51 protein-coding genes and 3 pseudogenes (1 of these 54 running past the window's edge) are annotated in these 57,671 nt (G+C 57.8%); 20 read left to right on the forward strand and 34 right to left on the reverse strand.

Features of this window, described 5'->3' with window-relative positions:
• From CBW50_RS08765 to tssA, 4 genes are all read left to right on the forward strand, one after another.
• Positions 1–2,148 (forward strand): ImcF-related family protein (locus CBW50_RS08765; RefSeq protein WP_301178802.1); only part of this gene is annotated, 2,148 nt, incomplete at its 5' end.
• Positions 2,145–3,125 (forward strand): type VI secretion system-associated protein TagF, encoded by a 981-nt coding sequence (gene tagF, locus CBW50_RS08770; protein WP_086145180.1) that lies wholly within the window; start codon positions 2,145–2,147, stop codon positions 3,123–3,125. The genes CBW50_RS08765 and tagF, both read left to right, overlap by 4 nt.
• A gap of 2 nt (positions 3,126–3,127) precedes the next feature.
• A complete protein-coding gene (locus CBW50_RS08775; protein ID WP_086145181.1) occupies positions 3,128–3,946 on the forward strand; it encodes an OmpA family protein in 819 nt (272 codons plus the stop codon).
• A 19-nt stretch (positions 3,947–3,965) separates the two neighbouring features.
• Positions 3,966–5,006 (forward strand): type VI secretion system protein TssA, encoded by a 1,041-nt coding sequence (gene tssA / locus CBW50_RS08780; RefSeq protein ID WP_086145182.1) that lies wholly within the window; start codon positions 3,966–3,968, stop codon positions 5,004–5,006.
• Between the two features lie 267 nt (positions 5,007–5,273).
• Here tssA and CBW50_RS08785 read toward each other — a convergent pair whose 3' ends face one another.
• The 18 genes from CBW50_RS08785 to CBW50_RS08860 form a co-directional block, all read right to left on the reverse strand.
• Entirely contained in the window at positions 5,274–5,774 is a 501-nt protein-coding gene (locus CBW50_RS08785) for a DUF3304 domain-containing protein (RefSeq protein WP_086145183.1), read from the reverse strand.
• A 129-nt stretch (positions 5,775–5,903) separates the two neighbouring features.
• Positions 5,904–7,244: a hypothetical protein gene (locus tag CBW50_RS08790; protein WP_139842446.1), complete on the reverse strand. Its 1,341-nt coding sequence runs from the start codon at positions 7,242–7,244 to the stop codon at positions 5,904–5,906.
• Positions 7,245–7,251: 7 nt separating this feature from the next.
• Positions 7,252–7,518: a PAAR domain-containing protein gene (locus CBW50_RS08795; protein ID WP_086145185.1), complete on the reverse strand. Its 267-nt coding sequence runs from the start codon at positions 7,516–7,518 to the stop codon at positions 7,252–7,254.
• 1 nt (position 7,519) lies between these two features.
• Positions 7,520–9,622: a DUF2235 domain-containing protein gene (locus CBW50_RS08800; RefSeq protein ID WP_172404716.1), complete on the reverse strand. Its 2,103-nt coding sequence runs from the start codon at positions 9,620–9,622 to the stop codon at positions 7,520–7,522.
• A 1-nt stretch (position 9,623) separates the two neighbouring features.
• Positions 9,624–10,127 carry a hypothetical protein gene (locus CBW50_RS28735; protein ID WP_139842448.1) on the reverse strand — a complete coding sequence of 168 codons (504 nt, stop codon included), beginning with the start codon at positions 10,125–10,127 and terminating at the stop codon, positions 9,624–9,626.
• Between the two features lie 83 nt (positions 10,128–10,210).
• Positions 10,211–10,717 (reverse strand): hypothetical protein, encoded by a 507-nt coding sequence (locus tag CBW50_RS08805; RefSeq protein WP_139842449.1) that lies wholly within the window; start codon positions 10,715–10,717, stop codon positions 10,211–10,213.
• A 317-nt stretch (positions 10,718–11,034) separates the two neighbouring features.
• Entirely contained in the window at positions 11,035–11,511 is a 477-nt protein-coding gene (locus CBW50_RS08810; protein ID WP_086145188.1) for a hypothetical protein, read from the reverse strand.
• Positions 11,508–12,422: a DUF4123 domain-containing protein gene (locus CBW50_RS08815; protein ID WP_157792404.1), complete on the reverse strand. Its 915-nt coding sequence runs from the start codon at positions 12,420–12,422 to the stop codon at positions 11,508–11,510. The genes CBW50_RS08810 and CBW50_RS08815 overlap by 4 nt, the downstream gene beginning before the upstream one ends.
• Positions 12,419–12,667 (reverse strand): hypothetical protein, encoded by a 249-nt coding sequence (locus CBW50_RS29310; RefSeq protein WP_143450787.1) that lies wholly within the window; start codon positions 12,665–12,667, stop codon positions 12,419–12,421. Before CBW50_RS29310 ends, CBW50_RS08815 begins: the two co-directional genes overlap by 4 nt.
• 37 nt (positions 12,668–12,704) lie before the next feature.
• Positions 12,705–15,242 carry a type VI secretion system Vgr family protein gene (locus tag CBW50_RS08820; protein WP_086145190.1) on the reverse strand — a complete coding sequence of 846 codons (2,538 nt, stop codon included), beginning with the start codon at positions 15,240–15,242 and terminating at the stop codon, positions 12,705–12,707.
• A gap of 15 nt (positions 15,243–15,257) precedes the next feature.
• On the reverse strand, positions 15,258–17,945 hold the full coding sequence (gene tssH, locus CBW50_RS08825) for a type VI secretion system ATPase TssH (protein ID WP_086145191.1): 2,688 nt from the start codon (positions 17,943–17,945) through the stop codon (positions 15,258–15,260).
• A 46-nt stretch (positions 17,946–17,991) separates the two neighbouring features.
• The gene (gene tssG, locus CBW50_RS08830) at positions 17,992–19,086 is read right to left on the reverse strand and encodes a type VI secretion system baseplate subunit TssG (protein ID WP_086145192.1); all 1,095 of its coding nucleotides are present in this window, start codon (positions 19,084–19,086) and stop codon (positions 17,992–17,994) included.
• Positions 19,050–20,894, reverse strand: coding sequence for a type VI secretion system baseplate subunit TssF (gene tssF / locus CBW50_RS08835; RefSeq protein ID WP_086145193.1), 1,845 nt, complete (start codon positions 20,892–20,894; stop codon positions 19,050–19,052). Before tssF ends, tssG begins: the two co-directional genes overlap by 37 nt.
• 2 nt (positions 20,895–20,896) lie before the next feature.
• On the reverse strand, positions 20,897–21,385 hold the full coding sequence (gene tssE / locus CBW50_RS08840) for a type VI secretion system baseplate subunit TssE (RefSeq protein ID WP_086145194.1): 489 nt from the start codon (positions 21,383–21,385) through the stop codon (positions 20,897–20,899).
• Positions 21,386–21,531: 146 nt separating this feature from the next.
• Entirely contained in the window at positions 21,532–22,023 is a 492-nt protein-coding gene (locus CBW50_RS08845) for a type VI secretion system tube protein Hcp (protein WP_086145195.1), read from the reverse strand.
• 29 nt (positions 22,024–22,052) lie between these two features.
• Positions 22,053–23,537, reverse strand: coding sequence for a type VI secretion system contractile sheath large subunit (gene tssC, locus CBW50_RS08850; RefSeq protein ID WP_086145196.1), 1,485 nt, complete (start codon positions 23,535–23,537; stop codon positions 22,053–22,055).
• Between the two features lie 4 nt (positions 23,538–23,541).
• Positions 23,542–24,051, reverse strand: coding sequence for a type VI secretion system contractile sheath small subunit (gene tssB, locus CBW50_RS08855; protein WP_086145197.1), 510 nt, complete (start codon positions 24,049–24,051; stop codon positions 23,542–23,544).
• A gap of 68 nt (positions 24,052–24,119) precedes the next feature.
• Positions 24,120–24,698, reverse strand: a complete 579-nt coding sequence (locus CBW50_RS08860; protein ID WP_086145258.1) for a hypothetical protein — start codon at positions 24,696–24,698, stop codon at positions 24,120–24,122.
• 261 nt (positions 24,699–24,959) lie between these two features.
• Between CBW50_RS08860 and CBW50_RS30160 the strand changes: the two genes are divergently transcribed.
• The 10 genes from CBW50_RS30160 (at position 24,960) to CBW50_RS08910 (ending at position 36,699) form a co-directional block, all read left to right on the forward strand.
• Positions 24,960–25,088, forward strand: coding sequence for a hypothetical protein (locus CBW50_RS30160; protein WP_301178803.1), 129 nt, complete (start codon positions 24,960–24,962; stop codon positions 25,086–25,088).
• Positions 25,057–26,403, forward strand: coding sequence for a type VI secretion system baseplate subunit TssK (gene tssK, locus CBW50_RS08865; protein ID WP_086145198.1), 1,347 nt, complete (start codon positions 25,057–25,059; stop codon positions 26,401–26,403). Before CBW50_RS30160 ends, tssK begins: the two co-directional genes overlap by 32 nt.
• 9 nt (positions 26,404–26,412) lie before the next feature.
• On the forward strand, positions 26,413–27,192 hold the full coding sequence (gene icmH / locus CBW50_RS08870) for a type IVB secretion system protein IcmH/DotU (protein ID WP_086145199.1): 780 nt from the start codon (positions 26,413–26,415) through the stop codon (positions 27,190–27,192).
• A complete protein-coding gene (gene tssI, locus CBW50_RS08875; RefSeq protein WP_086145200.1) occupies positions 27,192–30,995 on the forward strand; it encodes a type VI secretion system Vgr family protein in 3,804 nt (1,267 codons plus the stop codon). The genes icmH and tssI overlap by 1 nt, the downstream gene beginning before the upstream one ends.
• 50 nt (positions 30,996–31,045) lie before the next feature.
• Positions 31,046–31,483, forward strand: a complete 438-nt coding sequence (locus CBW50_RS08880; protein ID WP_086145201.1) for a hypothetical protein — start codon at positions 31,046–31,048, stop codon at positions 31,481–31,483.
• A gap of 709 nt (positions 31,484–32,192) precedes the next feature.
• Positions 32,193–32,630: a helix-turn-helix domain-containing protein gene (locus tag CBW50_RS08890; protein WP_086145203.1), complete on the forward strand. Its 438-nt coding sequence runs from the start codon at positions 32,193–32,195 to the stop codon at positions 32,628–32,630.
• Between the two features lie 761 nt (positions 32,631–33,391).
• Positions 33,392–33,739 (forward strand): pyridoxamine 5'-phosphate oxidase family protein, encoded by a 348-nt coding sequence (locus CBW50_RS28740; RefSeq protein ID WP_139842450.1) that lies wholly within the window; start codon positions 33,392–33,394, stop codon positions 33,737–33,739.
• A gap of 100 nt (positions 33,740–33,839) precedes the next feature.
• Positions 33,840–34,628 (forward strand): universal stress protein, encoded by a 789-nt coding sequence (locus CBW50_RS08900; RefSeq protein ID WP_086145205.1) that lies wholly within the window; start codon positions 33,840–33,842, stop codon positions 34,626–34,628.
• Between the two features lie 199 nt (positions 34,629–34,827).
• Entirely contained in the window at positions 34,828–35,199 is a 372-nt protein-coding gene (locus CBW50_RS08905; protein WP_086145206.1) for a hypothetical protein, read from the forward strand.
• A gap of 663 nt (positions 35,200–35,862) precedes the next feature.
• A complete protein-coding gene (locus CBW50_RS08910; protein WP_086145207.1) occupies positions 35,863–36,699 on the forward strand; it encodes a universal stress protein in 837 nt (278 codons plus the stop codon).
• Between the two features lie 156 nt (positions 36,700–36,855).
• Here the strand turns inward: CBW50_RS08910 and CBW50_RS29705 are convergent, their stop codons facing one another.
• The 4 genes and pseudogenes from CBW50_RS29705 to CBW50_RS29880 form a co-directional block, all read right to left on the reverse strand.
• Positions 36,856–37,080 carry a nitroreductase family protein gene (locus CBW50_RS29705; RefSeq protein WP_216356327.1) on the reverse strand — a complete coding sequence of 75 codons (225 nt, stop codon included), beginning with the start codon at positions 37,078–37,080 and terminating at the stop codon, positions 36,856–36,858.
• Positions 37,081–37,161: 81 nt separating this feature from the next.
• Positions 37,162–37,398: a hypothetical protein gene (locus CBW50_RS29710; protein ID WP_216356328.1), complete on the reverse strand. Its 237-nt coding sequence runs from the start codon at positions 37,396–37,398 to the stop codon at positions 37,162–37,164.
• Between the two features lie 100 nt (positions 37,399–37,498).
• Entirely contained in the window at positions 37,499–38,548 is a 1,050-nt protein-coding gene (locus CBW50_RS08920; protein ID WP_086145208.1) for a zinc-dependent alcohol dehydrogenase family protein, read from the reverse strand.
• A gap of 87 nt (positions 38,549–38,635) precedes the next feature.
• Positions 38,636–39,088: pseudogene (locus tag CBW50_RS29880) on the reverse strand (Hsp20/alpha crystallin family protein).
• A 433-nt stretch (positions 39,089–39,521) separates the two neighbouring features.
• Between CBW50_RS29880 and CBW50_RS08930 the strand changes: the two are divergent.
• The 3 genes from CBW50_RS08930 to CBW50_RS08940 all read left to right on the forward strand — a co-directional run bounded on the left by CBW50_RS08930 (position 39,522) and on the right by CBW50_RS08940 (position 41,563).
• Positions 39,522–39,956 (forward strand): lipid-binding SYLF domain-containing protein, encoded by a 435-nt coding sequence (locus CBW50_RS08930; protein WP_157792405.1) that lies wholly within the window; start codon positions 39,522–39,524, stop codon positions 39,954–39,956.
• 104 nt (positions 39,957–40,060) lie between these two features.
• On the forward strand, positions 40,061–40,774 hold the full coding sequence (locus CBW50_RS08935; protein ID WP_086145210.1) for a helix-turn-helix domain-containing protein: 714 nt from the start codon (positions 40,061–40,063) through the stop codon (positions 40,772–40,774).
• Positions 40,775–40,777: 3 nt separating this feature from the next.
• On the forward strand, positions 40,778–41,563 hold the full coding sequence (locus CBW50_RS08940; protein ID WP_086145211.1) for a Crp/Fnr family transcriptional regulator: 786 nt from the start codon (positions 40,778–40,780) through the stop codon (positions 41,561–41,563).
• A gap of 364 nt (positions 41,564–41,927) precedes the next feature.
• Here CBW50_RS08940 and CBW50_RS08945 read toward each other — a convergent pair whose 3' ends face one another.
• Complete coding sequence (locus tag CBW50_RS08945; protein ID WP_226935587.1) at positions 41,928–42,644, reverse strand: response regulator transcription factor; 717 nt, start codon at positions 42,642–42,644, stop codon at positions 41,928–41,930.
• A gap of 359 nt (positions 42,645–43,003) precedes the next feature.
• Here CBW50_RS08945 and CBW50_RS08950 point away from each other — a divergent pair, with 359 nt between their 5' ends.
• Positions 43,004–43,729 (forward strand): helix-turn-helix domain-containing protein, encoded by a 726-nt coding sequence (locus CBW50_RS08950; RefSeq protein WP_226935584.1) that lies wholly within the window; start codon positions 43,004–43,006, stop codon positions 43,727–43,729.
• A 234-nt stretch (positions 43,730–43,963) separates the two neighbouring features.
• Here the strand turns inward: CBW50_RS08950 and CBW50_RS08955 are convergent, their stop codons facing one another.
• Both CBW50_RS08955 and CBW50_RS08960 read right to left on the reverse strand, forming a co-directional pair.
• Positions 43,964–44,623: a response regulator transcription factor gene (locus tag CBW50_RS08955; protein WP_086145213.1), complete on the reverse strand. Its 660-nt coding sequence runs from the start codon at positions 44,621–44,623 to the stop codon at positions 43,964–43,966.
• On the reverse strand, positions 44,620–46,110 hold the full coding sequence (locus CBW50_RS08960) for a PAS domain S-box protein (protein WP_172404717.1): 1,491 nt from the start codon (positions 46,108–46,110) through the stop codon (positions 44,620–44,622). The genes CBW50_RS08955 and CBW50_RS08960 overlap by 4 nt, the downstream gene beginning before the upstream one ends.
• A 1,378-nt stretch (positions 46,111–47,488) precedes the next feature.
• On the opposite strand from CBW50_RS08960, the gene CBW50_RS28745 reads away from it, so the two are divergent.
• Positions 47,489–47,851, forward strand: a complete 363-nt coding sequence (locus CBW50_RS28745) for a hypothetical protein (protein ID WP_139842451.1) — start codon at positions 47,489–47,491, stop codon at positions 47,849–47,851.
• Between the two features lie 325 nt (positions 47,852–48,176).
• Here CBW50_RS28745 and CBW50_RS08975 read toward each other — a convergent pair whose 3' ends face one another.
• The 8 genes and pseudogenes from CBW50_RS08975 to CBW50_RS09010 all read right to left on the reverse strand — a co-directional run bounded on the left by CBW50_RS08975 (position 48,177) and on the right by CBW50_RS09010 (position 56,625).
• Complete coding sequence (locus tag CBW50_RS08975) at positions 48,177–48,545, reverse strand: cupin domain-containing protein (protein ID WP_086145217.1); 369 nt, start codon at positions 48,543–48,545, stop codon at positions 48,177–48,179.
• A 389-nt stretch (positions 48,546–48,934) separates the two neighbouring features.
• A complete protein-coding gene (locus tag CBW50_RS08980) occupies positions 48,935–50,521 on the reverse strand; it encodes a sensor domain-containing diguanylate cyclase (RefSeq protein WP_172404718.1) in 1,587 nt (528 codons plus the stop codon).
• A 438-nt stretch (positions 50,522–50,959) separates the two neighbouring features.
• A pseudogene (locus CBW50_RS08985) lies at positions 50,960–51,130 on the reverse strand (transposase); the annotation flags it as partial.
• A gap of 63 nt (positions 51,131–51,193) precedes the next feature.
• A pseudogene (locus CBW50_RS30165) lies at positions 51,194–52,199 on the reverse strand (tyrosine-type recombinase/integrase); the annotation flags it as partial.
• A 324-nt stretch (positions 52,200–52,523) separates the two neighbouring features.
• The gene (guaA, locus tag CBW50_RS08995; RefSeq protein WP_071324006.1) at positions 52,524–54,134 is read right to left on the reverse strand and encodes a glutamine-hydrolyzing GMP synthase; all 1,611 of its coding nucleotides are present in this window, start codon (positions 54,132–54,134) and stop codon (positions 52,524–52,526) included.
• A 170-nt stretch (positions 54,135–54,304) separates the two neighbouring features.
• Complete coding sequence (gene guaB, locus CBW50_RS09000; RefSeq protein WP_076573220.1) at positions 54,305–55,765, reverse strand: IMP dehydrogenase; 1,461 nt, start codon at positions 55,763–55,765, stop codon at positions 54,305–54,307.
• Between the two features lie 145 nt (positions 55,766–55,910).
• Complete coding sequence (locus CBW50_RS09005; RefSeq protein WP_086145218.1) at positions 55,911–56,201, reverse strand: RnfH family protein; 291 nt, start codon at positions 56,199–56,201, stop codon at positions 55,911–55,913.
• Positions 56,194–56,625 (reverse strand): type II toxin-antitoxin system RatA family toxin, encoded by a 432-nt coding sequence (locus tag CBW50_RS09010; protein ID WP_076569812.1) that lies wholly within the window; start codon positions 56,623–56,625, stop codon positions 56,194–56,196. The genes CBW50_RS09005 and CBW50_RS09010 overlap by 8 nt, the downstream gene beginning before the upstream one ends.
• Before the next feature lie 93 nt (positions 56,626–56,718).
• On the opposite strand from CBW50_RS09010, the gene smpB reads away from it, so the two are divergent.
• Positions 56,719–57,168, forward strand: a complete 450-nt coding sequence (gene smpB / locus CBW50_RS09015; RefSeq protein ID WP_076569810.1) for an SsrA-binding protein SmpB — start codon at positions 56,719–56,721, stop codon at positions 57,166–57,168.
• Between the two features lie 71 nt (positions 57,169–57,239).
• On the opposite strand, the gene CBW50_RS09020 is transcribed toward smpB, so the two are convergent.
• A protein-coding gene (locus tag CBW50_RS09020; protein ID WP_086145219.1) for an IS1595 family transposase crosses the window boundary here: on the reverse strand, positions 57,240–57,671 show its end. It continues 537 nt past the right edge of the window; only the last 432 of its 969 coding nucleotides appear in the window; its start codon lies off the right edge, out of view; the stop codon is at positions 57,240–57,242.

Raw genomic sequence — 57,671 nt, forward strand, 5'->3', positions numbered from 1 at the left:
CCCCTGGCCGCACCGGTGGCGGCCACGCCGACGCCGGCCCTGGCCAGCGCCCCTGCCGCCGCGCCGCCAGCCACGGCCGCCGCCGTCAACCTGGGCGCACAGCAGTTCAAGGATGCCTCGCCATCCAATGTGGAAGACGCGTATAACGCGCTGAAGACCTACCTGATGCTGAGCGACAAGTCGCGCGCCGAAGCGAGCCACCTGAATGACCAGCTGACCCGTTTCTGGCGTGTCTGGCTCGACAGCAACCGCGGCAGCATGCCGCGCGAGCAGATGATACGCAGCGCTGAACGCATGATTTCGTTTTATCTGACGCAGATCAACGACCCGTCCTGGCCGAGGATCGACAGCAAGCTGGCGCTGGTCGACCAATCGCGCGACAGCCTGCGCCGCGTGGTGCGGGGCATGCCGGCGCGCGAGCGCGTGTACGCCGACGTCAAGGCGCGCGCGGCCACGCGCTTCGCCTCGATGACGGTGGCGCGCATCGTCGGCGAGCAGGACAAGGAACTGGTGCTGGGCAGCTACGCCATCCCCGGCACCTTCACGCGCGACGCCTGGGAACAATTCATCCAGCAAGCCTTCCAGGAAGCGGCCAACCGCGAACTGCAAAGCGCCGACTGGGTGCTGAAAACGGCCTCGAATGACGACCTGACCCTCGAAGGCAGCCCCGAGCAGATTCAGAAAGCGCTGGTCGAACTGTATAAAACGGACTACGCCAGGGAATGGCAGAAATTCATCCAGGGCGTCAGCATCCGCGAGTTGAACGGCTTCGACAATGCGGCGGCGGCCATGAACCGGCTCGGCGACCCGCAAACCTCGCCGATCAACAAACTGATCGAAACGGTGTACAAGGAAACCTCGTGGGACAACCCGTCGCTGCTGGGCCAGGGCTTGCAGCGCGCCCAGCGCGGCATGATGGGCTGGTTCAAGGAAACCATCCTGCGCCAGAAACCCTCCGGCATCAACGTCAACGTCGGCACGGGCGCGCCCGCCGCCGGCGCCTTGCCGATGGGACCGGTGGGCCGCGAGTTTTCCGGCGTCGCCCGCCTGGTGGTGACCAAGGACAAGGACGCTTCGCTGATGCGCGGCTACATGGAAGCGCTATCGAAGCTGCGCGCCCGCTTCAACCAGATCAAGAACCAGGGCGATACGGGCCCCGGCGCCAAGCAGTTCATGCAGCAAACGCTCGACGGTACCGGCTCGGAACTGGCCGATGCGCTCAAGTACGTGGATGAACAGATGCTGACCGGCATGACCGACGCGCAAAAACAGGCGATCCGGCCGCTGCTGGTACGCCCGCTGATGCAAACCTTCGCCGTCATCATCAAACCGACCGAGACGGAAATCAACAAGGTCTGGCTGGCGCAGGTGCTCGAACCATTCCAGAAGACCCTGGCGCCCAAGTATCCGTTCTCGCCCGGCTCCGGTAGCGAGGCCAGCAATGCAGACATCGGCCTCGTATTCGGACCGGAAGGCAGCATCGCCAAGTTCTTCAATACCACCATCGGCCCGCTGGTAGTGCGCCGTGGCGACGCGCTCAGCGCCAAGACCTGGGCCAACATGGGCATCGGCCTGGCGCCGTCCGTGGTGGCCAGCTTCCCCGGCTGGATCGCGCCGCTCAGCGCCAACGGCGTGGCCACGGCAGCCGGCGCCGGCGAGGCGCAAACGCGTTTCGACCTGCAGGCGCAGGCCGCCAACGGCGCCACCGAGTACACGATCGAGATCGATGGCCAGGCGCTGCGCTGGCGCGGCCAGCCACAGCCCTGGGTCCATATGGTCTGGCCGAATCCGCAAGGCGCGCCCGGCGCGCGCATCAGCGCCATCATGCCGGAAGGCCGCACGATCGTGTTGCTCAACGAACCTGGGCATTTCGGTCTGAAGAAAATGATCGATTCGGCCAAGCGCAAGCGCAAGGATGGCGGCGTGTTTGAACTAAGCTGGGAAAACAGCGGCGTGACCGTGGCGGCCAACCTGAAGATCGTCGCCACGCCGGCGCCGGCCGCCGCGCCGAGCACCGCGTCGGGCGCTGCCGGCTTCCGCGGCCTGAAACTGCCGGAAAGCGTGGCCCAGAGTGTGCCTGCCGTCAACTCTCCCGTGCCGGCAGCCCCTGCCGGCGCCATCGCGGCCAATGCCGCCGTCACGCCATGAACCGCACCACTGCCACCCCCATCGGCTATTTCGGCAAGCTGCCCAGCCGCGGCGACTTCGTCAAGGCCAGCGACAACCCGGCCCTGCTGAAGATCCTCGACGACTGGCTGGCGCAGGCGATGGACCTGTTCAGCGCCGACGCGCGCTGGAAGCTGACCTACGATGCGCTGCCGCCCATGCATTTCGCCTTTATCGGCCCGCGCCGGGGGCGCGCCATCGCCGGCCATATCGCCGCCAGCAGCGATGCCTCGTCGCGCCGCTTCCCGTTCCTGATGATGAGCACCATGGAAGTGGACCAGCCGGCCGCGTTTGTCGCCAACTGTCCGCTGGTGCTGTCGCGCCTGTGGAACCGTTGCGAGGCGCTCAGCAAGGACATGCGCGGTCCCGATGCGGGCAGCGCGCTGCAGGCGGCCACGCATGCCAGCATCGACGTCGACCTGCGCGCCGCCGCCTATGAAGCCGCCTTCAACGATTTTCTCGACATGCAGACCGTGGGCGAACTCGACGCGCTGTTGGCGCCGACCGGCTTCACGGGCACGGTGCGGCAAGTGCTGCTGGCGCTGGGCCTGCTGCTGCAGCCGGTAATGGCCAGCAGTTCCAGCCGGCTGGAAAAAAGCCTGGAATTGCCGCTGCCGGCCGATCCGCTGTACCGCAACATGGTGGCGGCGTTCTGGATGCACCTGATCACGCCGTTCCTGGCGCGCGCCGATTTCGAGCTGGCGCTGTTCATCACCCGGCTGCGCGGCCGCCAGACGCTGGTGCTGGGCTTTTCCGGCGCCTCGGCGCAGACCCTGCATGTGCTGATGAACCCGCAAGCGGCGCTCGACCACCATATCGCGTTCGATGACCTGGACTGGGTCGAGGAACAGGTCGGCAGCGACTATGCGATCAAGAAAGTATCGACCTATCTGGCGCAAGCCAACCTCTCGCTCAAATCGGCGCGCGATTCCCTGCGCGCCGCCTTTATCGGAACCTGACCATGCGCGTATCCCGGATTGTTCTCCTCCTCGGCGTGGCGCTGAGCGCCATACCCGCTTCAGCGCAAGTGCCGGCGCCTGTACCCGCGCCAGCCTCCATCTCGATACCCATGGCCGCCACGCCGCAGCCAGGCCAAGTGCTGGCCAGCGGCACCGTGCCCGACGAAGCAAGCAAGGCCGCCGTGCTGGCGCGCCTGCGCGACCTGTATGGCGCCGACAAGGTGGTCGACCAGATCGCGGTGGGCCAGGTGGTGCTGCCCGCCAATTGGAACGCCTATGTGCAAAAGCTGCTGTCGCCCAACCTCAAGCAGATCAGCCGCGGCCAGCTGAAGATCGACGGCAGCGTCGTCAGCGTGCGCGGCGAAGTGGCCAACGAGGCGCAGCGGCAAAAGATCGCCAGCGATATCGCCACCAGCCTCAATCCCACATACACCGTCAACAACGGTTTGCGGGTGTCAGCCAGCGAGCAAGGCGTGCTCGACACCACCCTGGCCAACCGCACCATCGAATTTGAAAGCGGCAAGACCATGCTGACGCCATCGGGGCGCGCCATCCTCGATGAAATGGCGGCAGCCATGCAAAAGCTGGCCGGACGTAAAGTGGAAATCATCGGCCATACCGACAACCAGGGCTTGCGCGCCAGTAACCAAAGCCTGAGCCAGGCTCGGGCCGAGGCCGTCAAATTCTACCTGGCATCAAAGGGCATCCACGGCGAACTGCTGACGGCCTCGGGCCAGGGCCCCGACCGGCCGATCGCCAGCAATGACACGGTGGACGGGCGCGCCCGCAACCGGCGCATTGAATTTCGCATGGCGCAATAACCATCTATCAGAGGAACACATGTTTTCAGCCGAACAGTTATTACTTCCGATCAGCAATGAACAACCGGCAGGCATGGACCTGGCGTTTTCGCCCGAACTCGACGCCATCACGTTGGCGCGCAAGTTCGACGACCCCTCGCTCGACCAGGGCGAATGGGTCGCCGACCTCAAGGAAGCCGACTGGGACTTCGTCGTGCGCAGCTGCGCCGGCCTGCTTGCCGGCAGCAGCAAGGACCTGCGCCTGGCCGTCTGGCTGACCGAAGCAGGCGCCAAGCGCCACCACCTGCGCGGCATGGCCGAAGGCTTGCTGGTGCTGGCGGGGCTGTGCGAAAAATACTGGGACCGGGGCCTGTTCCCGGAAGCGGAAGACGGCGACCAGGAGCAGCGCATCGGCAACCTGAGCTGGATACTCTCGCGCATCCCGGCGCTGCTGCGCGAGGTGCCCGTCACGGGCGGCCCGGGCGGCGCCTTTTCCGCCATCGATTTCGAGACGGCGCGGCGCCAGGCCGGCATGGGCGATTCCACCAGGCAGCATGAGGGCGTCAAGTTGTCCGACATGGAAGCGGCGCGGCGCAACAACTCGGCCGCTTTCTGCGCCAGCTTCGCCGTCGACGCGCAAGATTGCCTGGAAGCGCTGCGCAAGCTCGAAAGAGTCGTCGACGCCCGGCTGGGCAACGACAGCCCGGCCTTCTCCACCGCGCGCGAAGCCGTCGAAGCGATGCTGCGCGTGATGCCCGCCAATGTGGCGCCGGCCGCCGTCCCCGTCGCGGCGAGCGGCGCAACCGCTGCCGCAAGCGCGATGGCGCCGGCCATGCCGGCGATCCCGTCCGGCCCGCCCGGCGCCGTCACCACGCGCGCCCAGGCGATCGAGCAATTGCGCGCCGTGGCGCAGTTCTTCCGCCGCACCGAGCCGCACAGCCCCGTCTCGTATTTTGCCGACAAGGCCGCCAATGCCGCCGACCAGGACTTGCACAGCTGGCTGCGCTCGGTGGTCAAGGACGCCAGTTCGCTGGCGCATATCGAAGAGTTGCTGGGCGTTCAGCCGCCCGAGAATGGCTGAAACCGCTGCTCACACCCTGGCGGCGCGCCTGCTGCCGCCAGGGTGTTCGGGTTTTTGCCTGGCGCAGTCTTATTTCACATTTTCCCGGTCTTCCTCGCACCAGTGCTTTAACAGCCGCGCCTTCCACTCGGCCTCTGCATAGGCATATTTCAAATTGACTTTTTTGCAAAAAATAATCTATTGCCAGTTCTTCAAGATGCACATCCCATAGCCTGGCAACATTGCTGTGCCTGTTTTACAAAAACGCCTGAATTATTTTCACACCTTCTATTCCCATATTATTTCCAGTGGAACGCCCGGCTCCAGTTCTGCCTCCTTGCCAGCAAGGGGATATTTTCGATGTCCCAGCAAATATTTTGTTACAAGTATCTTATAACTTCCATCATGAAGAAAATGGACGACAAACCTGTCGGCATCGGAAGAATTGTAATGAGGGATAGCGACAGTCTTCTCCACCCGAACCGGCTTACCATTTTTTACAGTATGCATGACAATCGCCGCTTTCATGCCTGGCGTCCATGTCGCTGGGATAGACAGGCAGCAGGTTTTTCCTCCACCGCCTTCACCTGGGCTCAGGTATCCAGCCTCGGCTGAAGATCCGTCTTCGAGTGTCACGATGTAGCCGCCAACCCCATGCTCGGTATGGTTATATGCAGTCATATTCACGTCAATCGTCATCGTTTCCTTGCTACAAGCCATATTTGAAAAGGCCACGAAAACACATAAAAACACATTGCGTAAATTTCTCGGAAATAGTCTTTTTGTCATATTAGTTCCTGAAATTCCCCGAGCGAATACACCCTGAGGTTGAAATGAAAATCAAATCCGCCTTAGAAGTCAGCTGTCTATAGTGGTAGCCCCGCCTGCCAAACGGTCTGCCGTGGGCGCCCTTGCCGCTCAGGCTGGCATTACCACGACGCCAGCGCACTGTCCGCCCGTGGTGCCGAGCGCCAGCGCCGGCTTTTCACTGGCCAGTTCTACGGCCAGCGCAAGATGGACCAGATCCGCTGCGATGCCGAAACTGCCTGCCGATTCCATGGGGCTCAGCCGCTGTTCCAACGGGTCGAGACCGGCCAGCACCTGCTGCATGGCGGCCACCACCGCCATGCTTGCGTGGGGCCGATGATCGGCGTCGCTGACGACATGCGCGATATCGGCGGCGTCCATGCCCGACGCCGTGATTGCAGCGGACATCACGCTACGCACGGCGGCATGCGTCGCGGCGCCCTGCATGATGCTGACCGGTCCCAGTATTGCGGCATTTGCCCACACCTGCTCCGGGGCCCTGTCCGGGTTCCACAGCACGATGCCGCCCGCGCCTTCGGCAGGAATGTAGCCCTGCGGCGCGCTGTTGGAAAACACCTGCCCCAGCGCCAGCGCAGGCGCGAGTTCTTCGGGATCCAGCAAGCTGTCGGCACCGACGATGATGGTGCAGGCAACGCCAGGCTGGCCGATGCCGCTCTGCAGGCTCGACAGCACGCTGAAAAGATGGGCCTCGCCGGCCCGCATCGCCTGCAAGACATAGGCAATGTCACGCCAGGCCGACTGCTGCCAGGCCCTTGCAAAGACGGCGCCCTGCGCCTCGTCGCCGGATATCGCATCGGGCGCCAGCCAGTACACGCTCACCGGGCCATCTTCGCGGCGAACCAGGCTGCCTTGCTGCGCATGCAGGTCGTCAAGAATGGCGGCGAGCATGGCCATGACGCGCGGCGCACGCAGGCGCGTGCCGGCGGCATGTCCCGTCGCAGCAAGATCGAGCGGATCGACGATGCCCGCATGGGCCGGGTAGCCGGACGGGTGCAGGATGGCCTTGTCGGGCTTGAAGACCTGCTTGCGCGCCTTGCTGCCTTCGGCCGTTTCGGTCACGGCGCCATGCGGCGTCAAAGCACTCCAGGCGCCGATCCGCAAGCGCACGAGGGGCACGGGAAGCGCCGGCGCGACCTCTGGCGACGGCACGGAGCCTGACATACTTGCAGGCAAGGAGGGCACGGATTTTGGCGCAGCAAGAAATTGCAGGCCTGTCCAGCCTAGAAAGGCCAGCAGAACGGGCGGCGCGCAGAGCATCAGTATCGCGCCCCCGCCTGACAGATCCAGGCGCGATGGCGCCACGCTTGCCAGCAGGACAATCCAGGCAATGCCGACAATTGCCAGCACAAGTATCCACAAAACGATCCTGAACACCAGCCGACGGCGCGGACGGTGTACCGGCGGTGCTTGTGGCAAAGAAATATCGCTCATGATGCGCCTACCCTATCGTGGCCACGGGCAGGCTGGCGATCAGCGCGCAGCCGCAAGCGCTTTTATGCCCATGCAGCGCCACCTTGCGCCCGCCGATACTGAGGACGGCGCTGCCTTCGATGATGGGATTGCTGCCATGGCCCGGCAGCGGGCACGCGACCATGTCGCCCACCCTGGCGATGCCGATGCCGCGGATCGTGTGCACGGGAGAGGCGCTTGCCACGACGCCACCGTGGGTCGTTTTGTCGCCGAGCCGGATGATTGCGAGCGCCATGTCAGAATCCCAGCTGATTGCGCCGGAAGGCACTCCAGCCATCTTCGATCGCTTTGGCCTGCGCATCGATGCTGTCGCCAACCGCCTTGGCCGCCTTGCTGGCGCCACTCTGTACACTGCGTGCGGCCTCCGTGGCCATCTCCTGGGCCTGGCTGGCGCCACGCTGCACCTTGCCTGCGGCTTCGGTGGCCATGTCCTTGGCCTGCTTGACGCCGCTTTGCACCTTGCGTCCGGCCTCGGCCGCCAGCTCCTGTGTCGCGTCCACCACCTCGCCGGCCTTTTTCTGCACGGCCGTGGCGGCATCGCTGACCTCTTTCTTGACGACATTAATCGACGTGATGACCATCTGCTGGCCGCGCTTTGCGGCGGCGATGACGACCTGCTTGCCGCTCTGATACACCTCCACCGTATAGGTGACGCCCGCCTTCACGGTCTCGACGACAAATTTTTCACCCACCTTGTACGTATGCGTGGCCACCCGCTTGCCGCCTTCCCAGGTTTCCATCACCACGCCCTCGGCCCGGTGGTACACCTTGATCACGCCCTTCTTGATGGCAGTGACGGTATCGTCCAGCCAGTCCAAGCCTTGCGCCAGCACATTGCGCGACGACTCGGCCATGCCGCGCGGACGGAAATAGCTGAATGGTTCGATGCCACCCATGAAGCCGGCCTTGGAATCATGCACCGCGGATTTGATGAAATTGAGTACGGGATCGGATGCCGTCGCTTGCCAGGCATCGAGCCGCCACTTTTCCGGGCGTATGACCATGCTGTACTTCATGCCGATGACCTGCAGCGTTGCTGCCGATACCGTGGGCAGAATATGCGACTCGACAAAATCTTTTGCTTTGGCGTAATCCAGTAACAATTCAGCTTCACGCGCAATGCCGGGATGACCTTTTTTGCTGCCAGCGGCGCTCTCGGCTTCAATCAGGTCCGGCGTCTTGATTTTTCGCTTGGTCATGGTGCCCCACGTGGAATACAGGGCTTTCATATGAGCCGTAACAGCTTGCTCGACGGTGGCGGGAACACCAATTGCTGCCATGTATTGCTTGTAAGAAGCTTCAACCTCCGGTTTGATCTTAAAACGCGTTTCGAAGATATCTTCGTCATACTTGGAGACATCTTCGTAGGCGACCAGCCTTACGCCATTTTTAATGGCCTCGCTCATCATGTCGCGCATTGGAATACGCGCATAGTTATTAAAAATTTTCTGGTTTTCTGGCTCGTATCCACCTCCCACGTCGGAGTGCGCGCCCGGGTAGATTGTTTCAGTCCAACCAGGCTTGAGCATGCCATTCTTCCTGATCAGATCGACGGGAAATGAAAAGCGTAGCTCATGGGCTGCCACGTAGTGTACGCAACGCTCAACAGCATGCGATACCACGAGATTCTTTTCGTTAAATGGCGTATCAATGGTGAGCGACGGTAAGCCAAATGAGGCGACCGTATCGAATAACCCCATGAAGTTCATGCGTATGGGCACGCCGTTGTAACGCAGCACATCATCTGTTCCGGTAATACATTTTTTAAGCATATCGTTGCTGAATGCCCGAGCGAGCGCCGCGCCGCGTGAAAAACCAAAGATAGAGATATTAATTATGTTAATCAAACCATGAGCAGCGATCGCAGCACTGAGGCCACTGATATTTTCCGGCTTTCCTTCTTGAAGATAGACCGTCAAAGGTACTTTGAGTTTAGCCGCCTCTTTCAGAAGTGCAGCCCGCAAATGCACATCGACTTGACTTTTCCCAAACTCTGTACGACGTGTTCCACCGGAACCCAATCCACCTCCCGCGAAACTGGAATCCTGCAATTTATCCATCCAGTCTGTGGCCGTAGCATTGAACTGGGTACCAACGCCCGGGACATAAATAGCGTAGTTTGGCTTCTCACCATCTACAAGAAACTGTGCAGACCGCCATATCCGCGCCGGATTTGCCCATTTCCGAAGTCGTTTATCCGCATCCCTATTATTACCGGTCCCATCAAAAAATATACTGATGTTCACAACATCAGAACAACTCTGTGCAGCGCCAGGATTCGCAGTAGTAACGTCCCGATTACAAGCACGGGCACCACCTATTTTATCAAATTCATCCATATCACTTCCTGTTCGAACGAATATTTTTACCACGTTCTGTAATCTCAGGGAGATATTCATGAAATGTAATCTCAGCAGTATCGTCTGGATAAAGATGTAGGCCAAGATAACGGGTTCTGGGTGGAATTTTCTCTTGGAAAATCACCAATTCATTCTTAACTTTCATAAGTTCTCCATTTCGCGGCGTCCCCTTTGGTCCACCCAGAGTCCACTCCAACTTTTGAACGCCGAATGGAATGACAACTCCAGCAACGGTTCCGGTACTACCGTATTTATTCATCACACCTAAGTCTGTATCATTAAAAATAATGTTAGTAATTACCCTATCCACGTTGGAATACATAACTACATCTAATATTATTTCTTTTTTCATTTTTCCTCCTCCTTGACCACACGCCGAGAGCGGGATTAATAGAAGCAATCCCAAAAAACCAAGCATGCTTCGACGGCATATAATTGATTGAATTTTTTTATTTTTAAAAATACGATTTCTATCATACTCCATGAAATTTCCCCATTTTATGTCTATCACTGAGTTACGCGGCTCCCTTTATTTCAGCGTCAGCTATAGTGGTTTTATCACGAATACTATTTCTTCTTAGCCGCAAAAATTTTTTTGCCTCTGGCGGTTCGCTCTGGTATGCCTTCCGCAAAGGTGAACTCAACCGTATCATCGGGATAAACATGTATGCCGAGATAACGCGTTCCCGGCGGTATCTGCTCCGGTGAAATGACAAGTTGATTCTTTGGGGTCATACGCTCGCCATTGCGCGGTGTTCCCTCCGGCCCGTCCAATGTCCATTTCAATATCTGATTCCCGAACGGAATGTAAACGTCAGTAATCGTTCCCGTGCCACCATACCTATTCATCACACCCAAGCCTGTTCCATTAAAAGAAATGTCGGTAATGACCTGATCAACGTAGGAGAACACTTCTACATGGAGTGTTGTTTCTTTTTGCATTGTTTTCTTTCCTTGCCCACAAGCCGCAAGCGGCATCATCAAACCCAAACCTATCAAGCCGATGGCACTCCGCCGACTTGATAGCAATAGTTGTGACCTATGAATAACCAAATCTCGTTCGCCGCCTCTCATGATGTTTCTCCTTTATTCTGTGTGTGTGACCAAGTGTGCTGCTAGCTATCATTTCAACGCGGTCTCGCGCCGTTTTTCACCGCTGCGATATCACAGCTGGAGGCGTGGATACCTACCGCCCTGTTTCATGTATCAGCTTGCCTAGGTAAGAAAACATCTCCACGTCAGCCAATTTCTTTCCGCAAGACATTACCGCAGTCCACCAGCGAGATTGCCAGCCCAGTGCAATCACCCTGGTGGCGTGACGCCTGCTTCGCGGCGAAGGTGCCAATTTTTGAGTTGCCGCGTTCCTGCACCCTTGCACCCTTGCACCCATACTATTTCTTTCTGTCAGCAAGAATTTTTTGGCCTCTGGCTGTTAGTTCTGGTATGCCTTCAGCAAAGGTGAACTCGACCGTATCGTCGGGGTAAAGATGTATGCCAAGATAGCGCGTTCCTGGTGGTATCTGTTCCGGAGAAATCACCAGCGGCCCCTTAGCGGTCACCACCTCGCCAATGCGCGGAGTACCCCTTGGCCCATCCAACTCCCAATGCAATGCCTGAACGCCGAACGGGATCTGGACACCAGCAATAGTTCCCGTAGCACCATACCGATTCATCACACCCAGGGGCGTACCGTTAAAAGAAATGTTGGTAATGACATGATCAATATAAGAGATAACCTCCACATTCAGCCATATCTCTTTCCTTACCGCTTGCCCGCACGCCGCCAGCGGCAGTATCAAACCGCACGCGATCAATCCGAGCGCCAGCCGACGGCCTGGCGTCCTTGCTTCTTGTTTCCAGATACTCATGGAAACTGGTCCATGGCGGCTTCAAAGCTGATGTCGCCAGCCTTGACCTGCGCCAGCAGTGACGCAATGGCCGGGTTGGTCTGGAGCTTGTCGCCGTAGATCAAGGCGGCGCAGATGTAGTTCAGAATGTCGCGCATGCCGGACAGCTTCAGTTTGCGGGCGGCCAACAGGTGTTTTTGCACGAGACGGTAGTGCTGCGCGCGTGGAATATCCATCAGCAGCTGCGGCTGGTTCTCCTGCAGCATCGACAAAAGCTGGTCCGGCATGCCCGCTTCGACCAGCATGTCGACCTGCACCTGGGCCAGCTTGAGCGGCAAGGTCACCTGATGGGGCGGCAGACCGTTGTCGTTTTCGCCTGGCAGTATCTGCTGCGGATGGCCTTCGCGGTCCCAGTACCACCATGCCTGTATGCCCTGCAGCAGGCGCTCGCGCTGGGAAACGGTCAGCGCCGGCACGCCTACGTGCAAAGTCAGGTCGCTTTTCTGTCCCATCAGGGTGCCCAGGATGGCCGGGTCCCAGAAGGCAAAAATCATGTCGGTGCCGTCCGGCAGCAGTATCTCGGTAAACGCCGCCAGGCTTTCCCACAGCGTGTCGAAATCATCAGTACTTGCCAGCAGCGTAAGGCTGGCGGGATGGCTGGCGGCGCCTTGCGCGATTTCCGGCCACGTTTCGATATCGGCGGCCAGTGGCGACAACGCCACCAGATGGGGCGCGTACGCTTCCGTGTCGGATCCGAGCGCCGCTGGCAGCAGGCACTTGCTGCGCATGCTGATCTGCTCTTTTTCAAAGCGCGCCAGCAGCGTGCCGTCCTGCGCCTGGTCGACAATGGCATAACAGCTCAGTTCACGATTGTCGAGCGCACTTGCCAGGTTTGCTTCAAACGAAGCCTGATCCAGAGGTAAAAATTTCATCGTTGAGGTCCTTTGTTGACGAAGGCGGAGCGCTGTTTTGCGCGCTTTTGCAGGCATTCCTTGCAGACTCCCTGCGACCGTACCGCGCCACGCGCCGCGGCCGCCTTTTTCGTGGTTTTATTTTTTTGTCCGAAAGCCGCAAGCGGCATCATCACACCCAGTCCTATCAAGCCCAGCACACTGCGCCGGCCTGACAGCAGTGGCTGCAATGACTTGCCGGACATATCTCGTTTGTCGTGCCTCATGATGTTCTATCCTTTATGTATTCCAGCGATGAAAATGTCATCGTTGCGATCCTTTGTTGACGAAGGCCGTACGCTGTTTTGCGCGCTTTTTCAGGCATTCCATGCAGACTTCCATGGGCAGCACCGGCAGCGCATACGGCATGGTCTTCGGGCCGGGCATCGAGAAGTCGGCGTTATGGCTGATGCGCTGGCCGCTCGTCATGTCGGTGATGCCCGCGCCGTTGATCCTGATGGCCGAGCCATCGGCGCCGAGAATGATCTCCTTCTTGGCGAAAATTTCGATGCGGTCGGTGGCTGACAGCAGGCGCAATACTTTTTGGGCGATGATGTCGATGTCGCCGCCGTGGGCCTGGATCTCGACCTTTCCTTTTGCGGCGAACAGCTTGATGCCCGCGTTGTAGGCAAACAGGCTGATTTTCTCCTTGACGCTGGCGATCAGGCTCTTGCCGACAGCCAAATTGATATCCTCGCCCGACGACATGGTGACCTGCTCGCCGCTGTGCAGATGCGTGCTCTTCGGCGTGGCGAGGCCGATGCCGGCCGGCGACGCCGCCAGCAGCACCGGTTCGGCGAAGCGGTTGGCGCCCTGCTGGCCGGCGCCGTCGTATTGCGCCTGGGTCGCGTCGATGAATTGCTGGAACGCCTGCTGCCCCGGCAGTGCCTCGGCACTGGACTTTTCCGCCACGTCCGACAGATTTTGCGCCAGCTCGTGCGCCTGCGTCAGCTGATCGTATGCCTCGCGCACGTCGAGCTGGGAGCCGCGCCCGCCGGGCCGGCCATAGGTGCTGATGTACAGTCCCTTTTGCGTGGTGATGGCGCCATACGCATCCGAATTGAGGGCGAAGCCGGAACCGAAAAAGCCGTCGCGCTGATTGCCCTGCTGCCCTACCAGATAGCCCAGGTTCAGCTGCGCATGGGTATTGCTGCTGTACAGCTGCACCCGGTTCTGCTCGGTGTTGTCGTCCATCACCAGCTGGTTGAAGCCGGCGCCCTTGTATTCCTTCGATTTGTAGCCCGACATGCGTCCATCGGTATGCCATTGCGGCGCTTGTTCGCCGTTGTAGATGCGGCCCGTGATGATGGGCCGGTCCACGTCGCCGTCCAGGAAGGTGATGATCACTTCCTGGCCGACGCGCGGCACATGCACGGCACCATATCCCTCGCCGGCATTCGGATAGCTGACGCGCACCCAGCACGAGGCCTTTTCGTCGCCGGGATTGAGGCGATCCCAGTGGAAGCGCACCTTCACGCGGTTCAGCGCATCGGTATGGATTTCCTCGCCGGCCGGACCGACCACGGTGGCCGTCTGCGGATGCATGGCCGGCTTGGCGTGCACGCAGGCGCTGCGGTATTCCACGCTGCGGCGCTGCACTTCGAAGCGGTTGAAGCAGTGGCCGGTGCGCTCATCGCCGGCGCCGGGCTGGGCCAGGCCGGCGCACTTCAGGCCCGCCTCTTCCTTGAACTGCAGCAGACGGCCTTGCAGGCTGCCCGAAAAATCCTGTTGCATGCCTGACAGCGGCAGGTTGTTTTCGATCGCCCATTCCACGTCCAGCACGACGAACTGGCGCTCCTCGGCCGCCTCCTCGGCGTGGGCCGGATGGTCGAGCAAGGTAAACCAGCAGCCTACCGGCAGCCGGCGCACGCCCGAGGTGCCAAAAAACCGCTTGATGCGCGATTCCCACTCCTGCACCCGGATGCGCGATTGTTCCGCGCCGTGCTCGGTGTCGGCGCTGCTGTAGGCGCCCGTATATTCATAGACCTCGAGCTGCGACGGAATACTGCCGTGCCCTGGCAAGATCTGCACGGCATTCTGCTGACCGCTGCGAGGCGCCTTGTAGTCGTAGGTGCGGGTCGCCAGCTGACTGTTCGACAGCGTGCGGGCGCCGCCCCACTGGACGATCTTGTCCAGTTCCTCGGTGGCATCGGCACGGTGAAAGGCGATCTGCCCGGGCTGCAGCGGCTTGAGCGATTGCACCGAATCGGTGATGATCCACTGATGGCCGCTGCCATCGGCCGCCTGTTCGACATAGCCGTACCAGCCTTCGCTTTCCAGCATGCGCATGACAAATTGCCAGTCCGTCTCGTACTGCGTGCAATACGAGCGCTGGCGCACCGCCTGGTTCAGGTCGAACCTGAACTTGCCCTGGCATTGCGGATGGCCGCCCAGCACGTCGGCGATGATGTCGTCGGCGCCCTTGTTCTGCCAGATGCGCGCGTCCTTGCGGAACTTTAGGAAATGCAGGCAGCTGGCAAAAGCAATCTGGTAGACCGACAGCTGCCCGTCGCTGCCCAGCTTCCTGGCCGTGTGTACGTAACCGTGGACGGGCTGGTAGCTGGCGTCCGGCTGCAGTACCCACAAGGTCACTTCCTGGGCGATCAGCTGCTTGAGTTCCAGCGCCTCGTCGAGCGACAGCAGATCGACGATATAGTCGTATCCCTGGCTCACGCGGTCCACCGCATGGACGCGCTGCGCCAGCAGGACGTCGGCTCCCAGCGGCGTGTCCAGCTTGAGCAGCCTGGCGTGCTGGCCCATTCCCGCGAACATGTTTTCCAGTTCCTGTTGCAACTCAGCCATGAAATACGGCTCCTTCTACTTGATGGTGTACTTGAACTGCCCCTGCTTGCTGGCGCTGACCTTGATTTTCGTGATCGCGGCGCCTTCGGCCATTTTGGCCAGCACCGACTCGGCGATCTCGGGCAGCACGGTGCCGTTGAGGATATTGTCGACATTGCGCGCGCCCGAATCGACTTCGGTGCAGCGCGCCAGCACGGCCTCGACCAGCGCTTCGTCGTGGCTGAATTCGGCCTTGTGATTGGCCGCGATGCGCCGGGCGATCTTGCCCAGTTTCAGGCCGATGATATTGACCAGCACATCGTCCGAGATCGGATAGAACGGGATCACTTTCAAGCGCCCAAGGAAGGCCGGTTTGAAGGTCTTGACCAGTTGCGGGCGGAGCTTTTCCTCCAGCTGTTCCGGCGTCGGCAGGTCTGGCGCCGCCACGTTCAGGCAGGCCTGCATCAGGATGCTCGAACCGACGTTCGAGGTCAGGATGATGATGGTATTTTTAAAGTCGATCTCGCGCCCTTCGGCATCCTCCATCACGCCCTTGTCGAAGACCTGGAAGAACAGTTCGAGCACGTCCGGGTGGGCTTTTTCCACTTCGTCGAGCAGCACCACGCTGTACGGGTTGCGCCGCACGGCCTCGGTCAGCACGCCGCCTTCGCCATAGCCGACATAGCCGGGCGGCGAGCCTTTCAGGCCCGACACGCTGTGCGCTTCCTGGTATTCGCTCATGTTGATGGTGATCAGCTTGCGCTCGCCGCCATACAGCACGTCGGCCAGCGCCAGCGCCGTTTCCGTCTTGCCCACGCCGGACGGGCCGACGAACAGGAACACGCCCTTCGGCTTGTTCGGGTCATCGAGGTTGGCGCGCGAGGTGCGCACGCGCTGCGCCACCGCCTCGATCGCATGCGACTGGCCCAGCACGCGCTCTTCCAGCATGTCCTTCAGTTTCAATACCGTGCGGATTTCATCCTTGACCATCTTGCCGAGCGGGATGCCGGTCCAGCCGGCGACGATTTCCGCCACCACGTGGCCGTCGACCTGCACCGGCACCATCGGCGTTTCGCCCTGTAAGGCGCGCAAGTCCTTGAGCAAGGCCTGCAGGTCGCCCGCCTGGCTTGCATCCGGTTTCGTGCCTGCCTGGCCGGCGCCGGCGCTTTCCAGCTCCTGGCGCGCCGCCTTGATTTTCTCCGTCAGCGCCTTTTCGCTTTCCCAGCGCGCGGCCAGCGCCGCATGCTCGCCGGCGGCGCCGCTGCGCTGTGCGCGCAAGTCTGTCAGGCGCGCCGGGTGGTTCCCGCCGCCCCTTTCCTCGCGCTCGAGCGTCGCGACTTCGGCGTCGATGCGGTCAAGCTCTTTGACCAGGTTTTCCAGCAGGGCCGGCGTGGCGTTCTGGCCCAGCGCCACCTTGGCGCAGGCGGTATCGAGCACGCTGATGGCTTTGTCGGGCAGCTGGCGGCCCGAGATGTACCTGTGCGACAGGCGTACCGCTTCGGTGATGGCTTCGTCGTAGACACGCACATTGAAATGCTTTTCCATCAGCGGCGCCATGCCGCGCAACATGGCGCAGGCCAGTTCTTCGCTCGGTTCTTCGATCTTGACGACCTGAAAGCGGCGCGCCAGCGCGGCGTCCTTTTCAAAATACTTCTTGTATTCGCCCCAGGTGGTGGCGGCAATCGTGCGCAGCTCGCCGCGCGCCAAGGCCGGCTTGAGCAGGTTGGCCGCGTCGTTCTGGCCGGCCGTGCCGCCGGCGCCGATCATGGTGTGCGCTTCGTCGATGAACAGGATGATGGCGTGCGGGCTTTTCTTGACTTCGTCGATGACGTTTTTCAGACGGTTCTCGAACTCGCCCTTGACGCTGGCGCCGGCCTGCAGCAGGCCCATGTCCAGCGTATGAATCTCGACGCCCTTCAGCACGTCGGGCACGTCGTCTTGCGCGATGCGCAGTGCCAGACCTTCGACCACGGCCGTCTTGCCGACGCCCGCCTCGCCCGTCAGGATGGGGTTGTTCTGGCGGCGGCGCATGAGGATATCGATCGTCTGGCGGATCTCGGCATCGCGCCCGATCACCGGGTCGACCTTGCCGTCGCGCGCGCGCGCCGTCAGCTTGGTGGTGAACTGGTCCAGCGCCGGGGTTTTCGATGCGGCCGCGCGCCCTTCGAGTTCGCCGACGGGGTCTCCTCCTCCCTCGCCGCCCTCCCCCGCCTCGCCATCGGCAGCCGGGGCGCCGGCCGCCTCCTGCGAGCCTTGCGTGATTTTGTCGAGATTATGTTTCAAGTCGTCGAGCTTGAATTTGTTGAACAGTTTCGAGCCGCGGTACGCCAGCTGCGCCAGTTCCGGATCGGTCAGCAGCGCCTGCAGCAGATGGGCGCTGCGGATGCTGGCCAGGCGGCCGGCCTGCACGTCGAGCGAGGCGATCAGCCAGGCGTGCTCAAACAGCTTCGGCAGCCTGGACGAAAACACGGGGGTGCGCGCATTGCCGGTCTGCAGGCGCGCTACTTCGGCCTGCAGGTCCGCTTCGAGCATGTTGACGCTGATGCCGCTGTGGCGGGCGATCAGCGCGAAGTCGCTGGCCGGCTGCTCCAGCAGGGCCAGGAACAGATGTTCCAGGTCGACCTCGTATTGCCCGAGGCCGACGCAGATGCCGGCGGCGCGGGTGGCGGCGGTGCGGCTGGTGTCATTGAGCTTGCTGATCAGCGTCTTGAGGTTGATGCTCATGGGGCGAAGGTCCTTGTTTGGAAGCGGATAAAAAAAAGAAGATGGTTCATGCCAGCGCATGGAGTTCGTAGCGCACGTCGCCGCGGTCCTGCGCGGCGCCGGCGGTGATCAGGAAACTGTCCCAGCCGAGCCGCCCGCCGCTGCGCGGCTGCTCCAGCGTGACGCCATGCACGTCGTCGGCGCGCAGTACCAGCTGCACTTCGTATTCGAGGCACAGGCCGGTAAACATGGTGAGCATTTTTTCCAGCGCGCGCGCCGCCGGCCCGCCCGGCAGGAAGGCGTCGAAATGGACGCGCGCCAGCGGGCCGACCACCAGCCGCATGCGCAGATCGCGCTGCCAGACGCGAGCGCCGACCAGCGCGGTCGAACCGAGCATGGCGTTCATGCCGCCCAGGCTGCTTTGCTGGTCGCGCGGCACGTCGTACCAGCAGCCGACGAACTGGATCACCTTGATCGGCTGGCCGAAATACGCGGACAATACCTGGCCCATCGCCACCGCCGATGGCGGCCGGTGCCGCATGGCGGCGACAAAAAATCCCACCGACTCGTCGAGCACGCCATCGCCATCGTCGTACAGGCGCCGGCGCAGCGACTCATGGCCCAGGCCCGCCAGCGACAGCAGCAGCGGCAGGAACTTGTCCTTGCCATCGAGCTGGTACTTGAGCTCCAGGCGGTACTTGCGCCACGCTTCGTAGAACAGCGCCAGCGCGCGGTTGGAAAACGTGTCGAGAAAGGCGCGCGGCCCCTCGTCTTTTTCGTACAGCTGGTGCGCGGCGATGCGTTCCGTGTAATGGGCCGGCAGCGCGCCGGACACGCCGAGAAAACCCATGAAGGCCGGCGTGATGCGGACGTATTTCAGCTCGGCGCGCCGTACGGCCTCGCCCAGCGCGCGCATGTCGGTTGCCAAGGCGCCCAGCTCGCGCGGTTCGGTCTGCACGGCTTCGAGCTGGCTGGGCGCGAAATTGAGCGACACCGAATTTTGAAAGCGCAGGAAATTGGCCACCGCGCCTTCGCGCGCCATGCCGTTGCGGGCCAGCCAGAGCTCGAGCATGCGCACGGCCTGGAAGTACTGGAAGCGGTAAGGCTCGGCGAACAGGCGCTCGATTACACTAGGCTCAAATCGCCGCTGCGTGGTTTGCATCGCAATAGCTCCTCTCCCGATTTTTTCGACAGCACCACCAGTTGCGTGAAACTGTTGGCATGCACGTACAGGCCGAGAAAACACTCGACGATATGGGCAAACGCATGGATACCGCTACCGACAAAAGCTTCTTCGTCCAGCGTCAGCCGCACTTCGATGCCACGCACCAGGCAGGCGAAGGGATTGCCGGGCAGCCAGGCATTGGCCGCCTTGTGGTCGATCGCCGCAATGCCGCTGATCTGCCGTTGCGAGGTCGCCGAACGGGGCAAGTCATACAGGGTCAGCATTTCCTGGAACGCTTCCAGGCCGCTGCCCGACAGCGACAGATGGTTCAGCGACAGGTGCGAGATCAGGCGCCAGTGTGCACCGCGGCCCCGCTCAAAGCGGTGCGACTCGGTCGGCTTGCGCAGGAAGCTGATGCTGCGCACGCTCGATCCGCCTTCCAGGAACAGGTCGCCGCCGCGCAGGCCATAGGTGAGTTGCGCCGGCAGGTCGCGGTTGGTACAGCTCAGCTCCAGGCTCAGGGTGTCGGTTTCGATGGCGGCCGGGTCGAAGTCGATATCGACGATGGAAATCTCGGTCTCGTAGCCGGGGCTTTTTTCGCTGATGGCGTCATCGCGCCGCATCACCCAGTAATGGCCGTCCCTGGCCGGTGTCTGGCCATGGCGCAGCGAATAGAAGGGGCGAAATTCGGTGACCGACTCCCCTTGCGGCGTCTGGCGCACCAGCTTCACCGATTCGATTGCGTGCACCTCGAAGGCGTAGGCGCGGCGTGCATCGGCCAGCACAGGATAGCTGGCGGCCGTGTGCGTCAGCCGGATCGGCTCGCCGCGCTGGCGGAACAGGTTAACCACCGGCGTGCAGCCCAGCAGCAGGTTATTCGTCGACATGGTGCCCAGCATGCGCGCCGTATTCGAATCGGTGCGCAGGCCTGCCAGAGCCAGGTGCAGCGTGATGCGCCGGCAGCCGGACGGCAGCGGCGCGCACAGCGCGGCCAGGTCGATATCGAAAAAGTTGAATTTTTCGGGAAAGCAGAAGTATTCGGTCAGCAGCCGGTAGGCCGGATGGGAGCGGGCCGAAAACGGGATCAGCGCGTCATCTTCGGCATAACCGGCGGTGCTGACAGGGATCTGTTGCAGCGCGCTCCAGCGGCCGTTGTTGTCGGCTTCCACGTAGGCCTTGACCGTGCGCATGAACAGCGCGTCGCGCAGCGCCGCGCAAAACGAGGGTTCGCCGTCGATGAACACGCGCAGCTTCGCCACGCCCAGTTGCGCCAGACTGATCTGTTCGGCGGTCGCTTCGATGACGATGCTAATGCTGGAGGTGGCAGCGGGCGGCAGTTGTACCTGCTCGGGCGCGTCGATGATGGCGGCAAACGCCGCCTGCGTCAGCGCCAGCGGCGCCACGGTGACGGGATAAGCGGTGCGGAAAGTGCACGCGACGCCCTTGACGGGGCGCGTCGCCAGTTCGGTGCCGCGCGCAATCTCGGTGGCGGCCGTCAGCTGCGCCGCCGCGCCGCTGTAGTCGAGGCGCGCAATCGAGCACGAAGGGAAAGGCCGCAGGTAATGCGGATACAGCACCTCGAACAGCGCCTCGGTGAATTCCGGGTAATCGTCATCGAGGCGTTTCGAGATGCGCGAGTTGAGCAATGCGAAGGACTGGATCATGCGCTCGATATGCGGGTCTTCACAGACTTCGCCGCCGATCAGCAGGCGGCCAGCGATCTTCGGGTAGCGCTCGGAAAACTCGCGCGAATAGCGGCGCAGGAAACCCAGCTCGCGTTCGTAATACGGTAACAAATCTTCCAAGTTCAGGCTCCTTGCGCCGCACGGCGCGCCTTGCTGATCGTGTAATGCAGGCTTGACGGCTGCAGGATGGCGTCGAAGTTGACGGGTTCCTGCGCCGAGTGCACCACCAACAGCGCGGTGATGGCAAAATTGAGGCGGTTGATCGAGCCTTCCTGGATTTCCAGCGATGCGCGCACACTGCGCAGGCGCGGCTCATGGCGCGCAATGGCTTTTTCCAGGCACTGGCAGATATATGCGCGGTCGTCGGAACTCGACAAGCTCAGGCCGGCGAAATCATTGAGGCCGTAAGTGACGATCGAGCGGCCGCATTCGGGAAATTTTTTCAGCAGCGCTTCCGGTATCACGGTGCGCGTGTTGAGCAGCGCCTCCAGGTCGCGCGCCACGGTGTCTTTCAAATCTTCCAGCGACAGGCGTGAGACGGTGCTGCTGGAAGCGCCCTGGACAGGCATGTCCATCAGGCGGTCGAACAATCCCGGCGTAAAACCCTTCATCGGTATCCTGTGGTTGGCAATAGGAAGGAACAAAAGGGCGGCCCGCGGCGGCCCTTTGATTCGGGAGAATCAGTCACACAGGCACAGGCCGGAGCCACCAGCGGCGGCTGGCCGAAACGGCCTCATCCGGCAAGGGCCGTTGTCGATCAAATCGTCTTGTTAGCCGACAAGTCCCAACCGCCGGAGGTATTGCCGCCGGAGCCACCACCGACTTTTTGCTGCGTGTATTTCCACTTGACCTTGGAATACTTGATCGACAGGTGTTCGCCGAGGATGTCGCCAGGTGCGACGGATGGTGCCACGCTGCTGATCAACACGTTTTCCAGCTCGATCTCGAAATACTTGATGCGCTCGCCCTGGCCGTCAGCGCGCAGGAATTCGAACTTGGCTTTCGGAATCGTCTTGCCAGATGAGCAATTTTGCAGCAGCAGCGGCGTGGCGAGGTCGGCCAATTTGGCCACCACGATATCCTTGTGCTCGGTACGTTCGGCGGTATGGCCGCCGCCCGTCGAGGCGGTGGCGGACTTCGGCTGCAGCACTTCCCATTGAACCGACTTGCATTCGATCCAATCTTTATGGGAGGTGTCGGTGGATTCGCCTTTGATACCATCAATTTGCAAGTAAACGTCGATTGCCATGTCATTCCTTTCGGTTATTAATGAAAAAATCAGGATTTGGTCGATTGCGGCAGCTCCGCGACCAAACGGAGTGAAACGGACAGCTCATCGAGCTGGAAATGGGGACGCAAGAAGGAAACGGCGCGGTAGACGCCCGGACGCCCCGGCACTTCCGATACCTGCACCGATGCTTCGCGCAGGGGGAACTGGGCCTTCTGCTCCTGGCTGGCGTTATCGTCGAGCAGCACGTACTGCATCAGCCAGCGGTTGAGGAACTCTTCGACATTGGACGCGGCGGCAAAGCTGCCGATCTTGTCGCGCATCATCGCCTTCATGTAGTGGGCGATGCGCGAGACGGCAAAGATGTATTGCAGCTGCGACGAGAGCACCGCATTGGCATTGGCCGAATCGGTGTTGTATTTCTTGGCCTTCTGCGCCGATTGGGCGCCGAAGAACGCCGCGTAATCGGTGTTCTTGCAATGCACCAGGGAAATAAAACCCAGGTCGCTCAGTTCCTTTTCGCGCCGGTCGGTAATGGCGATCTCGGTCGGGCATTTCAGCGCCACCTCGCCTTCGTCCGTCTTGAAGGTATGGGTCGGCAAGTCTTCGACCAGGCCGCCGCCTTCCACGCCGCGGATCGCCGCGCACCAGCCGTAGTCGTCGAAGGCCGCCGTCAGCTTCGTGCCAAAGGCATAGGCGGCATTGCACCACAGGTATTTCTGGTGGTCGGTGCCGTCGACATCCTCGACGAAATTGAAACCGTCGACGGTGGCGCCATCGGCCGGATTGAACGGCAGGCGCCCCAGGAAGCGCGGCAGCGTGAGGCCGACGTAGCGCGCATCTTCCGATTCGCGGAACGACTTCCACTTCGCGTATTCGACCGTGTCGAACACCTTGGCCAGGTCGCGTGGCTTGCCAAGGTCGGCATAGCTTTCGAGACCGAACAGCTCGGGCGATGCGGCCGAAATGAAAGGCGCGTGGGCGGCGGCGGCCACATGCGACATCTGTTCGAGGAAATACATGTCTTCGGGCTGGCGCGTGAATTCGAAATCGCCCAGCAGCGCGCCGAATGGCGCGCCGCCGAAAGTGCCGAATTCCTCTTCATACACTTTCTTGAACATGGTCGACTGATCGAATTCCAGCGCGCTCTGGAAATCGCGCACCAGCTCGCGCTTGGTGGCGTTGAGCATCTTGATCTTCAGGTTGGTGCCGGTGGGCGTGTTATCCACCAAGTGATGCAAGCCGGTCCAGCTGCTTTCCAGCTTCTGGAATTCGGGCGCATGCATGATGGCGCTGAGCTGCCGCGAAATGAGCCTGTCCAGTTCAGCAACGCGTGCATCGATGGTGGCCGCCAGGTTATCCGACACCACGACGGTGCCTTCCATCACCTGGCTGACCAGTTCTGAAATCAGATCCTTGGCGCGAGCATGCTCGACGCTGGATTTGGCAACCTTGCTTTGTTCGACGATCTGGTCGAGCAAGCCGATATCGGTGGTCGCGGCGGCACCGGAGGTGGGGGTCAGTTGAGCGGACATGGGATCAGTCTTTCTTGGCGGTGGATTGCTGTTCCAGCTGGGCCAGCTTTTCGGTGCTGTTGAGCACGTCGTTGAGGATATCTTCCAGTTTGTCGTTGCCGGCCAGCTTGTTGCGCAAGTCGGCCAGCTTGGTGCGCGCTTCGAGCAGCCGTCGCAGCGGCGCCACCTGCTCCACCACCGCCTCGGGACGGAAGTCGTTGAGCGACTTGAAGCGCAGGTCCACCCGCAGCAGGCCGCCTTCATCGCTGAGCTCGTTGGACACGCCAAACGCGGCGCGCGGCTCAACCCCCTTGAGCACCTCGTCGAAATTGTCGCGGTCGATGCCGATGAACTTGCGGTCCTTCAGGCGTTTTTGCTCGACTTCGGAATTGCCGCCGAAGTCGCCCACGACGCCCATCACAAAGGGCAGTTCCTTGTTTTCAATCGCATCGCCGATTTCCACGTCATACGTCATCTGCACGCGTGGCGGCCGGACCTTTTGCAGGCGTTTTTGAACACTTTCTTTTTTTGACATGACATCATTCCTTTACGAATAATCGACGGCATCGGCGATGCCCTGGTAACTGCTTTGCTGCCCCGGTTTTACTTCAATCCATCGAAGGGATTGGCACTGCTTTCGGCAGCCTTGGCCGCCCCTCTGCGCGGCGGACGCGGTGGTTTGTCGCGCGCCTGCGCCGCGGCCGGCGCCGGTACCAGCACGGTTTCGCCCAGGCTTTCGCGCAGCAGCTTGGCCAGATCCTGCGACTCGGTGCGCAGCGGGCCGGACAGATTGTTCTGGCGGCTCAAGTCAGCCAATGCACGCGTCGACAGGCGCAGCCCGCTGATCGCAATGACGCTGTTGGCCAGCTTGTCGGCAGGGTCGCGCACCAGCACCTCCTGGGCATTGATGATGGCGTCGCCGTACTGGCCCGCCTCATAGCGGGTTTGTGCCATGCGGGCCCATGGATTTTTGTCGGCTGGGAATGCGTCAGCGGCTTGTTTCCACAAACCCAGGGCCGCTTCGTTGTTGCCCGAACCGGCAGCCTGGGTCGCCTTTGCCATCAGTTCGTCGAGCGAGGGCGGCGGCGGCGCCGTCTTGACGGCAGGGGTGGTGCTGCAGGCACTGAGCGTCAATGCGCAGGCAACCGCAGCAAGAAAATGGCATGTGAATGGGCGAGACATGATCTGGTTTCCCTCAAAAAAAGATGACGCGGTCATTAGAAAAAAAGTTGCAATTTATAGTTGCTAAATTCTTATTTTTGCGAGACTAACACGGATTTAATATTGACTCCGTTCAATAGAAAATACGCGAAATCTCACATTCCGATCGGCCGCAAAGGCCGGCGCCATGCGGAAAACGTACCGTACGCACCTTTCTTCCAGATAATGTTAATGTTGTTGCAGTTGTGAAAAAAGCACATAGTTTCTTGTTGCAAATATTGAATGATCGACCGTGCCGGCAAGCCGGCGATCGCGCGTCAGGAGAGCCCGGAGCGGCAGCGTTCTCCGCGCTTTTATTCCTCAGGCAAAAGGGCAATCGATGAGCATTACAAGCAAATTGTTATGGGGTGAAGGCCTGTTTCTGCGCCCCCAGCACTTCCAGCAGCAAGACCAGTACCATGAGCATCGCCTGCACGAAAGTATCAAGGCGCTGCATCCCTACGCCTGGGGTGTCAACCACATGCAGATCGACCGCGATGCGCTGAGCAATCACACCCTGCGGCTGCTGGAACTGTCGCTGGTATTCCAGGACGGCGAAATCTACAACGCGCCGGGCGCCGATGAATTGCCCGAAGCCCTGGACTTGAGCGCGCTGCAGCAATCTCAGCAAGCAGTCACGTTTTATGCCGCCCTGCCCGCCTTCAAGCATTTCGGCGGCAACTTTGCCGCGCTTGGCCAGCCCAACAGCGCGGCGCGCTACGGCCAGGCCAACCTGGAAACGCCCGACCTGTACACCCATGCAGCGCAGGCCGAACTGGCCTACCTGCAAAAATCACTGCGCCTGGTGGCCGAATCGGAACCGCGCGATTCGTATGTCAGCTTCCCCCTGCTGCGCCTGCGGCGCCTGTCGACCGGCGGCTTCGAGCCCGACCCGTCGTTCGTGCCGCCGAGCCTGTCGATCCGCAGCGCGCCGCTGCTGTTCCTGCAACTGCGCCGCCTGATCGATGCGCTGCAGGCAAAGGTGAACGCCCTGTACGGCCACCACCGCGAACCGAGCAAGAATGTGATCGAATTTCGTTCCGGCGACATGTCCTCGTTCTGGCTGCTGCACACGGCCAGTTCCGCGTTCGCCTCGCTCAGCCATTATTTCCATCATCCGGCGCTGCATCCGGAGCGTTTGTACGAAGCGCTGCTGGCGCTGGCCGGCGCGCTGATGACGTTCTCGAAAACCCATGCGCTGGCCGACCTGCCGGCCTACCAGCACGCCGATCCCGGGCCGTCATTCGCGCGCCTGCACGCGATCATCCGCGAACTGCTCGATACGGTGATCTCGTCAAAATATTTCGCCATTGCGTTGACCGAAGTCAAGCCGTCTTACCATCACGGCAAGCTCGACTCGGGCAAGATCGACGACAAGACCGCGTTTTACCTGGGCGTCTCGGCCGACATGCCGGGCGTGGAACTGGTGGACGTGGTGCCGCTGCGCTTCAAGATCGGCGCGCCGGACGACGTGGAAAAATTCGTGCTGTCGGCCCTGCCCGGCGTGCGCCTGCAGCACACGCCGCAGGTGCCGGCCGCCGTGCCGGTGCGGCCCGATACGTATTACTTCACCATCGAGGCGAAGGGCCAGATGTACGAGCGCATGCTGCAGGCCCAGTCGATCTCGGTCTACGTTCCGTCCGGCATGCGGGACCTGAAACTTGAACTTGTCGCCATCACTTCCTGAAGATAAACGATGAATGCAAACGCCCCCTCCCTGATGTCCGGCGGCTCCGCCGCGTATGCATCGAGCGTACCGGCCGGCCCAGGCACTGAACATGCGCTGAGCGATCTGATGTACGACGGTTTCTATGCCCTGTTCATGCTGAAAAACGGCAGCGGCCCGCAAGATAATGCTGACTTCATCAGAAAAATGACGCAGTTTCTCGACGAGTTCGGCCACGCGGCGAAAAAGCATGGCGCCTCGGCCGATGATATCGATGCCGCCAAATACGCATTCTGCGCGGCTGTCGACGAAATCATCCTGCGCTCGCCGTATGCCATCCGCGACGACTGGGCGCGCCGGCCGCTGCAACTGGTGCTGTTCGGCGACCAGCTGGCCGGCGAGAACTTCTTCATCCGCCTTGAAGCACTGCGTGCGCGCGGCAGCGCCCACCTGCAGGCGCTGGAAGTGTTCCACATGTGCCTGCTGCTCGGTTTCCAGGGCCGCTATATCCTGGAAGGCTCTGAAAAACTGGCCTACCTGACGGCCCGCCTGGGCGACGAGATCGCCCAGATGAAGGGCAAGAAAGCCGGCTTTGCACCACATGCGGAGCGCCCCGACCAGATCGCGCACAAGTTGCGTAACGACGTGCCGCTATGGGTGCTGTGCTCGGTGTTCGCGCTGATCAGCGCACTGGGCTACCTGGGCCTGCGCACCATGCTGGCCAAAAACACGGAGCGCCAGATGAACGCCTACAGCGATATCGTCAAGCTGGCGCCACGCACGGCCAACCTGACCATCACGTTGCCGTAATGAGCGGCCTGGCAACGACAGACACTGCCCTGGACGTGTTCGGCACCGGCCTGTCCCAGCATGCGCGGCTGATCACGCTGAGCACGGCGCAGGAATCGAACCTGCCCGAATCGCTGATGGCCGAACGGCTGACGGGCCGCGAGGCGGTCAATGAACTGTTCCGCTTCGAGCTCGATGCCCTGAGCACGGCGGCAAGCCTGGACCTGGCCAGCTTTCTCGGCGAAGAAATCACGGTCAAGCTGCTGCAGCCCGACGGCAGCTGGCGCGCCTGGCACGGACTGTGCACCGATTGCGCCTTTGCCGGCGCCGACGGCGGCGTGGCGCGCTACCGGCTGCGCCTCGAACCCGCCCTGGCCTTGCTGGCCTTGCGCCGCGACAGCTATATCTTCCAGGACAAGAACGCGCGCGACCTCATCACGGAACTGCTTGGCGACTATCCGCAGGTCCGCTTCGAATTCGATGTCAGCCAGGAACTGGCACCGCGCCCGGTCTGGACGCAATACCGCGAGAGCGACCTGGCCTTCCTGACCCGCGTGCTTGCTTTCGAAGGCCTGAGCTGGCGCTTCGAGCACGAGCAGGATGGCGCGGCACAAGAAGGCACGCAACAGAACGAACGACAGGCAAAGCACAAGCTGGTCATTTTCGACAGCAAGGCCGTCGCGCCAGCGACGCCGGGCGTTGCCGGCCTGCGCTTTCACGGCGTGCGCGCCAGCGATACCGATGACGCCATCAACAGCTTCGGCGCGCGGCGCCAGGTGCGGCCCAATGCGGTCGGCATCAGCAGCTGGGACCCGCAGCAGCTGGCGGCGCCGGCCGCCGAACACAGCTCCAGCCTGGCGGCCGGCGAATTGCCGCCCCTGCCGCTGTACGACGGCGCCGGCGAACGGCGCCATGCCGACAGCACGGCGGCCGGTCCGCGCGGCCTGCGCATGCTGCAGGCGCTGGAGCTGGAGAACAAGCAATTCACGGGCGGTGGCGCGGTGCGGCGCATGGCTGCCGGCTACGCCTTCGACCTGCTGCAGCACGAGCATTATCCCGATGGCGCCAACCAGTTCACCGTGCTGTGGGTCGAGCACCAGGCACGCAACAATCTGGGGCCGGCCGGCGGCGCGCTGACGACGGTGCTGTCGAAACTGTCGAAAATAGCCAGTCTGGGCGACGTCGCCAGCCTGCTCGATGGCCAGCTTGAGGCCGGCACCTACCGCAACACCTTCGGCTGCGTGCGCACCAGCGTGGCCATCGTGCCGCGCGCCACCGCTGCGTGCCAGGCCAGCAGCGCGCTGGGGCCGCAAACGGCACTGGTGGTCGGACTGCCCGACAGCGTGGCCACCACCGGACGCGACCATCAGGTACGCATCCAGTTCGCCTGGCAACGCGGCAGCGCCGCCAATCCGGGCGGCATGACGCACAACACGGATCAACAGGGCAACGCTCCCGGCAACGAAGCGTCAGGCGCCTGGGTACGCGTGGCCGAAGCGCTGGCCGGTCCGAACTGGGGTTCGCAATTTACGCCGCGCATCGGCACCGAAGTGCTGGTCGATTTCATCGAAGGCGACATGGACCGCCCGCTGGTGGTGGCCCAGCTCTATACGGGCAACGACGCGCCGCCCTATGCGGCCGGCGTCGATTCGGACGTCAACCACGCCGGCGTCATTTCCGGCATCCACAGCCATAATTTCGATGGCGGCGGCTATAACCAGTGGGTAATCGACGACACGCCGGGCCAGTTGCGCACCCGCCTGGCGACGAGCAGCGCGGCCACGCAGCTGAACCTCGGCTACCTGGTACAGCAAGGCGTGGGCACGGCCCAGCGCGGCAGTTACCGCGGCAGCGGCTTCGAACTGCGCACCGACGCCTGGACCGTGCTGCGCGGCGGCGAAGGCGTACTCATCTCTACCAGCGCCCGCGCACGGACGGGCGCGGGCGTGACCTCTACCCAGCTCGACACTGCGGAAGCGCTGGGCCAGCTGAAAGGCGCGGCCGAACTGAACAAGTCGTTGGCCGAGGCCGCGCAACAACAAACCGCCCTGTTCAGCCAGGAAGCGAAACAGGCCCAGCTGGACCTGATCAAACAGATCGACCCGCAGCAGGACGGCAAATACCAGGCCAGCCTGGGCGGGCAGGAAGCGCTGAAGACCAGCGCAGGCGAGCGCAAACTAGCCACCGACCAGCCGGTGGAAAAATTCGGCCAGCCGCTGGTACTGATGGAGGCACCCGCCAGCATCAACTGGGCCACCCCCGGCTCGACCGTCATGTTTGCGGCCCAGCAGCTGCAATGGACCACGCAATCGGACCTGCACATGACGGCTGGCCACACTTATTCGTGCGTGTCGGCCAGTGCGCATGGGTTGTTTGCCCACACCGGCGGCATCCAGGCGATCGCCGCCAACGGCCCGGTATCGCTGCAGGCACATACGGGGCAACTGGAGATTCTGGCCGACAAGGCCATTACCGTGATCTCGGTCAACGACAGCATCGACATCAAGGCCAACCAGAAGATCACCCTGCAGGCCGGGCAGTCGTCGATCACCTTAGAGGGCGGCAATATCACGTTCACCTGCCCCGGCAACTTCACCGTCAAGGGTGGCCAGCACCTATTTAACGGCGGCGCCAGCGCGGCCGGCATGCTGCCGGCGCTGCCCGATACGCGCATCAAGCTGTTCGATGAAGGCTTCGTGCTGCGCGACCGCGACACGGGTGAACCGATGCCGCGCCAGCCCTACCGCATCAAGCGCGAAGATGGCAGCTATGAGAGCGGCATGACGGACGAAAAGGGCTTGACGCATGTGATTGCAGCAGCCGCCGCCGAGGCGCTGGTGATCGAGCTGCTGAAAACCGTGGGCGGCCAGGGTGCGGCCCCGGCACCCGCCCCCTCTTCAACTCCGGCGCCGGTCCCAGGTTCACCAGGGCAGCCGGCAGCCAGAGCCAGGACCGACACCCCGCCGGAACCGAAATACAAGCCGGCAGGCGACTCCAGCACCACGCCGGTGGATAACAAGCGCCGCAAGGAAGTGCTGGTCAAGCTGCCGGCCTGCTGGATCGAGGACTACGAAAAGGAAATCGCCGGTCCCTCTTATGGCCGCTATGCGCAGCCGTTCCAGCACGACGGCACGCCGCACAAATACAAGGACAAGATCTGGTTCAAGCTGTACGTGCCGGCAAAAACGGACCGTCCCGTGGTGGTGGAAGTACGTTTCAAGGCCATCACGGTACTGGACGCGGCAGGACAGGCGCTGGAAGAGAGCGACAAGGGCACGGAATCGGCGGCGCTGCGCGTCAAGCAACGCGCCAACGTGGTGGCGCTGGCGCAGAAAAACGCGACGGCCGGCATCGAGGGCAACTGGAACAACAAGTTCCGGCTTGAAATCAATGATCCGCAATGCGGACAAAAAGTGTTGCCCGTGGTTTTCCGCGTCCTCTGGGTCGATGATCAGCAGCACTACACGCTGCAGATCCACAAGCGCTATGACCGCGAAAACGTGACCGGCGACGTCATGAACGTGTCGCTGGCAACGGCACTGACCACGTATGCGCATGAATTCGGGCATTGCGTCGGCATGCCCGACGAATACTCGTACACGGAGTTCGAAGAAACTGTACGCTATTTCAAACCGGACGGCACGCTCGACGAGCCCATCGTTTGCCACGTCAACGGCACCTCGCCGGAAGACCTGACGCAATCGATCATGTCGTATGCGGAAGGCGCGCGGATATTGAAACGCCACGGCTGGAATATCGCGATTGAAGCACAGGAATTACTGAGCAAAAAAATCGGCAGGAAAATACGATGCGATATTGTCTGACACTGCTTACCTATGCCATGCTGATGGCACTACCATCGAAAGCCAATAACATGACGAGCACTCACGCTCCCCTCTCCATTTCCCTGCAATGCCTGGGCAACGCTGGCTGCGTCTATCAGCGCAAGCCGATCGACATGCTGGTCACCATCCGCAACGATGGCAGCCGCGATATCGGTTTTCCGCTCGACTACCTGCGCAAGTCGGGCCCGATCGTCAAATTCATCGATACCGATACGGGCGCCGTCACCTACGCCCGCCGTGGCCTGGCCAATCCGGCGCTGAAAACGCAATTCACCACAATTGCGCCAGGCGCCTCGGTTTCCATGGAAATCGATGTGCATCCCACCGACATTGAAACGTTTCGCATCGACAAAGTCGATATCAGCGTGGAAGTGATATTGAAGGGCAACATACGCATCGATGGCGAAGCAGAGCTGCAGGACTACCAGGGCGGCGCAAAGATCCGCGTCTTTGAAAAAGAGGAATAAGAATATGCTGGCGCGGATGATGCTGTACAGCCTTGGCGTCTACCAGCAGGTGCCGTCGCCACTGAAAGGATATCGCTGTCCGGCCACGTGCTGACAGGCCACGACAATCGTCCGGCCCCGCATGTCAGAATTGGCTTTCTCTCGGCTCACTCATGGGGCGTACAGAAATGTCTCATGTGAGCAACTACGCCAAGAATAGAAAAGAGCGAAATTGGGGAGATCCCCACTGTCGACCTCACAAAAAATCCAGCTGCAAAATCGGACGCCATCAGGTCGCAGGCGTTCTCGACCACCTTCCTTCGCGCGTTGAGATGAGCAAATCTGGCGCAGCGCATGCGCCAACCGCATGGCATTTCTGGGCGCTGAAGCCTTCGTATCGGCACATCAGCAAGGACAGCGATCCCAGGGATGATCCAAGAGCTTCAAAGATATGCCCAGGCCGCAACGCAGAGCCAGGACACCGTCATCTGCGCAAGACCAGGCCGCGACATCGCTTGGCAACGACCTTTGATCCAGATTAACCGGAAGAAATGCGAAACAAGGCGTGCCGTGATGTGGCGCACAGACGGTAAAATCCATGCTGGTGGCCAGGTGATCGATGACAAAGCCCTGCCGTAGCTTTTCATCATTACGGCGGCGGGCGCGCGACAGCCGGTCATTCACGAACGCTGTATATTGAAAGTAAAAGTGAAAGTGAAAGGCAAAATATATGTCTGGCGATACCCAAGTCACAGAGCGGATCAAAAGCTGCCGCGAAAATCTGCGTATCTCACAAGTGCTGCTTGCCGATCTGGCAGGCATCAATCCCACGCAACTGTATCGCTACGAAGCAGGAAAAGCGAAACTGCGTATGGAAGCGGCAGAGAAAATTGCCGCGGCCCTTGGCGTCAGCACCGCCTGGCTTGTGCACGGGACGTTGCCCATCGCCAGAGGGACGCAAATCGACCCTCCAGTACCTGCCGGAGGGGGGCTGATCCTGAAATTCCTGGAACTTCCCCCTGCGCTTGCCGTGGTGGTAAAGCGCTTGGCCATGCAAAATGGCAGCACCGTAGAAATGGAAGTGCTGGACCTTGTGCATCAGGGCCTCGAAGCGATGCACAAAAAAGCACGGGATTGCGCCAGGTCTGCAGGCAAGAGCGAAAAATAACCAGCTCCCTTCCTTGGTGGAAAGACTTTCGTGATAGGTGGGTTGCTACAGTTCGCGGGAAAAAATACCCGCAGCGCGATCAATGCGCTGGCCCGTGTAGTCAAAAAAACGACCTGATGGCGGCCCGGAACCATTGACCTGAAATCGCGGTGGAGCGTCGATGCTGGCACTCCTTAACCGGGATCCACGAACCCACATCAAAAAAGTGGCCGTTGCTCTTTCTTGAACCATCAATATCCATATACTTATCTTTTTAAAATCAATGAGTTAAATCCACCGCACCACTCCTATCCGATGCGCAATGAGGAAGCCAAGCCTCTGATTTTTCAGTATTTACAAAGTAATTCAATTGCGCATACCCTCAAAAATACCTTCCCCAGAAAAATCCGTTATTGCCGGTTTGTCGCAGCCGGGATAGGAGACACCAGTCCGCTTGCTCGCACTTGTTATCCGATTCTTCTGGGCGACAACGCATTCATTTCAGCACAGCAGCAATCGAAGTGTTCCGACGAATTTAAGAATACGCCAATTCTCAGTGCCACGCTGTCACCCTGTAAATAACGCAATATCAGGCCCGCTATAGCGACACAGACGATGGAACGCTCCTATCTCTCAACCGTTTTCACCATAGCCCATATCGGCGCCGCTTTTCAAGTCTCAAGCAGGGCAGTCAATCGGACCGTATTGGCATTTGATAAAGCGCAACTGACTGCAGATCGACACGACTAAGGCTACCCGCAAGCGACAGTCATTAAGTATGTGTGCATGACGATCTGATCCTGTATTCATGTATTGGTCTGGGCAGTCAAAAGGCGCACAGTATCCGCCAGCATGACAAGGTCTCTCTGGCCATTCCCCCCTATCAGGACTGGGAACATATACGGGGGCTGTCAATGGCAGGCAATGCCGCCCTTGTCCATGATGCCGACAAGACGGAACATGTAGCCGACCTGTTGCTGTTTCATTTCCCACAACTGCGACAGCTCATCAATGCAAATACTGCGCCGCCGTGGCCCGGCTTGGTATTTGCGCGCATCACTCCCAGCGTGATCTCCATACTGAACTATGAACTGGGTTTCGGTCACACCGATTTGTTTGAAGTCACTTGACCCACAATACCAACCATTATGAGGAACTACATGATGTAAATCATAAATTTTTCTCGCGGGATTTGTTAGGCTGCCATCATTCATCCAACAGGTGCCCGTCATGAACTATAAAACGATCGTTGTCCATGTTGATGCAACGCCTCAGGCTCACGAACGTGTCGTATTGGCAGGAATAATTGCTCGTAGTCAGCAGGCCCACCTGATCGGTACTGCGACGGCACCACTATCGAACCTGTATGAGGCCAGGCGCAGCATCGTGGATGCTCTCGGGCGCTTTGACACCCAGTCCCGCTCTATCGATGTATCCTGCGAGCGTCGCTTGAGCGACCATGATCCCCAAACGAACCTGATACTGCAGGCACGCCAGGCCGACTTGCTCGTGCTGAGCCAAAGCATCCCACATGGCGACGACGGTGGCCAGCCCCGGCATCTGCCCGAATATGTGGCACTTCATGCAGGCCGACCGATCCTGGTCGTGCCACATACGGGCACCTACCAGCATCTGGATCAGCACGCGCTGATCGCCTGGGACGGCAGCCAGGCAGCCACCCGCGCCGTCACCGACGCGCTGCCGCTGCTGCGCCACAGTCTGCGCATTACTCTCGTCATGTTCCCTCCAACTCCGCAATCCAGCATTCATGCGGGAAAACCTGGTGCCGACATCGCCATGTTCCTTGCGCGCCATGGCGTTCAGGTCCAAGTCATGGAACACACGGTCATGCTCGGTATGTCAGTGGGTGAATCCCTGCTGTCACTGGCGGAAGAACTGAATGCCGACCTCCTGGTGATGGGCGCTTATGGCCATCCTCGTTGGAATGAAATAGTGCTGGGCGGAGCCACGCGCACACTGCTACGCTCAATGACGCTGCCAGTGCTGATGTCTCACTAGGGTTGCTGGTAATGGACACGGATCGCGTTATCCAGCAATGCAACATGAGCGGACACCCTCAATAGAAATTACCCAGCCGGTTGATGAATGTCAATTGCGCTTTCTCTGTTTTGAACTTAAACCGCTAGACTGAATTAGTTGCCACCTCACTACTTTGAAGCCATTTTTCATGTCACGATAGACCAATCTGGAGAAAACTATGCCTGATGCAAATGCCAATACGCCCGAACAGCTCCATCTGAACGGGAAGCTTTCCCTGATCAATCGCTATAACGCAATAGCGCAGCACACACTCGACTGCAGTTCCGAGATATCCCGCCTGAATATACGCTACGCTCGGGAATTGTCGGAAGCCAACATAGATACCCTACTGCTGTGCATGCAGAACTGCAGCCTGGCTCGCCGTTACGAACTGGGATTTGCTTACCTGAAACCACAGGTTTCGGCCAACAATGTTTACCGGTCAAACTTGTTCAAGATCATGCTTGACATGCAAAACTCCATATTGGAAGGTGCCAATGCAACGGTATCCGACTACGCTATAGAATTACGAAAATTTGCCGTATCCTAGCCATGCAGCGAGTCCAACACGCATGATCATCAGGCTCCTCCAGCAGCGAGGCTCCCGGCGGTTATCGACAATATGAAAGCCTGCTCGCACTTGCCCCCCGATACCGTCCGTCGCGTCGAAACTGGACAGCGCGCACACGGCCGAGTTTCCCATTGCGCCCACGCGGAGTACACGGACGTGACAGTAAATGAAGCGCTACGGCATACTCTGATCTGCGAAGAATTGCTGGAGCGTGAACCGATCGAAACGGTATGGGCATACTGTATGGCTCAGCACATAGTGCCTCCATGTAGTGCGAAAGGAAACCTCACCAGGTCCAAGCAATACAGAGGGGAAATCGCCGAAAAACTGTGCGACTACGGTTGGTGGATAAAACGCCTGAAACTTCGCAACGCGAGGATGGCGCTACCGCGGCGCTAACTGCCTGCGCCACAGCGCGCGCGGCCCATCCGAGACGCATCACTGACCTTGAGCGCGCTTGGCGCGGCACTCCAATGGCCTACCCACGCACACAATTTGTGCACAACGACGGACGCGACTATTCTGCCAGAAAGCATTAAATATCTATATCGCATGACGAGGATCAATTGATGTCCTGACAACGCAACGCGAATCAAGTAACTTGATCCTAGCGTTAGAGTGCAATCTGCCCAGGAGCCGACCATGTACAAAACCATCCTCATGTATGCCGACCAGTTTTCCGGCTTTGGACGACGCCTGGAAGTTGCGGCCGCATTGGCGCAGAAGTACGGGGCCCACCTGATCGGTACGACAGCAAGCGGGGGCGAACAACTCGACTATATTGTCTTTGGCGTGGCGGCGCTCACTCCCCTGTTGCAATTCGACTATGAACCAATGCGTGAAGCGGCCCTGGAACAACTTCAACAATTCGATAGTCATTGCCGCCGCCTGGGTGTGGCCTCGTACGAAACGCGTTTTCAAGACAGCCACGCTGCCGATGCATTGATACTGCAGTCGCTCTACTGCGACCTGATCATCACCGGCCAAAGCGACCTGAGCGACCCTGGCCTCATCTGGTCCACACGATTGCCCGGGTATCTCGCAATGCACAGCCCCCGGCCCCTGCTGGTTATCCCGGATGGCGTCGGGCCGGTAGCAGTACCAGGGCGATCCATCGTTATTGGCTGGAACGCAAGTCCCGAAGCAAGCCGCGCTGTGGCTGGGGCCATGCCGCTGTTACTGCGCGCTCAACGGGTGCAGATTATGGTACTCAATCCACATGTGGGGAAGCAGCACGGCGACGAGCCTGGAGCGGACCTGGCGCGCTATCTGGTACGCCACGGGATCCCGGTTGAAGTGAACTGCCACGACAACGTCACTGAGTCTGCCACCACTCTGTGCAGTCGCGCGCAGAACAGTGGGGCCGACCTGATTGTCGCGGGTGCCTATGGCCGTAGCCGCTTCCATGAATGGATACTGGGTGGCACTACGCACAGCCTGCTAAGCCAGAGCAGAGTACCGCTGCTGTTGTCACACTAAGCACTTACTCGGGAACTGCGTGCATCCTTGCATTTTCTCACAGAGAGAGAGACAGGCGGCGACAGCGCCTGCGAAACCAGAGGATAGCCAACAGATTGCGCCAGCATCACATGCTGTCCCGCCGTCAATGCCATGGCCTCAGCAAGCTCCTCTTGATCAAACCATCCACGCGCAACGGCAGCCAATCGTTCTGCGGCGCAAAAACAGGTAAACATTCTGGCTGATTTGGCCGACATCAAGTGCGGCAACGCGCAACTGCTTGGCCTGCTCCTCGGTGGGCATGCGCGACAAATTGGCGACATAAAGCAGATTGAGCGGAGCCCTGGCCACGAAATCCTGCTTGCCGGTCAACGGCCGCATGTCGACGGAACTTTGCTGCATCAGTGCCGGCGCCTGCGCCTGCGCATCATAGCGGTATAGACCACTTGCCATCGCAATATAAATATCAATTTCCTGCGCATTTCAGACAGAAGGTGCAGTTCTATGGCCTGAAGTCTCACGATTGCGGCCATTTGCGGGCCACAGCAAACGCGAGAGCCTGTACCACGAGAGCTCACGTTCGCTAAATTCGCGCTGCGCACCGCGCAGCTTCAGTATTTCAATCAGCGCCATGCCCGATACATTGATGTCGGCATCGAGTTCAAACGAGGCCGGCCCCATCAATGGCAAAAGCTCACTCTCCTGCACAGTTCTACTCACCACGCCTCCATTTCACGCTACTCGGCCGTCCCGCCGATTGCCGCAGACGCCAGGGCAGCCAGGGCGCGATGGTGTGTCAAACATGGTGGTGATTATCCGCTCAACATACATGATTGGCCGCAATAATGACTTTCAATACCCGTGCGCTAATTGCATCAGCAAACAATGCATAGGCTTCGACGATGTCCTTCAGCATAAAGCGGTGTGTAATCAGACCAGATACATCGAGTCGTCCGGACTGCACCGCCTTCAGCAACTGTGGGATGGTGGTGGTGTCCACCAGACGAGTAGTGATCGTGATATTTTTCGACCAAAGCTGTTCCAGATGCAAATCTGCCGGACGATAATGCACCCCCACATTGGCGACCGTACCGCCAGGCGCAACGATATATGTACACAATTCGAACGTGGCGGGAGTCCCGACCGCCTCTATCGCCGTGTCAACGCCGCGTCCACCTGTCAGCCCCAATACTGCAATGGCGGCTGCGCGCTCAACTGCCCGCACCGTGTGACTTGCAGCAAACCGGCGACTCACTTCGAGACGATGTGGATCAACATCGACCATGATAATGCTGGATGGAGCGAAAAACTGGGCGGTCATCAATGCGGCCAGGCCGACAGGGCCGGCCCCCACGATCGCAACGCTGCTGCCAGGCTGGATTTTGCCATTGAGCACACCACATTCAAAACCTGTTGGCAAAATTTCGCTAAGCATGACCAACGAATCTTCATCGACATCGGGTGGAATCCTGTACAGACTCGTGTCCGCAAAAGGAATCCGCACATACTCGGCCTGAGTGCCATCAATTTTATGCCCCAGTATCCAGCCCCCATCGACACAGTGCGAACTCATGCCACGCTGACAGTACTCGCAACGGCCACAGGAACTGATACAGGAAATCAGCACGCCATCACCGGGGTGAAAACCCGTGACAGCACTGCCCACCGAATCAATCACGCCTATGCCCTCATGGCCCAAGGTTGTGCCCGGAAGGCAAGTGGGCACTTTCCCTTTCAGGATATCCAAATCAGTTCCGCAGATCGTGGTCTTGCTTATCCGGACGATAGCATCAGTCGGAAACAGTATCACTGGAACTGGCTTGTTCCACAGTACCGGATTGCCTGGAACTTCATACACCAGCGCGCGCATACCTTACTCCCCATTTTGCACTGCAGACAATAGTCCATCAAGGCTAGTGCACATGCATAACTGCGCGCATGACTGCTACATTTCTCATCAAGAAGCAATGATCAAGTTCTTCGCCGCACTACTTTTTCGTTTCGGCAGTGTCAACTCAAGCACACCGTCACGGTACTTGGCAACTGATTTGGCGTCATCGATATCCTGTCCCGGCGAAAAACTGCGCAAATATTGCCAGATGTAACGTTCACGACGGAGCATCGTCTCGCCCTTCGTCTCCGAGCGCTCCTACTTCGTCTCAACAGCGATCGAAACGCGATTTCCATCGATATCCACGGATATTTCTTCCAGCTTAAAACCTGGCAGTTCGGCCTTGACGCAATACGCTTGATCACTTTCAGTAACGTCGAGCCGAATCTGGGATGGCCGCACAAAATCCTTGAGAGCATGTTTGAAACCCATGTCCCGGAAGAAGTCATCTATGTTGCGCAGAGAATCGATGCTGGCCAGGTCGCAGAACGGATCGAAAAGGGTCAGATGGTTTGCCATGGTTCCTTCTTTTTAGTCAGGCCATTGACTGCCCATCAACGCGAACGCGACATTCTCGTCCTTCATGTTTCAATATAAATCGCCAGTTACTGTTTGTCTGTTTGATAAATGATCTTCGTCAAAAATGTCAGCAATCGATCGCAGAGAAACGATTTAGTCTTGCAACATGCACAGAATACCCATCCAAATTCCTTGGACAATCACGGGCATTGCTTTACCTAAGCAAGCATATTCCCCTGGTACCTTGATGTAAATCATGGCAAGCGACCTGTGCCCGGCTGTAGTGTGCAAGGAAGTTATCTACGCGTGCGCAGGAGAACGGCCATGATTAGCAACATTAAACCTGTCGGGATACTACTTTGCGGCGCCTTGCTCGCCAGTTCGCCAGTTCGCCGGCATCGTTCAATCCCAGCAGGTGGATACCGGTGTCCTGTTGCGCAAACGCGATAACGGAAAATGGAGCTCCCCCGCATTTTTTACTCTGGGAGAGCTCAGTGTCGGACTGCAAGTAGGTACAGTAGTGGGACCATTCGCTTTCGTCCTGCTCAATGACAAGGCCATTCAGCGGTTCACGCAGCGAATTAATTTCTCCGTGGGTGCCGATCCGGGACTAGCTGTCGCCAATTGGACAAGGGTTGCCCGCGGGTCAATTGGCAATGGAAACGTGATTGCCTGGTCAAGCGCAAGAGCGATCTTTACCGATGTGGCAGCCGTGAGCGTGGATGATATCCGCTACGATGAAAAAATGACTGATGCTGACTATCACAGGAAGTTGTCGGCCAACGACGTGCTCAGCGACCATGTGAGCGACAATCAGGTGCAAGGTCTGCAACAGGCGCTTGGCCCAGTCAGTGCGCCGAACAAGTAGGGCAACAATAGCCGCCTGCCCGCCGCCGCGGATGCACGAGCTGTTTCCGCCAAGCGCCACATTAACACGGGGTCAGTATAGTTGACTCGCCTGCCCAGGAGAATATGATGCACAACGACATAGCCCCCGCCGTCCATTCGGCTCGCGCCTTCGGCGTGCGCCAGTTTGACAGCGGGCGAATCGACGGTCGCTGCAGCCGGGTACGACGCAAGGCGTTCCTGTATCGCGCTGGCGATCCCGTTGCTGAATGCGTATTTGCCATACGCTACGGAAGTTTCAAGCACTACCGCGCTGATGGAACTGGCGCACAAAAAATCACCTGCTTTCCTGTATGCGGCGACTTCCTGGCACTCGATAGTATTGGGCAGACAAAACATCTTGGTACGGCCGTCGCGATGGAGGACAGTGAAGTGTGCGAGATTGGCTACGCCACCTTGCGCCAGCAGCCGCTCTTGTTCCATAGTCTCATCCGTCAAAATATTCTGGATATCCGCAATACCTCTCTACAACTATATCGCAGTCCTGCGGAACAGCGCCTCGCCACCTTCTTGCTCCGTCTTTCCCGGCAGTATGGTCAACAGGGCGACGCGCCGACACGCTATCGCTTGCCGATGTCACGCCCCGACATCGCCAACTATCTGCACCTTGCCCCGGAAAGTGTCAGCAGACTACTGCACCATTTCAAACTGGCCGGCCTCATTTTGCTTGAAAACCGAGACATCGTTATCACGGATCTGTCAGCACTTGAACAGATGGCGCTTGCGAATGGCAACCGCGCCACCTTCAGTACGGAGCTTAGCCACGCTATGGGGAGTTGACTCATGTCCACGGCAGCCAATCTCACTGATCACGGGACGAAGTCCTTCTCATGCCGCGATTGCCACGCCCGCGAACGATGTTTGCCTGCAGGCATGAACGATACGGACTGCGCCAAGGTCGAAGGATTCATACTGCGGCAGCATCACCTACGACGAGGGGCAACCCTGCAAAGCATACATGAACCGGCACTGGGGCGCCTGTATGCCATTCGCCATGGCCAGTTTAAATCCTATCAATTCGACCATCGAGGAGAGCAGTGCATTACCAGACTGTCAGGTAAGGGAGACTTGTTGGGACTCGACAGCATTAGCCTTACGCACTATACGGATACCACGACAGCTGTCTGCGACAGCATAGTATGCGAGTTTTCTTATGTACAGCTGGTAGAAACGGGCCAGCACTTTCCTGGACTCTTCTTGCGCCTGGAACAGATGCTGAGCAAGGAACTGGCTCGACTGTATGACCTTACTCTCCTGCTCAGATATCACCATGCAGAACAAAAGTTCGCTCAGTTCCTGTTGCAGCTGGTTTGGAAAGAGACACAACAAAATGGCAAGGGGCCATACCTGGACCTTGTGTTATCGCGTAAAGAAGTTGCAGACTATCTAAGTGTGACCCATGCAACCATCGCCAGACTGCTGAGCCGCCTGCAGCGGCTTGGCATCCTGTCAGTGAGACATCGTCATCTCCAGTTGCTCGACAGGCCAGCCTTGCAGCAGATCGCTACGGGGCAATATGCCCCATCTCCGGCGACGCATGAAAGCACACTGGAACATGCAACACTCTGAGTGCCAGAAAAATAACGATGGCACTATGGATGAGCGTTGACAGTGTGATGGAGAAATATTGCGGTTGTTAACGTACGTTGGATTGATCCAGATCATGGTTACTTCGGTGCCGGACCTGGTTTTCCGCGCTGCGTATTCAAACCAGGTCCGGGGCTACGGAGCGACGCTCCCATCAAGAGTGTCTTCCGCAGTGACTCACAGCCACGCCCAAGGAGACGTTACCTCTTCAGCTCGCCATGAGTGCTGGCGAGAAAGTAATACGCCACACGTCGGCTGGCGATCATTGAGCAGGCAATGAGCGCCGGCATTTCCATCGAAAAAATGGTAGCCTGATATCACGGCACTCCTTCGACACCATTCCCGCTTACAGCATGCCATGCTCCAGCGCATAGCGCGTCAATTCAGCGTTGCAAGACAACTCCATCTTGATCAGAATGCGCGCGCGGTAACTCGTCACAGTATTGGGGCTCAGCTGCAGCATTGCCCCGATGCGTATCAGCGATTCGCCTGCGGCAATCAGCAGGAAGACCTCCATTTCACGCTCCGATAACACCTCATGCGCCCCGCTCGCTCCCTTCTTGCTGATCAGCGTGGTCAACCGCTCCGTCAACGCTGCGCTGATATACCGGCCACCGGATGCCGCCTTGCGCACTGCCTCGATCAAGATGCTCGTTGACACATCCTTGGTCAGGTAACCTGCCGCTCCCAGGCGCAGTGCACGCAAGGCGTAGACCTCCTCTGAATATGTGCTCAGCATCAGTACGGCCATACCGGGCTTCATGACACGTAACGATTTCAAGAGCTCCAGACCGTTCTTGCCAGGCATGACGATATCCACCAGGGCAACGTCAAATTCCTCGCTGGCGACACGCTCGACCGCTTCCTGAAAATTCCTTGCCTCGCCGCCGATGCGGATGTCTGCTGCCATACTCAGCATTAAGCCGACGCCATTGCGCACTACGGCCTGATCGTCAACCAACAGCACACGAATGCCTTCCGCTTCCATAGCTCGCATCCATTCCCTGAAAAACAGCATTTTATTTTCCGCTGAACTGGCAACCACGTCAACGGATGCTTCCATGCCATCGGAAGGCCATGCATGCAAGGATAATCAAGTTAATCCAGCACAACATCGGAGCGATGAACAATCATGAAATCTGGTGCCCCCCTGTTTGCGGTCCGTAGGTGATCCCCCACATCAACGCACCAGATAAATCACTACGCAAAGCTAGGTCTTTATCTTATATCGGGCGAACCCATCCGCGCACATACTATGTCAAGAGGGAATCAGAAGAAAAATCAACTCCTTGACACCACTTACCAGGACTGGGGAAGTAAATGAACGCATGCCATACTTTGCTCTCGTTACGAGCAACCACCCATTCTCCAGCCAGTACGTGCGCTAAATGCAGCTCCCGGATTCGCTGTCTACCGTCCGGCTTGGATGAGCGCGCTATAACGCAACTCGACAAGATCATCGGCAAACGTCGCTGGATCGAACGGAACCATCTGCTCTTCCGTGTCGGCGAAACATTTCAAAACTTGTATATTATTCATTGTGGCCAGTTCAAGACATTTCAGGATAATATGCGTGGAAAACAGTATGTCACCGGCTTCCATATGGCTGGTGAGTTACTTGGGATGAGCGCGATCAGCAGCGGTTTCCAGGATAACAATGCCATGGCGCTTGAAGACAGCGAAGTATGTGAAGTTCCTTTCCTGCACCTGCAAGAACTATGTGCTGAGGTCCCGATATTGCAGCAGCACTTCCACAGGATGCTGAGCGACGAAATTAATCGCGAGCAACGCATTATGCGCTTCCTGGGTAGCAGGGCCGAACAGCGTTTCGCCATTTTCCTGCTTGACCTGTCAGCGCGCTATGCCGCGAGAGGATACTCAAGTAGCCACTTTCAAGTACTCATGTCACGCGAAGACATAGGCAACCATATGGGGCTGACCATGGAAAGCATCAGCCGCCTGATGTCGAAGTTCAGGAAAAATGGCTGGATTGACACAGATGGCAAGAATCTGCGTATATGCGATTACGGCGCCATCGAAACCATCGCCAACGACGACGACATCGAAGCGCAAGATATCGCCACAACATTGTCGCGCAAAGCCAAGGCAAGACAGCCCCTCAGCTCAAAAGCAACCGCCAATCATTGAACCCGCATACCGTCCTGCCTTCAAGCGCGGTGCGCCGATACGCATACCGCCAACAGCTTGCATTTCAAGTCACTGTATCGCCTTCGCGCTGGCCTAACATCTGAATCTGCCCCAGGATGAGCATGCAAATGACGCATTGCCAAGCGCTTCATACAGTTATGCTCAACCGTAGTCGCATTTGGGCGGCATGACAGATGGCGCCATTCCAGGTGAAGGATGGCATCCATTACCCATCTAGCTATCGCCGAGAATTGACGGGCCTATGCCATTTTCTATGGCAAAGCGGGTAAGTTGCACATTATTCTTGGCACCGGTTTTTTCCAGCAAGCGGGTTCGATAGGTAGCAATAGTATTGGGACTCAAATGCAACATCTGCGCGATGCTGCCGAGATCTTCACCTGCGGCCAGCAAACGCAATACCTCCAGCTCCCGGTCCGACAACTTCTCATAGCAGCTCAGCGCGCTGCCGCTAATTATATTTGCAATCTTCTCCGTCACAGCCGGGGTAATGTATTTCCCCCCGGCCGCGGCCTTGTATACTGCCCCGACCAGGACTGCGGCACTGCTGTTCTTGGTCAAGTAACCGGCTGCACCATACTGCAATGCCCGCACTGCATACACTGTCTCGGCATACATGGACAACATCAGCACAGCAAGACGTGGCCACTCGCGCCGCAGGCGTTTGAGCAACTGCAAACCATTTTGATCCGACAAGCCGATATCGATGATCGCGACGTCGAACGGTTGCGACTGCAGCAAATCGAGCGCAGCATGCGCAGTCTCGGCCTCCCCCGCGACATCTATACCGTCATCCATGCCAAGCATCAAACGAATGCCTTTACGAGCGACAATATGGTCATCCACAAGCAAGACGCGAATTTTCTGGGATGTCATATGCCCACCTGCAATGGCAAGCGCAACCTAACGAGTGTTCCATGTTCGAGAGGAATGAAACGGATATCGCCGCCAAAATAGCGTGCTCGTTCGGCCATGCCTGTTAGCCCCCATGAGCTGGATGTTGATAGGATATCCATGTCAATCCCCTTGCCATCATCCTCTACTTCCAGAGTGATCGATCCCTGTTCATGGTGGATACGAATATTGACCTGCGTCGCGTTTGCGTGACGTAAGACGTTGGTCAACGCCTCCTGCAAGATACGAAACAATGCCGTGCTGCGCTCAGGATCGATGTCCTCCAACAAAGCCGTTTCCGCATCAATACAAACCTGGCATACCAGCCCTGCTCTCGAGGCTACCTCTGCCGCATGCCACTCGAGTGCTGCCCATATACCGAGTTGATCAAGAACACTGGGCCGTAATTCGGTGATCACCTTGCGCACGGTGTCGGCTGCGGTATCGAGCAAGGTACAGGCATCCGTCAGCCTGGACTGCAGTGCCGCCCCATTCTGTTGATCCTGAAAAAGGGCAACCGATATCTGCGCCTTGACACCGCTCAAGACACTGCCTAATTCATCATGCATTTCCCGCGCGATTCGAATCCGCTCTTGCTCCTTGGTATGTTCTTGATGCGCAACGAGCTTGCGCAGTTTCTCATGCGATAGTTCCAGCGCACGCAATGCCAGCTTGCGGCTGCTGATATCCTCCACCATACCGACATACTGCTGGGCACGTCCAGATGCGTCACGCAGCAGAGTAGCGCTCAGTACAGTCCACACTGCATGGCCATCCCTGTGCAAGTAACGTTTCTCGATACGATAATGAGACAACTCACCGCGGTACAGGCTTTGCGCATGCTCTATGCTGGCAGTCAGATCGTCAGGATGCGTCAGACCAACGTATCCCATTGTTAAAAGCTGCGGCTCGGTGTAGCCCAGCATCTCGCACAGCGCCTGGTTAACCTTGATCCAGGTGCCATGCATATCTGCCATAATCATGCCGACAGAAGAGTTTTCAAACGCCCCGCGAAAACGTTCCTCGCTGGTGCGCAACTTCGTGGCAGCCACGGTACGTTCATTGATATCGTTCAAAACCAACAAGACGACGCCGGGCGCAAAGTGCTTTTGCGTAACCTTGGCCTCCAGCATTGCCCAGAACGGGTCCGCGCCTTCCCTTCTCATTCGTAGCACAGAGGAAAAGGACGTATCACCGTCGAACAGGCGCCGCCGCAAGAAATAAAAGATATCCTGGTCATCCTCGAGGATGAACCGCGTGAACGGCTGCCCCAGCAGTGTCTGCGGAGAGACCGCTAACAAACTTGAGGCTGTCAGGTTCGAATGGATGATCACACCAGTGGCATCCATACTGATGTAACCAACCGGAGCCTGCTCATACAAATGGCAATACAGCTCGCTGGTACTCCTCAGCTTTTCCTGGGTGCGGCATAGATCTTCGTTCTGCATTTCCAGTTCGATCTTTTGCACGCTCAACTCATGATGCACTTTTTGCAACTTCGTGGATAGCAACGCCTGATCCGCCGAACCAAGTGCTCCCTGCCTCTGTTTAAGTTGCCGCTCAGCCTGTTGACGTAGTATTTTCCAATACTGGTCTATCTGAAAGGGTGTCGCCAAGTATCTATTTCGCCATTTATTCATATATTTGACAAGTCTCCCCTATGATGTTTCGCTACATGCCGGTGCCATCTTGGATGACCGGCAATCAGGACGCGAAGTTGAGGATTATCAAATTTTAATTAACCAAACAATAACATGAAGATAGATCAGGTGATATATTTTAGACTGAAAAAAAATACAACAGTTAAGCGATCATATTCCCATCTGCCTTAAATTTTTCCCTTGGCTAACAAATATTTACCCCCTTCAATACTTTCCAAATTCCCACATAAAAGTGACGACACACAATAATTGATGCTTTAATCAGATTAACCTATACTTAAAATATCACAATAAATTTCCATCGGGAACAAAATTATTTAACAATTGATAAAATTAACATAAAAATAATTTCCAAGAGAATGAAATCTATTTCAAAATATTTCACAATTACTTTTACAGATCAGATTGAAGTTCTGCGATAGCGCTGATATCCATATGTCAAATGCAGCATATCTGTCTTGATATGGATCAAGTCAACCTCATTAGATACTTGCAAAAAAATACATGTATTGATCTATCGCAAATCGTCTTGTAATTTTCACTGAAAATATTTTTTAAAATAATTTCCACAACAACAAAATTACCAAAAAGACACCAAGTCACTAACCGGACATTGCATGCATAAATGCATCAACAACGTCCTTCCGTGCTGGTAGATTGCCTCGCCTGAGACTGAACTGTATCTGAATCGCAAACGCATCAGATCCCGGTATACGGACTGTCGCCGTGCCGTTCTACGCACGAGTTTTGGGTGATGGACCAGCGCACGTAGACATCAGAGCAGCCGAGGCAGCACCTCTCAGCGCTGACAAGCTGTCTCTTCTGTAGGGGCGGCCAGGTACCAGATACAACAAAAGGCCGCTACAGGGGAGCCACTGACTGAGGCGTGCTTCCTATCAAAAGGAACGTAAAACGATAGCAACACCGAGTACCCGATGCTCAAGTGACATCGATAGGCAAAAACAAGTCAGACCTGCCCGTGGATGCGCCGGTCTCGTTCAAGTCACTCATCCACGGCTGCAGGCGGAGAAACTATCTTTCGTTTGCTGCATCTTAATAGCACAGTCATGCGCGGGATCTATCTGCAGCCATGAGTATCGGCCAATGTGACACTGAGCGGTAGCAATCCATGGCAGGAATCGACCTGGAAGCACCCCGGTCCGCGTGTGATTTTGACGAGTCCCTCATGCTTGACCTCGACATAGGCGGCGCCCTCCCCCACCAAGGTGGTAGCCAATCGCAAATGGCCGTGCAACAAAAGATAATCACTGCCGTTCCGAACTACCCAGATATCCGTAAGCATGGAGAACATTCCTTTCATGACATAGCGTTATCACCAGCGCGATGCAATACATTGGATCAGCGCATGCCGTCCGTATTGCAGGTGAATGAATACTGTATCGCTGGGTGTACGCAACGTCACTGCAAACGTATGATCTACATCAATGATTCATGCAGGAAAGCCATTTTTGCAACAACCATGCAATTTCCGTATAACCAGTGCAATGAGAAAAATAACTTTTCTCCCGCCACACCATTTCCATACTAGCCAAATATTTCCTATTGAAAATCGTCCTGATGACAGATACTTGGTGGGGATATGGAAATTTCGAATTAAAAGAAATCAGAAAGTGGTGTTTCCGACTCGGTCGAAACCGCCTTGAAACGGTTCCGGCACGCAATCATGTCCCTTCATTACCTCTTGACCGGCATGAGGAATAGCAAGCGATCAGTAAACAACTCAACTTCCTCGATGGCTAACTTCAGGCCGTAAAGACAGTGGCCCTGATTCTTGGGGAAGAAGGTATTCCAGGGCCAGCGAATGCCTCCAAATGACGCAGAGTAGCGAAGCGGGTACGCGAACCCAGCAAGCACTACTGTGGTTTGGCGTACTTTGCGACGCCTGTTACATCAAACAATACGCAACGCTGACTGCCAACTACCCAGGCATCGTGCCCTGGTGGCATATAAAAAACATCACCAGGCCCATACTCCATTTCAGACCCATCGTTCATTTTAACGATCATTCGTCCTTCGAGTACCATGCCGGTATGAGTTGCTTGGCAGGAATCAGTACCTGCTATCGGTTTTACGTGCAGACTCCAGCGCCAGCCGGGTTCAAATTCGCCGCGCCCCATTGTCTGGTTGCCAAGCGTGAAGACAGCCATCTGACCTGCTCCATCTTTGAATGGGCGGACTTCGTCCGGTTTGTCCCAAGATTTCTTTTCCAACATTGCACTCATAGCTTGACCCTCCTTTTAATTACTGGGAAGAATGACATTGCCAAATAAAAATGATTCGCCGAGAAACAGTACTCCCTGCAGCCGAACACATCACGATCAACTTCCACACCAAAATGTCATGTTGGCAGTTTCAATATAACTCAACAATAAAAATTTGCAACTATGCTATTTCTTTGCATTTACTTAAAACAACCAAAAATATCGACATCAATTCATCAATACATCAATACATCAACACATCAACACATCAACACATCAATATTAATCCAATAAATATCTTCTTCAAATTCATATACCCCATCTACTTCGTGGAATCAAGAAATTAAATACAATTATTGAAAGTGGCAAGCCATAAAATATCGCCCTTCCCCACCCGGCTCAAGAAATATTCAATTCACCAAAATAAACACCGTCTCCGACTGCTCAAGATGGCATACTTTATTACGCCCCGACTCCTTGGCCTTGTACAGTGCCTTATCGGCGGACTCGACCAACTCAACTGCCTCATTCTGCAGGTGAATTGGTGAAAATGCTTCCACACCGATACTTACTGTTACAACATCAAGTGGGTTACCGCTATGCGGGATGCCTAAAGCTTCGACAGCAAGCCGAATACTTTCAGCAACAGCGATTACGCCAGCAAGATCCGTTCCTGGTAGTAAGACCACAAATTCTTCGCCGCCATAACGTGCAGCAACATCGCCTGCTCGGCGCATGGCCATGGTAAGCGTATGGGCAATTTTCTTCAGGCACTCGTCGCCAGCGACATGACCGTAGATATCATTGTATTGTTTAAAAAAATCAACATCGATCATCAGCAATCCAAGAGTACTTTCCCCGCGCTGTGCACGATTAAATTCCTCTATCAATGCTTCGTCAAAATACCGTCGATTCGCCAATCCCGTCAGTCCATCTTGCATGACAAGATGTGCCAGAATATCATGTGATATTTCCAGCTCGTTGCTTTTCTCCTCGAGTTTTCCCGCAATTTTTGATCGCAAGTCAATTTGCATGACCATCCGATACCCAAGAAATCCGATGAGCAAGACCAATACACCTCCTGCAGAAACTTGAATGCATGCATCGGTGAACCAATTTTCCAGTATCTCATCCTGCGACAGGGCGGCAGAGACAACTAATGGGTACTCCTCTATTCTTCGATAGCTATTTATCCGAACAACGCCATCTTGCCCGGATTTTATAACTGCTGTTCCGCTGTCTGATTTCGGCAAATAGTCATGGAATAATGGCAACTTTGAGATATCTCGCCCCAACTTACTGGCATCGAAAGGCCTTCTTAATAGCAATATTCCTCTTTCATTGGCGATAAAAATTGCACCTCTATCGCCTATAGAAAATAGATCATAAAATGACCTGAAGTATCTCATATTAATGGTGGCAAGTGCCACGCCACCAAAATTTCCATCTGGAAGGTTAATTCTGCGAGATACCGTGATAATCCACTCACCCGTCGATTTGCTGCGCACAGGAGGACCAATATATGGACCGCGATCACTGTGCGTTCGATGATGCTCAAAATATTCACGATCAGAATTATTTAAATTTTTAAGCAACACTTTCTGGGAGTTCACCAACCAATTGCCATTCTTATCATAAACAAATATTCCATGCAGTTGGGGTAACTCAGTTACTCGCGTGACCAGAAGAGTGTGAATGCGATTCAACTCGATCTCAGATACGCCATCTATTTCAATTCGCTCCACCAAGCCAACCAATAGTGTATCGGCTTCTTTGATCGTGTCATATGCATGCTGTGCAACTGCATGTGCCAGGTTTGAGCTGGCTTGACCTGCCTGGTCCAGTTCGACGTTCCTTGCCCGCCAAATCATTCCTAGCTGAACCACAAGAATGGAAAGGCAAACCAAAACAACGAATACAATCGCCATGGGCACTAGTGAAAATCTCCGCAGGCTAAAACTACTTGAATCTTGTGCCAAACCATCGATAGCAGACATAGCCCCCTCCATTTTTTTGCCGATGTTTTCAGTGTTAAATACCGTACTCCTTATTGTGAATAATCACGAAAAGTAACCACTAAAAATGAAAACATAGTGTGCATCGACTCTGCTTTCTACCTGAGTTTGAGTTGTCATTCCTCTGGTGCGCCATGTTAAATATCAAAGACAGCGCAGATTTATTTTTTTTGTTGCGCATTTGTTGAAAGTGATTATGTGAGACTTTCCGCCCCTCTCCAACCAATATGATCGACTTGTACCTGCTGATAAATCCGCATCAATCAGGGGAAGGAATCAAGGAATTTAGGAGAAATTATGTCATCTAGACATCTCAAAATAACAACTTGCCTTGGCCTCGGTTTCGGTTTGATAGCCTTATTGCCCATCCTGGTGATTGCACTCCGGCTGAACGGTATGCAACAGATACAGAACCGGATGTGGCGTGATGCCCTGCCGCTCCAACTGAAGCTGCTGCACCCAGCGGCGCAGCACTGATTCGCCGATGCCCACCGGACGGCTTGCCTCCGTATGGCTGTATCCTTGATCCAGTACCAGGCATGCCGCCCGCTGTTTGAACTCAGGGGAAAACGTACGTCTTTGCTTGCTCATCAAACACCTCTCCATGGCGAGCATTCTCGCCTAAATCAGTGTCCGGGTACATTAAACCACTGCATGCGGCGAAAAGTCGGCCAGCTGCTTCCCGCAGTCTCGCGCCATGGCGCATACAGACACCAGAATACGATTGAGCGAAGCGCCATTCATCGGCACATCAGGGTCATATCGCGATGGCAAAATATAAGGCGACGTACCAGCACAGGTGCGTAGCGCGACAAACATATCGAGCGCCTGGCGTGACAAATAAACGTTGTGGGGGTTGCGGCGCTTCATCCGCCTGGCCGGAATGGTCCATAGAGCATCGGTAAAATTGACCTCGGTCCATGTTGCATCCGTCAGTTCGGACTTACGCACCATGGTGAGTAATAGTAATTTGCAAGCCAGGCGCAAGGTCGGCGCGCACTGCACGTATTCGATATGTTCGTAGAACAGCGCGATCTCTTCGGCACCCAACGCGCGGTCGCGCGGCTCAAATACGGCAATGGATGAAGGAGCGACCAGATCCGCAGGGTTTTCAACCTTCTGTCCTCTTTGTTCTGCGTACTTAAAGACCGGTTTCACGATATCGCGCGCATGCACGGCCGTCGCAGGAGCGCCACGTGCGAGGATGGCGTCGCATACGGAACGCAACTCGTTGTGCGTAATCTCATGCAGCAGGAGACTGCCAAATGGGCGTTTCAGATCGCGTTCATACACCGCGCGCCGCATATCCCGCGTCGACTCCGCCATTTTGTACTTTAATAGCCAACGGTTCGGCCCAAACACTGAATGGTTCTCCCGCTGCCAGTTGGGTACGCGATTTGGCTTTGAGGCGCGACGGGGACTTGCCTTCCGATTGCGCTTTCTTGGCTTGCTCCAGGCGCGCCCTTGCCTCCTGCAAGCTCAAGCCACCAGCACCGTACCGTCCGAGCACCAAGGTTTCACTGCGGCCATTGACGCGGTAGTTATAGCGAAACGAGATGGTGCCAGTGGGCAGGACCGTCGCATACAGACCGTCACGATCCGGCACCTTATAGGCTTTCGTAGCAGGTTTCAGGTTTTTCAGTTTCGCATCGGTCAACATGGTCACCTCCCACTCCTACACAAGTCTGTACTGGCGGCCGATTCATTTCAAACAATCAGTCACTTAGTGCGAAAAAAGTGAAATCGTTATCCCCTCTCGGGCTGCTGACACCTTCACGATGAAGAGCGTAAAAAAATACGCTAAAACTCCTTTAAAATCAAACACTTAAAACGAAAAATACCCGCAAAAATACCCACAAAAAAACGTGCTTGGCTCTGTCGACGGTTGCTTGCGTTTGCCAGACAAAATAAAAAAAGCCCCTGAAAAATCAGGGGCTTAACTGTTGCATTGACCCGGCATTACCTTACGGTGCCGGACGGGAGATTATTCCCACTCGATGGTCGCCGGCGGCTTGCCCGAGATATCGTATACGACGCGGTTGATGCCGCGCACTTCATTGATGATGCGGTTAGAAACCTTGCCCAGCAAGCTGTGCGGCAGGTGCGCCCAGTGGGCCGTCATGAAGTCTTGTGTCTGCACGGCGCGCAGGGCCACCACGTATTCATAGGTGCGGCCGTCGCCCATCACGCCTACCGATTTAACCGGCAGGAACACGGCGAATGCCTGGCTCGTCGCCTCGTACCAGTTTGCCGGCAACGCATCCGGATCGACGGCCTGGCCGGCGACGAATTCGTAGGGCGTATTGCGCAGCTCTTCGATGAAGATGGCGTCGGCGCGACGCAGCAGGTCGGCGAACTCTTTCTTGACTTCACCGAGGATGCGCACGCCCAGGCCCGGACCCGGGAATGGGTGGCGGTAGACCATGTCATGCGGCAAGCCCAGGGCCACGCCGAGTTTGCGCACTTCGTCCTTGAACAATTCGCGCAGCGGCTCCAGCAGTTTGAGCTTCATGGTGTCGGGCAAGCCGCCCACGTTGTGATGGCTCTTGATGGTCTGGCCTTTCTTGCCTTTGCCCGCCGATTCGATGACATCGGGGTAAATCGTACCCTGCGCCAGCCATTTGGCGTTCACCAGCTTGCCAGATTCCACCTGGAAGACTTCGACGAATTCGCGGCCGATGATCTTGCGCTTTTGTTCCGGATCAGCAACGCCGGCCAGGTGGCCCATGAACTGGTCTTCCGCGTCGATGCGGATAACCTTGACACCCAGGTTCTTGGCGAACATGTCCATGACCATCTTGCCCTCGTCCAGGCGCAGCAGGCCGTGGTCGACGAAGACGCAGGTCAGTTGGTCGCCGATGGCGCGATGGATCAGCGCTGCCGCGACGGACGAATCGACGCCGCCGGACAAGCCCAGAATGACTTCATCCGTACCCACTTGCGCGCGGATCTTTTCCACCGCTTCGCTGATGTAGTCAGGCATGTTCCAGTCCGACTTGCAACCGCAGATTTCATGCACGAAACGGCCGATGATGGCCTTGCCCTGCACCGTGTGTGTCACTTCCGGGTGGAATTGCACGCCATAGAACTGGCGCTCTTCGTCCGCCATGGCGGCGATCGGGCAGCTGGGCGTGTTGCCCATCAACTTGAAGCCCGGAGGCATGTCCAGTACCTTGTCGCCGTGGCTCATCCACACTTTCAACATGCCGTGGCCTTCATCCGTGACGAAGTCGGCAATACCGTTGAGCAACTTGGTGTGGCTACGGGCGCGCACTTCGGCGTAGCCGAATTCGCGTACCAGGCCGTTTTCCACCTTGCCGCCCAGCTGGGCAGCCATGGTTTGCATGCCATAGCAGATGCCCAGCACGGGTACGCCCAACTCGAACACGGCTTGCGGCGCGCGCGGCGAATCGCCTTCCAGCGTTGAGTTGTGGCTGCCCGACAGGATCACGCCGGCAGCGCCATAGTTGCGCACGAATTCGTCGCTGACGTCATACGGGAAGACTTCGGAAAACACGCCGGAATCGCGCACGCGGCGCGCGATCAGCTGGGTGACTTGGGAGCCGAAATCGAGAATGAGGATTTTAGAATGCATGATGGAGACTTTATCTGAGGTCATTACAAAACCGGCGCACTGGGCGCCGGTCTGGTCTGTCGCTATAGCGCAGCGGAAAAATTGTTCAGGGCAAGGCGCAGTGCCGAAGACAGTACAAATAGTACGGCGAGGCACTGTAACGCAGCCATGGGCAATTTTTCCTGTTGCGCTTACTCGGAGCGGTAGTTTGGCGCTTCTTTCGTGATCTGCACATCATGGACATGCGACTCGCGCATGCCGGCCGAGGTGATTTCAACGAATTCCGCCTTTTCGCGCAGTTCGTCGATGGTGGCGCAACCGCAGTAACCCATCGATTGACGCACGCCGCCCACCAGTTGGAAGATGATCGCCAGCACGCTGCCCTTGTAGGCCACGCGGCCTTCGATACCTTCAGGCACAAACTTGTCGGCCTTCATGGTGGCGTCCTGGAAGTAACGGTCAGCCGAGCCGTCGGACATCGCGCCCAGCGAGCCCATGCCGCGGTACGACTTGTAGCTGCGGCCCTGGTACAGGATCACTTCGCCTGGCGCTTCTTCCGTACCGGCAAACATGGAACCCATCATGACGGTCGAGGCACCAGCGGCCAGCGCTTTCGAGATATCGCCCGAGAAGCGGATACCGCCGTCGGCGATACATGGCACGCCCGTGCCTTCCAGTGCTTCGGCAACATTCGAGATGGCCGTGATTTGCGGCACGCCCACACCGGCGACGATACGCGTGGTGCAGATCGAGCCAGGACCGATGCCGACCTTGACCGCATCGGCGCCGTATTCGACCAGCGCCTTGGCGGCGGCGGCGGTAGCGATGTTGCCGCCAATCACTTCCACCTGCGGATACTTGGTCTTGATCCACTTCACGCGGTCCAGGATGCCTTGCGAGTGGCCATGGGCCGTGTCGACCACCAGCACATCAACACCGGCGGCGACCAGCAGGTCGATACGCTCTTCATCCTTGGCACCGACGCCGACGGCAGCGCCGACCAGCAATTTGCCCTGGCTGTCCTTCGACGCGAACGGATGGGAAGTCGACTTCTGGATATCCTTGACGGTGATCAAGCCGCGCAATTCGAAAGCGTCATTGACGACCAGCACGCGCTCGAGGCGGTGCTTGTTCATCAGGCGCTTGGCTTCGACTGTGTCGGCGCCTTCCTTGACGTACACGAGCTTGTCGCGCGGCGTCATCTTGGCGGAGGCTTCCGCGTCGAGCTCCTGTTCAAAACGCAAGTCGCGGTTGGTGATGATGCCGACCACTTCCTTACCCTTGACGACAGGGAAACCGCTGATGCCGTATTGTTCCGTCAGGGCAATCACGTCGCGGATCTTCATGTCCGGCGGAATCGTGATCGGATCGCGCAGCACGCCAGCTTCGAAACGCTTCACGCGGGCCACTTCACGCGCCTGGTCCTTCGGATTCAAATTCTTGTGGATGATGCCGATGCCTCCTTCCTGGGCCATCGCGATCGCCAGGCGGGCTTCCGTCACCGTATCCATGGCTGCGGACAGCAAGGGAATATTCAGGGTGATATTGCGGGTCAGGCGAGTTTTGAGGGACGTATCGGCGGGCAGAACGTTGGAGTAGGCTGGGACGAGCAGCACGTCATCGAATGTGAGTGCTTTTTGAAGTAGACGCATAGCATTTCCTATTGGCGCAAAAGCAGATTATACAGAAAAAAGCGCCCTCCGTCCTTGCAGCATAGAAAAGATATTTGAAAATAACAAAAAAATGTCGTGCCCGGCACGGCTGGCAGGCGCTGCCAGCCCCCTGCCCCGCACATGTTCAGGCGGGCTTGTTGCCTGCGCGGCGCCGGCGCGCTTCTTTCGGATCCGCCTGCAAGGGACGGTACACTTCCACGCGGTCATGCTCGCGCAAAACGGTATCGAGCGGCTTTCTCTTGCCGTAGATGCCGACCACATTGGCAGCCAGGTCAATCCCGGGCATCTCCTGCAGCAAACCGCTGCGCTCCACAGCCTGCCCAATGGTCGTACCGGCAGGCACCGTCAAGCTGCGCAAGAAGCTGCTGTCGGGCAAGGCATGACATACCTGCACCTGGATGTCTGCCTCAGCCATACACCGTCTCCGCGCGTTTGCAGAAGGAATCGACCATGCTGTTGGCGATCATGCCGAACACGGGGCCGATGATCTGCTCGAGCACGCGGCTGGAAAACTCGTAATGCAGGTCCAGTTCGATCTTGCAGGCGTCCTCGCGCAGGGCTTTGAAGGTCCACACGCCGTCGAGGGTCTTGAAAGGACCATCCACCAGCTTCATCTTGATGGAGCTGAAAGGCACGTTCTCATTGGACGTGGTGAAGCTTTGGCGCACGCCGTGGTAATGTATGCCCACGCTGGCGACGATCGTGTTCTCGCCCCGCTCGCGTATTTCGACCGCACCGCACCAGGGCAGGAATTTGGGATAATCCTCCACCGCCGCCACCAGCGCGAACATTTGTTCGGCGCTGTAGCCAAGAAAAACTGATTTATGTACTACTGCCATTGAAGAACCATTTGCTATGATGTTGGATACATTTGATTTTATCGCGCTTGCGCGAGACAGTAGTTTAACCGACCCGCGCACATTTACCATCTCATGACCATAGCAGACAACAGAAAAGCCTTCCACGACTACTTCATCGAGGATCGCTACGAAGCGGGCATCGTGCTGGAAGGCTGGGAAGTCAAAGCCATCCGCGACGCCCGCGTGCAAATCAAGGAAGCCTACGTTGTCGTCCGCGGCGACGAGCTGTTCCTGTTCGGCGCGCACATCAGCGCCCTGCCAACCGCCTCCACCCACATCCACCCGGAAGCCGTGCGCACGCGCAAGCTGCTGCTGCACCGTGCGGAAATGGATAAACTCATCGGCAAGGTGGAGCGCTCCGGCTACACGCTGGTGCCGCTCAACCTGCACTACAAGGGCGGCCGCGTGAAGTGCGAAATCGGCCTGGCCAAGGGCAAGAAACAGCACGACAAACGGGCTGCCGAGCGCGATCGCGATGGCGCACGCGAAGTCCAGGCGGCGATGAAGGTGCATCGCCGCTAAAGGCAGCACCACGCACGCGGCGTGCAAGGCAACACCAACCGGCCCGGCTATATGCCGGGTTTTATTTTAGGCTATGTCACCGTCAGGTGTGGGAACGCTCCCAGCGTTGCCTTCAGCAATGCTTCTGCAGAGCGGATGCGTCCCGCGTCGAGTATCCAGCGCCACCCCAGGTAATTCGGCAGGTAGCGCGTGGCCACGCCGTGAAAGACGACCAGCCATTCCCGCAAACGGCGGTGATAGGCGTTGACGTTCTGCACATGGACGGCGCCCCGCACGCGTATGCCGGCGCGCAAGTTGACGGCCCGGTGGCTGATCCCCGCCTCCCCGGAAAAAGCCCGGTAGGCGACATGGCCGTCGGTCACCAGCAGGACGTCCTGGTCGATAACGGGCGGCAAACAGCCATGCAGCTGCGCCCCCGTCAGCACGCCTTTTCCCGCGACGAAAGCCAGGGTTTGTCCCGTGCGGTCGCGCGCCACAACGATGCACACTGGCGCACTGAAAAT

The organism is Janthinobacterium sp. GW458P, from assembly GCF_002127585.1.
GTDB lineage: Bacteria > Pseudomonadota > Gammaproteobacteria > Burkholderiales > Burkholderiaceae_D > Janthinobacterium.

Coding starts and splice junctions, on each gene's coding strand:
- tssK (WP_086145198.1), top strand. CDS start 25,057: ATGAGCATTACAAGCAAATTGTTATGGGGTGAAGGCCTGTTTCTGCGC.
- tagF (WP_086145180.1), top strand. CDS start 2,145: ATGAACCGCACCACTGCCACCCCCATCGGCTATTTCGGCAAGCTGCCC.
- guaA (WP_071324006.1), bottom strand. CDS start 54,134: ATGCATTCTAAAATCCTCATTCTCGATTTCGGCTCCCAAGTCACCCAG.
- CBW50_RS08775 (WP_086145181.1), top strand. CDS start 3,128: ATGCGCGTATCCCGGATTGTTCTCCTCCTCGGCGTGGCGCTGAGCGCC.
- CBW50_RS08975 (WP_086145217.1), bottom strand. CDS start 48,545: ATGAGTGCAATGTTGGAAAAGAAATCTTGGGACAAACCGGACGAAGTC.
- CBW50_RS09010 (WP_076569812.1), bottom strand. CDS start 56,625: ATGGCAGTAGTACATAAATCAGTTTTTCTTGGCTACAGCGCCGAACAA.
- CBW50_RS08790 (WP_139842446.1), bottom strand. CDS start 7,244: ATGAGCGATATTTCTTTGCCACAAGCACCGCCGGTACACCGTCCGCGC.
- CBW50_RS08980 (WP_172404718.1), bottom strand. CDS start 50,521: ATGTCTGCTATCGATGGTTTGGCACAAGATTCAAGTAGTTTTAGCCTG.
- CBW50_RS08910 (WP_086145207.1), top strand. CDS start 35,863: ATGTACAAAACCATCCTCATGTATGCCGACCAGTTTTCCGGCTTTGGA.
- CBW50_RS08935 (WP_086145210.1), top strand. CDS start 40,061: ATGATGCACAACGACATAGCCCCCGCCGTCCATTCGGCTCGCGCCTTC.
- CBW50_RS28745 (WP_139842451.1), top strand. CDS start 47,489: ATGCTTGACCTCGACATAGGCGGCGCCCTCCCCCACCAAGGTGGTAGC.
- tssB (WP_086145197.1), bottom strand. CDS start 24,051: ATGTCAAAAAAAGAAAGTGTTCAAAAACGCCTGCAAAAGGTCCGGCCG.
- CBW50_RS08880 (WP_086145201.1), top strand. CDS start 31,046: ATGACGAGCACTCACGCTCCCCTCTCCATTTCCCTGCAATGCCTGGGC.
- tssE (WP_086145194.1), bottom strand. CDS start 21,385: ATGAAGGGTTTTACGCCGGGATTGTTCGACCGCCTGATGGACATGCCT.
- CBW50_RS29310 (WP_143450787.1), bottom strand. CDS start 12,667: ATGAGGCACGACAAACGAGATATGTCCGGCAAGTCATTGCAGCCACTG.
- CBW50_RS08955 (WP_086145213.1), bottom strand. CDS start 44,623: ATGACATCCCAGAAAATTCGCGTCTTGCTTGTGGATGACCATATTGTC.
- CBW50_RS08905 (WP_086145206.1), top strand. CDS start 34,828: ATGCCTGATGCAAATGCCAATACGCCCGAACAGCTCCATCTGAACGGG.
- CBW50_RS08805 (WP_139842449.1), bottom strand. CDS start 10,717: ATGAGAGGCGGCGAACGAGATTTGGTTATTCATAGGTCACAACTATTG.
- CBW50_RS29705 (WP_216356327.1), bottom strand. CDS start 37,080: ATGCAGCAAAGTTCCGTCGACATGCGGCCGTTGACCGGCAAGCAGGAT.
- CBW50_RS09005 (WP_086145218.1), bottom strand. CDS start 56,201: ATGGCTGAGGCAGACATCCAGGTGCAGGTATGTCATGCCTTGCCCGAC.
- icmH (WP_086145199.1), top strand. CDS start 26,413: ATGAATGCAAACGCCCCCTCCCTGATGTCCGGCGGCTCCGCCGCGTAT.
- tssA (WP_086145182.1), top strand. CDS start 3,966: ATGTTTTCAGCCGAACAGTTATTACTTCCGATCAGCAATGAACAACCG.
- smpB (WP_076569810.1), top strand. CDS start 56,719: ATGACCATAGCAGACAACAGAAAAGCCTTCCACGACTACTTCATCGAG.
- CBW50_RS28735 (WP_139842448.1), bottom strand. CDS start 10,127: ATGGAGTATGATAGAAATCGTATTTTTAAAAATAAAAAAATTCAATCA.
- CBW50_RS08890 (WP_086145203.1), top strand. CDS start 32,193: ATGTCTGGCGATACCCAAGTCACAGAGCGGATCAAAAGCTGCCGCGAA.
- CBW50_RS08820 (WP_086145190.1), bottom strand. CDS start 15,242: ATGGCTGAGTTGCAACAGGAACTGGAAAACATGTTCGCGGGAATGGGC.
- CBW50_RS30160 (WP_301178803.1), top strand. CDS start 24,960: ATGATCGACCGTGCCGGCAAGCCGGCGATCGCGCGTCAGGAGAGCCCG.
- tssC (WP_086145196.1), bottom strand. CDS start 23,537: ATGTCCGCTCAACTGACCCCCACCTCCGGTGCCGCCGCGACCACCGAT.
- CBW50_RS08920 (WP_086145208.1), bottom strand. CDS start 38,548: ATGCGCGCGCTGGTGTATGAAGTTCCAGGCAATCCGGTACTGTGGAAC.
- tssI (WP_086145200.1), top strand. CDS start 27,192: ATGAGCGGCCTGGCAACGACAGACACTGCCCTGGACGTGTTCGGCACC.
- CBW50_RS08785 (WP_086145183.1), bottom strand. CDS start 5,774: ATGACAAAAAGACTATTTCCGAGAAATTTACGCAATGTGTTTTTATGT.
- CBW50_RS08945 (WP_226935587.1), bottom strand. CDS start 42,644: ATGGAAGCATCCGTTGACGTGGTTGCCAGTTCAGCGGAAAATAAAATG.
- CBW50_RS08815 (WP_157792404.1), bottom strand. CDS start 12,422: ATGAAATTTTTACCTCTGGATCAGGCTTCGTTTGAAGCAAACCTGGCA.
- guaB (WP_076573220.1), bottom strand. CDS start 55,765: ATGCGTCTACTTCAAAAAGCACTCACATTCGATGACGTGCTGCTCGTC.
- CBW50_RS08845 (WP_086145195.1), bottom strand. CDS start 22,023: ATGGCAATCGACGTTTACTTGCAAATTGATGGTATCAAAGGCGAATCC.
- CBW50_RS08810 (WP_086145188.1), bottom strand. CDS start 11,511: ATGAGTATCTGGAAACAAGAAGCAAGGACGCCAGGCCGTCGGCTGGCG.
- CBW50_RS08860 (WP_086145258.1), bottom strand. CDS start 24,698: ATGTCTCGCCCATTCACATGCCATTTTCTTGCTGCGGTTGCCTGCGCA.
- CBW50_RS08940 (WP_086145211.1), top strand. CDS start 40,778: ATGTCCACGGCAGCCAATCTCACTGATCACGGGACGAAGTCCTTCTCA.
- CBW50_RS08795 (WP_086145185.1), bottom strand. CDS start 7,518: ATGGCGCTCGCAATCATCCGGCTCGGCGACAAAACGACCCACGGTGGC.
- tssH (WP_086145191.1), bottom strand. CDS start 17,945: ATGAGCATCAACCTCAAGACGCTGATCAGCAAGCTCAATGACACCAGC.
- CBW50_RS08800 (WP_172404716.1), bottom strand. CDS start 9,622: ATGGATGAATTTGATAAAATAGGTGGTGCCCGTGCTTGTAATCGGGAC.
- tssG (WP_086145192.1), bottom strand. CDS start 19,086: ATGCAAACCACGCAGCGGCGATTTGAGCCTAGTGTAATCGAGCGCCTG.
- CBW50_RS08900 (WP_086145205.1), top strand. CDS start 33,840: ATGAACTATAAAACGATCGTTGTCCATGTTGATGCAACGCCTCAGGCT.